This window comes from Pseudomonas sp. DD1 (assembly GCF_044510355.1).
In the GTDB taxonomy this organism is placed as follows: Bacteria; Pseudomonadota; Gammaproteobacteria; order Pseudomonadales; family Pseudomonadaceae; genus Aquipseudomonas; species Aquipseudomonas shahriarae.
This window is the reverse complement of record NZ_MSAJ01000003.1, coordinates 1-57186: the sequence shown is the minus strand read 5'-3', so window position 1 is coordinate 57186 and position 57186 is coordinate 1. Positions and strand designations below refer to the sequence as shown.

General features: G+C 61.1%; 51 protein-coding genes, 1 other RNA gene, 1 pseudogene and 1 riboswitch (1 of these 54 only partly in view). Of the genes and pseudogenes, 35 read left to right on the top strand and 18 right to left on the bottom strand.

Translation table 11 applies throughout. From position 1 onward, the window contains the following. The 3 genes from PSFL_RS02410 to PSFL_RS02400 form a co-directional block, all read left to right on the top strand. Positions 1-133, top strand: partial view of a hypoxanthine-guanine phosphoribosyltransferase gene (locus PSFL_RS02410; RefSeq protein WP_057438125.1) — the final stretch only. Its footprint begins 425 nt before the window's first position; the window shows 133 of its 558 coding nt (coding positions 426-558); its start codon lies beyond the left edge, outside the window; it ends in the stop codon at positions 131-133. A gap of 3 nt (positions 134-136) precedes the next feature. Then, on the top strand, positions 137-604 hold the full coding sequence (locus PSFL_RS02405; RefSeq protein ID WP_057438127.1) for a WbuC family cupin fold metalloprotein: 468 nt from the start codon (positions 137-139) through the stop codon (positions 602-604). A gap of 204 nt (positions 605-808) precedes the next feature. Then, positions 809-1096, top strand: a complete 288-nt coding sequence (locus PSFL_RS02400) for a PA4642 family protein (RefSeq protein ID WP_038443313.1) — start codon at positions 809-811, stop codon at positions 1094-1096. 103 nt (positions 1097-1199) lie between these two features. On the opposite strand, the gene mqo is transcribed toward PSFL_RS02400, so the two are convergent. Both mqo and PSFL_RS02390 read right to left on the bottom strand, forming a co-directional pair. Then, positions 1200-2708 carry a malate dehydrogenase (quinone) gene (gene mqo, locus PSFL_RS02395; protein WP_057958467.1) on the bottom strand — a complete coding sequence of 503 codons (1509 nt, stop codon included), beginning with the start codon at positions 2706-2708 and terminating at the stop codon, positions 1200-1202. 733 nt (positions 2709-3441) lie between these two features. Beyond that, positions 3442-3678: a hypothetical protein gene (locus tag PSFL_RS02390; protein WP_057438133.1), complete on the bottom strand. Its 237-nt coding sequence runs from the start codon at positions 3676-3678 to the stop codon at positions 3442-3444. 170 nt (positions 3679-3848) lie between these two features. Between PSFL_RS02390 and PSFL_RS02385 the strand changes: the two genes are divergently transcribed. Next, positions 3849-4436: a YajG family lipoprotein gene (locus tag PSFL_RS02385; protein ID WP_029291738.1), complete on the top strand. Its 588-nt coding sequence runs from the start codon at positions 3849-3851 to the stop codon at positions 4434-4436. Between the two features lie 57 nt (positions 4437-4493). Here the strand turns inward: PSFL_RS02385 and PSFL_RS02380 are convergent, their stop codons facing one another. Next, on the bottom strand, positions 4494-4703 hold the full coding sequence (locus tag PSFL_RS02380) for a hypothetical protein (protein ID WP_170044058.1): 210 nt from the start codon (positions 4701-4703) through the stop codon (positions 4494-4496). A gap of 183 nt (positions 4704-4886) precedes the next feature. Between PSFL_RS02380 and PSFL_RS02375 the strand changes: the two genes are divergently transcribed. Then, positions 4887-5144 carry a hypothetical protein gene (locus PSFL_RS02375; protein ID WP_169959756.1) on the top strand — a complete coding sequence of 86 codons (258 nt, stop codon included), beginning with the start codon at positions 4887-4889 and terminating at the stop codon, positions 5142-5144. Between the two features lie 128 nt (positions 5145-5272). Here the strand turns inward: PSFL_RS02375 and PSFL_RS02370 are convergent, their stop codons facing one another. Continuing rightward, positions 5273-6436, bottom strand: a complete 1164-nt coding sequence (locus PSFL_RS02370) for a 1-acyl-sn-glycerol-3-phosphate acyltransferase (protein ID WP_273870049.1) — start codon at positions 6434-6436, stop codon at positions 5273-5275. A gap of 144 nt (positions 6437-6580) precedes the next feature. On the opposite strand from PSFL_RS02370, the gene PSFL_RS02365 reads away from it, so the two are divergent. From PSFL_RS02365 to PSFL_RS02355, 3 genes are read left to right on the top strand one after another with little or no spacing between them, the layout of a single operon-like run. Then, a complete protein-coding gene (locus PSFL_RS02365; RefSeq protein ID WP_057438139.1) occupies positions 6581-6763 on the top strand; it encodes a CPXCG motif-containing cysteine-rich protein in 183 nt (60 codons plus the stop codon). An 11-nt stretch (positions 6764-6774) separates the two neighbouring features. Next, on the top strand, positions 6775-7035 hold the full coding sequence (locus PSFL_RS02360) for a putative signal transducing protein (protein ID WP_057444473.1): 261 nt from the start codon (positions 6775-6777) through the stop codon (positions 7033-7035). A 36-nt stretch (positions 7036-7071) separates the two neighbouring features. After that, positions 7072-7692 (top strand): SOS response-associated peptidase, encoded by a 621-nt coding sequence (locus PSFL_RS02355; protein WP_057438144.1) that lies wholly within the window; start codon positions 7072-7074, stop codon positions 7690-7692. Between the two features lie 130 nt (positions 7693-7822). On the opposite strand, the gene PSFL_RS02350 is transcribed toward PSFL_RS02355, so the two are convergent. Both PSFL_RS02350 and PSFL_RS02345 read right to left on the bottom strand, forming a co-directional pair. Beyond that, complete coding sequence (locus tag PSFL_RS02350; RefSeq protein ID WP_390897828.1) at positions 7823-8566, bottom strand: methyl-accepting chemotaxis protein; 744 nt, start codon at positions 8564-8566, stop codon at positions 7823-7825. A gap of 114 nt (positions 8567-8680) precedes the next feature. Further along, positions 8681-8875, bottom strand: a pseudogene (locus PSFL_RS02345) (HAMP domain-containing protein); the annotation flags it as partial. Between the two features lie 1305 nt (positions 8876-10180). On the opposite strand from PSFL_RS02345, the gene PSFL_RS02340 reads away from it, so the two are divergent. Next, the gene (locus PSFL_RS02340) at positions 10181-10999 is read left to right on the top strand and encodes a M48 family metallopeptidase (RefSeq protein WP_057438149.1); all 819 of its coding nucleotides are present in this window, start codon (positions 10181-10183) and stop codon (positions 10997-10999) included. A gap of 126 nt (positions 11000-11125) precedes the next feature. Here PSFL_RS02340 and PSFL_RS02335 read toward each other — a convergent pair whose 3' ends face one another. The 3 genes from PSFL_RS02335 to PSFL_RS02325 form a co-directional block, all read right to left on the bottom strand. Further along, a complete protein-coding gene (locus tag PSFL_RS02335) occupies positions 11126-11710 on the bottom strand; it encodes a TMEM165/GDT1 family protein (protein ID WP_057438151.1) in 585 nt (194 codons plus the stop codon). 89 nt (positions 11711-11799) lie between these two features. Continuing rightward, a riboswitch (yybP-ykoY riboswitch) is annotated at positions 11800-11919 on the bottom strand. 51 nt (positions 11920-11970) lie between these two features. After that, a complete protein-coding gene (locus PSFL_RS02330; RefSeq protein WP_115128982.1) occupies positions 11971-12969 on the bottom strand; it encodes a class I SAM-dependent methyltransferase in 999 nt (332 codons plus the stop codon). A 31-nt stretch (positions 12970-13000) separates the two neighbouring features. Next, positions 13001-13966, bottom strand: coding sequence for a 2-hydroxyacid dehydrogenase (locus tag PSFL_RS02325; protein WP_397469668.1), 966 nt, complete (start codon positions 13964-13966; stop codon positions 13001-13003). Between the two features lie 84 nt (positions 13967-14050). On the opposite strand from PSFL_RS02325, the gene PSFL_RS02320 reads away from it, so the two are divergent. The 8 genes from PSFL_RS02320 (at position 14051) to PSFL_RS02285 (ending at position 26930) form a co-directional block, all read left to right on the top strand. Then, entirely contained in the window at positions 14051-14680 is a 630-nt protein-coding gene (locus PSFL_RS02320) for a LysE family translocator (protein WP_057438156.1), read from the top strand. Positions 14681-14827: 147 nt separating this feature from the next. Further along, the gene (locus PSFL_RS02315; protein WP_057438159.1) at positions 14828-16510 is read left to right on the top strand and encodes a fatty acid--CoA ligase; all 1683 of its coding nucleotides are present in this window, start codon (positions 14828-14830) and stop codon (positions 16508-16510) included. 335 nt (positions 16511-16845) lie between these two features. After that, a complete protein-coding gene (locus tag PSFL_RS02310) occupies positions 16846-18720 on the top strand; it encodes a DUF1302 domain-containing protein (RefSeq protein ID WP_169959752.1) in 1875 nt (624 codons plus the stop codon). A gap of 28 nt (positions 18721-18748) precedes the next feature. After that, a complete protein-coding gene (locus tag PSFL_RS02305) occupies positions 18749-20113 on the top strand; it encodes a DUF1329 domain-containing protein (protein ID WP_057438161.1) in 1365 nt (454 codons plus the stop codon). A 231-nt stretch (positions 20114-20344) separates the two neighbouring features. Next, positions 20345-23083: a LuxR C-terminal-related transcriptional regulator gene (locus tag PSFL_RS02300; protein WP_397469667.1), complete on the top strand. Its 2739-nt coding sequence runs from the start codon at positions 20345-20347 to the stop codon at positions 23081-23083. A 72-nt stretch (positions 23084-23155) separates the two neighbouring features. Next, complete coding sequence (locus PSFL_RS02295) at positions 23156-25345, top strand: OsmC domain/YcaO domain-containing protein (RefSeq protein ID WP_397469666.1); 2190 nt, start codon at positions 23156-23158, stop codon at positions 25343-25345. Positions 25346-25357: 12 nt separating this feature from the next. Then, positions 25358-26002 (top strand): MBL fold metallo-hydrolase, encoded by a 645-nt coding sequence (locus PSFL_RS02290; RefSeq protein WP_273879148.1) that lies wholly within the window; start codon positions 25358-25360, stop codon positions 26000-26002. A 166-nt stretch (positions 26003-26168) separates the two neighbouring features. Further along, positions 26169-26930 carry an OmpA family protein gene (locus PSFL_RS02285; RefSeq protein ID WP_029297808.1) on the top strand — a complete coding sequence of 254 codons (762 nt, stop codon included), beginning with the start codon at positions 26169-26171 and terminating at the stop codon, positions 26928-26930. A 68-nt stretch (positions 26931-26998) separates the two neighbouring features. On the opposite strand, the gene PSFL_RS02280 is transcribed toward PSFL_RS02285, so the two are convergent. The 4 genes from PSFL_RS02280 to PSFL_RS02265 all read right to left on the bottom strand — a co-directional run bounded on the left by PSFL_RS02280 (position 26999) and on the right by PSFL_RS02265 (position 30457). Continuing rightward, positions 26999-27580 (bottom strand): BON domain-containing protein, encoded by a 582-nt coding sequence (locus PSFL_RS02280; protein ID WP_057958495.1) that lies wholly within the window; start codon positions 27578-27580, stop codon positions 26999-27001. Further along, entirely contained in the window at positions 27577-28170 is a 594-nt protein-coding gene (locus PSFL_RS02275) for a phosphoheptose isomerase (RefSeq protein ID WP_057438165.1), read from the bottom strand. Before PSFL_RS02275 ends, PSFL_RS02280 begins: the two co-directional genes overlap by 4 nt. 104 nt (positions 28171-28274) lie before the next feature. Further along, complete coding sequence (locus PSFL_RS02270) at positions 28275-28646, bottom strand: YraN family protein (protein WP_115128975.1); 372 nt, start codon at positions 28644-28646, stop codon at positions 28275-28277. Continuing rightward, positions 28646-30457, bottom strand: a complete 1812-nt coding sequence (locus PSFL_RS02265) for a penicillin-binding protein activator (RefSeq protein ID WP_115128974.1) — start codon at positions 30455-30457, stop codon at positions 28646-28648. Before PSFL_RS02265 ends, PSFL_RS02270 begins: the two co-directional genes overlap by 1 nt. Before the next feature lie 219 nt (positions 30458-30676). Between PSFL_RS02265 and rsmI the strand changes: the two genes are divergently transcribed. From rsmI to lpxC, 18 genes are all read left to right on the top strand, one after another. Beyond that, positions 30677-31549, top strand: a complete 873-nt coding sequence (rsmI, locus tag PSFL_RS02260; protein WP_115128973.1) for a 16S rRNA (cytidine(1402)-2'-O)-methyltransferase — start codon at positions 30677-30679, stop codon at positions 31547-31549. Between the two features lie 95 nt (positions 31550-31644). Continuing rightward, positions 31645-31998: RNase P RNA component class A (gene rnpB, locus PSFL_RS02255), an RNA gene on the top strand. 354 nt (positions 31999-32352) lie between these two features. Then, positions 32353-32808, top strand: a complete 456-nt coding sequence (gene mraZ / locus PSFL_RS02250) for a division/cell wall cluster transcriptional repressor MraZ (RefSeq protein WP_003171868.1) — start codon at positions 32353-32355, stop codon at positions 32806-32808. Further along, positions 32805-33752 carry a 16S rRNA (cytosine(1402)-N(4))-methyltransferase RsmH gene (gene rsmH, locus PSFL_RS02245; RefSeq protein ID WP_029297816.1) on the top strand — a complete coding sequence of 316 codons (948 nt, stop codon included), beginning with the start codon at positions 32805-32807 and terminating at the stop codon, positions 33750-33752. Before mraZ ends, rsmH begins: the two co-directional genes overlap by 4 nt. After that, positions 33749-34042 carry a cell division protein FtsL gene (gene ftsL, locus PSFL_RS02240; RefSeq protein WP_057438173.1) on the top strand — a complete coding sequence of 98 codons (294 nt, stop codon included), beginning with the start codon at positions 33749-33751 and terminating at the stop codon, positions 34040-34042. The genes rsmH and ftsL overlap by 4 nt, the downstream gene beginning before the upstream one ends. After that, the gene (locus PSFL_RS02235; protein WP_169959848.1) at positions 34042-35784 is read left to right on the top strand and encodes a penicillin-binding protein 2; all 1743 of its coding nucleotides are present in this window, start codon (positions 34042-34044) and stop codon (positions 35782-35784) included. Before ftsL ends, PSFL_RS02235 begins: the two co-directional genes overlap by 1 nt. Continuing rightward, positions 35784-37247, top strand: a complete 1464-nt coding sequence (locus PSFL_RS02230; RefSeq protein WP_170059373.1) for a UDP-N-acetylmuramoyl-L-alanyl-D-glutamate--2,6-diaminopimelate ligase — start codon at positions 35784-35786, stop codon at positions 37245-37247. The genes PSFL_RS02235 and PSFL_RS02230 overlap by 1 nt, the downstream gene beginning before the upstream one ends. Next, positions 37240-38610 carry a UDP-N-acetylmuramoyl-tripeptide--D-alanyl-D-alanine ligase gene (murF, locus tag PSFL_RS02225; protein WP_252117426.1) on the top strand — a complete coding sequence of 457 codons (1371 nt, stop codon included), beginning with the start codon at positions 37240-37242 and terminating at the stop codon, positions 38608-38610. The genes PSFL_RS02230 and murF overlap by 8 nt, the downstream gene beginning before the upstream one ends. Further along, the gene (gene mraY, locus PSFL_RS02220) at positions 38610-39692 is read left to right on the top strand and encodes a phospho-N-acetylmuramoyl-pentapeptide-transferase (RefSeq protein ID WP_029297824.1); all 1083 of its coding nucleotides are present in this window, start codon (positions 38610-38612) and stop codon (positions 39690-39692) included. The genes murF and mraY overlap by 1 nt, the downstream gene beginning before the upstream one ends. A 6-nt stretch (positions 39693-39698) precedes the next feature. Continuing rightward, a complete protein-coding gene (gene murD / locus PSFL_RS02215) occupies positions 39699-41045 on the top strand; it encodes a UDP-N-acetylmuramoyl-L-alanine--D-glutamate ligase (protein ID WP_076963501.1) in 1347 nt (448 codons plus the stop codon). Further along, positions 41042-42265, top strand: coding sequence for a putative lipid II flippase FtsW (gene ftsW / locus PSFL_RS02210; RefSeq protein ID WP_057958504.1), 1224 nt, complete (start codon positions 41042-41044; stop codon positions 42263-42265). The genes murD and ftsW overlap by 4 nt, the downstream gene beginning before the upstream one ends. Further along, a complete protein-coding gene (gene murG, locus PSFL_RS02205; RefSeq protein WP_397469665.1) occupies positions 42255-43325 on the top strand; it encodes an undecaprenyldiphospho-muramoylpentapeptide beta-N-acetylglucosaminyltransferase in 1071 nt (356 codons plus the stop codon). Before ftsW ends, murG begins: the two co-directional genes overlap by 11 nt. Next, the gene (gene murC, locus PSFL_RS02200; RefSeq protein ID WP_115128968.1) at positions 43318-44769 is read left to right on the top strand and encodes a UDP-N-acetylmuramate--L-alanine ligase; all 1452 of its coding nucleotides are present in this window, start codon (positions 43318-43320) and stop codon (positions 44767-44769) included. The genes murG and murC overlap by 8 nt, the downstream gene beginning before the upstream one ends. Beyond that, positions 44766-45749, top strand: a complete 984-nt coding sequence (locus PSFL_RS02195; RefSeq protein WP_057958506.1) for a D-alanine--D-alanine ligase — start codon at positions 44766-44768, stop codon at positions 45747-45749. Before murC ends, PSFL_RS02195 begins: the two co-directional genes overlap by 4 nt. Positions 45750-45753: 4 nt before the next feature. Then, the gene (locus PSFL_RS02190; protein WP_115128967.1) at positions 45754-46620 is read left to right on the top strand and encodes a cell division protein FtsQ/DivIB; all 867 of its coding nucleotides are present in this window, start codon (positions 45754-45756) and stop codon (positions 46618-46620) included. A 15-nt stretch (positions 46621-46635) separates the two neighbouring features. Further along, positions 46636-47895 carry a cell division protein FtsA gene (gene ftsA / locus PSFL_RS02185; protein ID WP_029297837.1) on the top strand — a complete coding sequence of 420 codons (1260 nt, stop codon included), beginning with the start codon at positions 46636-46638 and terminating at the stop codon, positions 47893-47895. Between the two features lie 66 nt (positions 47896-47961). Next, positions 47962-49152: a cell division protein FtsZ gene (gene ftsZ / locus PSFL_RS02180; protein ID WP_057444456.1), complete on the top strand. Its 1191-nt coding sequence runs from the start codon at positions 47962-47964 to the stop codon at positions 49150-49152. Between the two features lie 112 nt (positions 49153-49264). Next, positions 49265-50176, top strand: coding sequence for a UDP-3-O-acyl-N-acetylglucosamine deacetylase (lpxC, locus tag PSFL_RS02175; protein ID WP_029297841.1), 912 nt, complete (start codon positions 49265-49267; stop codon positions 50174-50176). 146 nt (positions 50177-50322) lie between these two features. Here the strand turns inward: lpxC and PSFL_RS02170 are convergent, their stop codons facing one another. From PSFL_RS02170 to PSFL_RS02150, 5 genes are all read right to left on the bottom strand, one after another. Further along, positions 50323-51816 (bottom strand): sensor domain-containing diguanylate cyclase, encoded by a 1494-nt coding sequence (locus PSFL_RS02170; protein ID WP_397469664.1) that lies wholly within the window; start codon positions 51814-51816, stop codon positions 50323-50325. A gap of 84 nt (positions 51817-51900) precedes the next feature. Beyond that, on the bottom strand, positions 51901-53223 hold the full coding sequence (locus tag PSFL_RS02165) for an OprD family porin (protein ID WP_273879152.1): 1323 nt from the start codon (positions 53221-53223) through the stop codon (positions 51901-51903). Positions 53224-53536: 313 nt separating this feature from the next. Further along, the gene (locus PSFL_RS02160; RefSeq protein WP_198848621.1) at positions 53537-54901 is read right to left on the bottom strand and encodes a heavy metal sensor histidine kinase; all 1365 of its coding nucleotides are present in this window, start codon (positions 54899-54901) and stop codon (positions 53537-53539) included. Beyond that, the gene (locus PSFL_RS02155; RefSeq protein WP_057958510.1) at positions 54891-55568 is read right to left on the bottom strand and encodes a heavy metal response regulator transcription factor; all 678 of its coding nucleotides are present in this window, start codon (positions 55566-55568) and stop codon (positions 54891-54893) included. Before PSFL_RS02155 ends, PSFL_RS02160 begins: the two co-directional genes overlap by 11 nt. A 9-nt stretch (positions 55569-55577) precedes the next feature. Beyond that, a partial coding sequence (locus tag PSFL_RS02150; protein ID WP_397469663.1) for an efflux RND transporter permease subunit occupies positions 55578-57186 on the bottom strand: 1609 nt, incomplete at its 5' end.

The following is a 57186-nucleotide window of genomic DNA, read 5'->3' as shown; positions in this document are numbered from 1 at the left end:
CAAGGCCCGCCCGGACCTGAAGGCCAATTACGTCGGCCTGCCGTGCATCGACCGCTACATCTTCGGTTACGGCATGGATTACAAAGGCTACTGGCGCAATGCCAATGGCATCTTTGCTGTGAAGGGGATGTAAGTCGTGGCGCGTTTTCTTGATCAGTCGCTGTTTGCCGAATTGGCCGAGAAAGCCGCCGCCAACCCCCGTGGCCGGCAGAACGTCAACTTCCACCAAATGGAAGAGCCGTGCCATCGCATGGCTGTCGGTTTGCAGCCACACACCTATGTGCAGCCCCATCGTCATCTCACCGCTGACAAGGCCGAGACCCTGCTGGTACTCAAGGGGCGCCTGGGTATTTTGATTTTCAGCGAGTCTGGCGCGGTTCTGGAGCGGCGCATCTTGCAGGCCGGTGGCGATTGCCAGGGCGTTGATCTGTCGCCAGGGGTTTTCCACGGTCTGGTGGTGCTTGAGCCCGACACGGTGATGTTCGAGTGCAAGGCAGGCCCTTATCGCCCGGTGGGCGAGGGCGAACTGGCGACCTGGGCACCCCGGGAAGGCGAAGCCGGCATGGCTGAGTATCATCGCTGGATGCTGGCCCAGTTCGATTGAACCTGGCAGCGGAAAAAAGGTGGGTGGGGTTTGTGTGGTAGCGGGCTCGCCCGCGATAGCGGAGTGTCAGGTTAGATATATTCGACTGACCCACCGCCATCGCGGGCAAGCCTGCTTCCGCATTAGAGCTTCGTGGCTTCCGAACCTTGTGTCCCGCAGGTAGACTTCTACCCCCGTGTACATGTCTGCAGGCTGGAGTCGGCAATGCGTAAAGATAAGAAACAAGTGATTGGTGACGAGATCGGCGACGATCAGATCAAGCTGTTCCTGGATTTTGAACCGGTCGACGCCACCTCACCGTCCCTGCACAAGCTGATCAAAGCCTATCGCGGCCTGCGCATCGACGATTTCGAGCGGTTCCTGGGCTTTTTCAAGGAAGCTGGGCTGGACCTCGACGGCAAGGACGAGCATGGCCAGACCTTCGTCGATCTGATCAAGGACCAGCGCAACGCGGACGAGTACATCGAGCTGATCAAAATCGCTCGCGGCTGAATAGCCAGGACATAAAAAAACGCCCCGTTCTCAGCACGAGAGCGGGGCGATCGTTCCCACGCTCTGCGTGGGAATGCATCCGGTGACGCTACGCGTCACGACCTCAAGCGTAGCTTTCGGCCTCGCTACCTTGCTCAACCAGTTCCAGGCTGATGTTGTTCTGCACGCTGATCTTGCGATACAGCTCGGCATCGGTTTCCAGGACTTTTTCCCGAGCCGGGAAGATTTCCTGCAACTTGGCCGCCCATTCACCGGCCGCCTGGGCCGGGAAGCAGCGTTCGATCAGTTCCAGCATGATCGAAACAGTCACCGAAGCCCCTGGGGACGCACCTAGCAGCGCCGCCAGCGAACCGTCTTTGGCCGCGACCAACTCGGTACCGAATTGCAGCACGCCGCCTTTCTTCGGATCCTTCTTGATGATCTGCACCCGTTGACCAGCCACTTCCAGGCGCCAGTCCTCGGCTTTGGCTTCTGGATAGAAGCGGCGCAGGGATTCCAGGCGCTGCTCCATGGACTGCATCACTTCGCTGACCAGGTACTTGGTCAGGTCCATGTTGTCCCGGGCCACGGCCAGCATCGGGCCGATATTGCCGAGGCGAATCGACATGGGCAGGTCAAGGAACGAGCCGAACTTGAGGAACTTGGTGGTGAAGCCAGCGTATGGCCCGAACAGCAGGGATTTCTTGCCATCCACCACGCGGGTGTCCAGGTGCGGCACCGACATCGGCGGCGAACCCACGGCGGCCTGGCTGTAGACCTTGGCCTGGTGCAGCTTGACCACTTCCGGGTTGTCGCAACGCAGCCATTGGCCGCTGACCGGGAAGCCGCCGAAACCTTTGCTTTCTTCAATACCCGAGGCTTGCAGCAGCGGCAGGGCCGCGCCGCCGGCGCCGAGGAACACGAACTTGGCGTCGACATTGCGCGTGTTGCCGCTGTTGACGTCCTTGATGCTCACGGTCCAGCCGGCGCCATTGCGCTTGAGGCCGGTAACGCGCTTGCTGTACTTGACGTGGGCATCTGCCGAGCTGCTCAGGTGCGCGAGCAATTGGTTGGTCAGGGCGCCGAAGTTGACGTCGGTACCGTTCATCACGCGGGTCGCGGCGATTTTCTCGTCGGCCGGGCGGCCCGGCATCATCAGCGGCATCCACTCGGCCATTTCTGCACGGTCTTCGGTGTAGTGCATGTCCGAGAACGCGTGGTGCTGGCTGAGGGTTTCAAAGCGTTTCTTGAGGAACGACACGCCTTTTTCGCCCTGCACGAAGCTCAGGTGCGGCACGGGGCTGATAAAGGACTTGGACGAGCCAAAGGTGCCTTTTTTGGTCAGGTACGCCCAGAACTGCTTCGACACTTCAAACTGGGTGTTGATGTGCACGGCTTTCTTGATGTCGATGGAGCCATCACCCGCCTGCGGGGTGTAGTTCAGCTCGCACAGCCCGGCGTGACCGGTACCGGCATTGTTCCACGGGTTGGAACTCTCCGCGGCACCCGAATCCATCAGCTCAACGACTTCCAGCTTGAGGCCGGGGTCGAGCTCCTTGAGCAGTACGGCGAGGGTGGCACTCATGATGCCCGCACCTACCAGTACTACGTCGACTGCTTCGTTATGCGCCATTTAACGCGTCTCCAAAATCTGCAGCACCAAATTGACGGCATGGCTGCCAGGAGTGACGGGGCGGTTCACGTAATGCCCCAGGTTACCCATGGCCAGGATCGCCATGTCCGATTCTTCGCAATTTTTTTGCAACTTCAGCGGACGCTGCCGACCAGGCCTTATCTGCATATGAACGCATTTAAGGGCCCCTGTGGCAATTCGACTTATGGTCAAGTACGTCCGATCGTGCAACCAAATCCGTAGCGGACAGGCTTCAAGCTCCGGTTTTTGAGGAGTACTCGGTCCTGTGTGGTTGGGCAGTGCCAGACGTTGATGGTGCTTGTACAAACGCAAAACTATTCATTTGCTCGCCACACTCTTGTGAAGTTGTGAAAACCCGTTTTTTTCACGCTCTTTTGAAGACGTGAACCTCAAAAAAGGGCTGCCCCAGCCTGGCACCTGGCCCGAAATCACTGCCGACACGCGGCATAACGGGCAAACAACTCAAGTGGCCGAGCGCAATGGCAGCTCTGGCAGATTCGGTAAAGGCGCAGGTTTGCAGACAAAACAGCCAGCTCGCCAGCTTCACTCGATCTGTGTGGGCGGCTCTCTGTGGGCGGTGCGGGGGAGCTAATACCGGAGCATTAGCGATGCTGCGAGGCCCGATCAGGAGACGTCCTTATAATCGGGGGGAGATTGTAGCGAAGAACTGCAGGGAAATGGACGTGTTTTATGACTTTTATTAGCGCTTCGGTCAGGCGGTCAACGGCAGGCGGTGTGATGACCGTGCGCGGCGCGGGCTGATGCGGGCGCGGGCGGGCAGTGGCTGGTGCATCCAGCTCAAGCGAATCTCCTCGACTTCGACCCAGCCTTCACCCACCGGTGGCTGGCTGCAGTGCTTGAATGCCTGGCAACGACCTTGCGCGTCGAGCAGGGCAAAGTGTCGGAAGGCGGGCTTGCGTGCGAATAAGCGCCAGAGAAAGTCGAACATGGTGGGCCTCCTGATAATGGGGCCAAGCATGCCAGCCCAGCATGACATATCGGTGACACTGAACCGCCGCCGGCGGGCCTGTGTCTTAGGTTGTAACTGACGCTAGTTCCCGGCAGCGGCGCACCGCTATACTGCTCGGCTGTCGGTACCTGATTTCTGGAGAGAAAAGCATGTTGCAACGCCTGTTGTTCGGTTTGATCACTGTGACCAGCTTGACCCTGGTTGGCTGCGCCCACAGCCCGCAGCAACTCAGCCCGCAACCCAAGCTCACCACCCAACTGGCGCCTGTAGGCCATGGCCAGCCGGTCTCGGTGCGGGTGGTTGACGGTCGTCCGTCGCCGACCCTGGGCACCCGCGGTGGCCTGTACCCGGAAACCAGCGCCATCACGGTGACTGGCGCCGACGTGCTGCCCAAGCTGCAAGCCCAGGCCGAAGCGGCTGTGCGCCTGCTGGGCTTCACCCCGACCAGCAACTCGCCTGGCGCGCCGCAACTGACCGTGACCCTGGCGGAGCTGAAGTATCAGTCGCCCAAGGAAGGCCTGTACGTGACCGAAGCCACCATCGGTGCGACCTTCCGCTCTGATGTGTCGGCCGGCAACCGTCGCTACAGCGGCCGTTACGGTGCGTCCCTGGACCAGCGCTTCGGCATGGCGCCGAACCAGGAAACCAACACCAAGCTGGTCAGCGACGTGTTGAGTGACGCCCTGACGCGTCTGTTCAAGGATCCAAGCATCGGCCAGATCCTTAGCTCGCAATAATCAGCTGTAAAAAAGCCGGGCCCCGTTACGGGCCCGGCTTTTTTGTGTCTGCGCTCTTCATGCCGCCGTTTCGACATAAAAGTCCAGCACACTCACGCCTGTCAGCAGGTCCATCTCCGGCAGGTCGGCATGTTGGTGCCCGCCGAGGGCGCAATACACCAGCCAGTGCCGGTCCTGGACATTGAACGCCAGGCCGCCGACCAGCGCCTCTTGCTCATCGCTGGGGGCGATCAGATACAGCCGATCCTGGTTCTGCGCGTGCAACATGACAAGCTCCCTTGTGTGCGAAGGGCAACAGAGTGGCTTGTTAAGGTGACGTTCAGGTGACGCTGTAAATTACTCGATACATTAGTCGTCAATGGGGGAGGGAGCTGTGATGCGCAGGAGGGCGCAGTTCGTTCAGGTTTGTATCTGGATGGATACCCGGTCACTGTTACACCGAGGTTTTTGATGTCGCTGCCGGCATTACTGCTAAATACCGCTGCATTGTTGATTGCCTGCCCCGGCGCCGGGCTGCTGTTTGTGACCCGCCTGCGGGAGCAGCGGGCGATGGCCCAGCTTGCCGCGCAAAGTGAAGAGCGGGCGATCGACCAGCCGATGCTGTTTCTGGATGTGCGTACCGAGCGCAGTCATCGCCTGGGCTACCGCCTCGGGTTTGCCTGTGTCGGGCTGGCGCTAGTGATCTCCTGGCTCAGCACTCAATTGTAAAAATACCCCAAAAGCACTGTGGGAGCGGGCTTGCTCGCGATAGCGGTGTGTCAGTCAAATAGTTATCAACTGACCCACCACTATCGCGGGCAAGCCCGCTCCCACATTGTGTTGTTCACGCTATTGGGTTACAGGACAATCCCTGCTTTAACCCGATACTGATTACGCACCGGCATCGCATATTGCAGCACCAGATACGGTCGGTGCTCCGCCGGGCAGGCATTCAAGCGTCGCTCCCACTCTGCTTTCGCCTTGGCCAACTCGTCCGCCGGGAACACCTCGGCAGCCGTCGGCACCTGCAATTGCGGGTCGGCGTCGCTCCATTGTGCGTAGGCCAGGTAATGCACGGGAAATAACCGGTAGCCCCCCAGAATCTGTCGGTCCATCTCGATGGCCAACTGTTTGGTGTCTTCAAAACGCTCGACAATCGGCGGCGCGAAGTTGACGTGGACCCGGCCCTTGTAGCCCGTGATGCCCAGGGCAATGCTCACGTCATCTTCACCTGGCGCCTTGGCGTAGGTGCCGGTGGTGGCGCGGATAAACAGCTCGCGCGCCTTGGCCGCGTCGCACGGGTCGTATTCGTAGCTGATGGACACCGGCGTCAGGTTCAGCGACAGGATGACGTCAGCAAACGGCTCATCCTTGCGGCTCATATGGAACATCTTGAGGATCGCCGACTCAGTGCGATCATCCCCATCCTTGGCGCGGCCTTCGGCCTGGGCAATCCAGATCGACTGGCAGTCGTTGCGGATCGAATGGTTGATGTAGGCCGACAGCAGTTGGTACGCCGCCATCTTCTCGCGTCGCCCGGTAATGGAACGATGTACGATAAAACTCTTGTTCAGGCGCATCAGATCGCTGACGAACGGCTTCTGCAGCAGGTTGTCACCGATGGCAATGCGTGGTGTTGGCAGGCCGGCGTGGTACACCGCATAGTTGACGAAGGCCGGGTCCATCACGATATCGCGGTGGTTGGCCAGGAAAACATAGGCCGTACCGGACTTGAGCTGTTCGACCCCGGTGTAGGTGACGCCGTCGGTCGCCCGGTCGATGGTGTGGTCGACGTAAAACTCGACTTTGTCCTGCAAGGTGGCGACGGTGGTCACACCGGCGAACTCACGGCGCAGCTTCTGGGCGATCAGCGGCTTGAGCAGCCAGCCGAAGGCGCCGGCAAAGCGCGGGAAGCGAAAGTGGGTCAGGATGTCCAGAAAGGCCTTGTCACTGAACAGCCGGGCCAGCACTGCCGGGACTTCGCTGTCGTTGTAAGGTCGGATGGTATCGAATTCGCCCATCATGCTCTCTTGTTAGAAACGGCTAGGGTAAGTAAAGGTTTGGATCGATAAGTGACAGGGCAGGTCTGAACAAATGGCATCAAACGAAAAAGCCCTGCAAATAGACCGGCGATTATACGCACAAGTCACCTGGGAGAGACCGCGATGCTAGAACCTGCGCTGTACGATTGTCCTTATTGTGGTGAAGAGGTCGAGACATCTGTGGATTTGTCCGGCGGTGACCAGAACTATATAGAGGACTGCCAGGTGTGCTGTCGGCCGATCAATTTCTACCTGCAGGTCCACGGCGAGGAATGGATGCTCGAAGTGCGCAGCGAGAATGAATAAGGGGCGCAGCCATGCAACGAATCTACGAACCGGAAAACCTGATGGAGGGCGAGTTGCTGCAGCAAATGCTCGCCAGCGAAGGTATCGACGCCCATCTGGTGGGGCGCCATCTGCTGGGTGGTACGGGTGAACTGCCAATCTTCGGCCTGTTGGGCCTGGAAGTGGAGAACGACCAGGCTGGCGAAGCCCGCGAGTTGATTACCGCCTATATCGGCGCCCAACCGCTACCCGGCGATGAACCCGACAGCTACCCCGACGTGCTGGTCTGTTAGGCTGTCGTTCGGTTTACCCAAGAGTCGTGTTGCCCAATGTGTGGACGTTATGCCCTGTTTCGCTGGAACCCCGCCTTCGCTGCCTTGCCGGGGTTCCCGGCGGATCAACAGGCCCAGTGGAATATTTCTCCCAATGATTCGGTGCTGATCCAGCGCGCTACCGACGGCCAGCGCACCCTGGCGCGGGCCCGCTGGGGGCTGACACCACCCTGGTTGACTGACCTGTCCCGCACCCCGGCCCATGCCCGCGCTGAAACCCTGGCCGAACAACCGATGTTTCGCGAGGCCTTTCGCCTGCGCCGTTGCCTGCTGCCAGCCAATGGCTTTTATGAATGGCGTGGCACCCAGCGCAAGCGGCCGTACTGGCTCACGCCGGGGGAGGGCTCGACGCTGTTCTTTGCGGCGATCTGGGAGGCTTATCCGGTGCAGGAGCAGGTGTGGTTGAGCGCGGCAGTGGTGACCCAGGCCGCGCAGAGCCAGCGCCGGCCGCTGATTCTGGATGCGGCGGGGCAGGAAGCCTGGCTCGATCCCGAGACGCCGTTGCATGTGTTGCAGGGGTTGCTGGCCGGTGAGCCGGCGGCGTTGCGTGAGCGGGTGCTGGCTAACATGGTCAATGATCCGAAGCTCAATGGGCCGGAGTGTTTGACCCCGGGTTGAGGCTGGGGGGTGAGTGGGGGATTCGCTTGCGCCATCGCAGGCAAGCCAGCTCCCACATTTTGACGTGTGAATACCTTCAAATGTGGGCGCTGGTTTGCCTGCGATACGGCCCTGAAGGCCACTGAAACCTTTATACCTTGAACTGATTGATCAACCGCCGCTGCTGCTCCGCCAACTGGGTCAGCCCCGCACTGGCAGCACTGGACTCATCGGCACCGCCCGCCACCTCATTGGCCACCTGGCCGATATTGATCACATTGCGGTTGATGTCCTCGGCCACCGCACTCTGTTCCTCTGCCGCACTGGCAATCTGCGTGTTCATGTCATTGATCACCGACACGGCCTGAGTGATGGTCTCCAGGGCCTGGGCCGCCTTGGCGGCGTGCTGCACGCTTTCATCGGTACGCTGCTGGCTGTCTTCCATGACCCGTACCACGTCCCGCGTGCCTTGCTGCAATTGCTGGATCATGGCCTGGATTTCTTCGGTGGCCTTCTGGGTTTTCTGCGCCAGGTTGCGCACTTCGTCGGCCACTACCGCAAAGCCCCGGCCCTGTTCGCCCGCGCGCGCGGCTTCGATGGCGGCGTTGAGGGCCAGCAGGTTGGTCTGCTCGGCAATGCCGCGGATGGCAATCAGGATGGCATTGATGTTCTCGCTGTCCTTGGCCAGGGTCTGGACCACGCCCACTGCCTTGCCGATCTCCAGGGCTAGGGCGCCGATGGATGTGGAGGTGTCGCGCACAATCTGCATGCCCTGGCTCGCAGCCTGATCGGCATGGGTGGCGGCTTGTGCGGCCTGGGTGGCATTGCGGGCCACGTCCTGGGCGGTGGCGGTCATCTCGTGCACGGCGGTGGCGACCTGGTCGATCTCGACCATTTGCTTGTGCACCCCGAGGTTGGTGCGGATGGCGATGTCGGCGGTGTGTTCCGACGAATCGCTGACTTTCTGCACCGAACTGACCACCTGGGTAATCATGCCCTGCAGCTTGATCAGAAAGGTATTGAAGCCGGCGGCAATCGCGCCCAGTTCGTCGGCGCGGTCACTGGTCAAGCGGCGTGTCAGATCGCCTTCGCCCTGGGCGATGTCATTGAGCATCGCCACCATCTGCTTGAGCGGCCGGGCAATGCCATGCCCCACCAGCCAGATCACCAGCAGGCCAATGCCGGCAATCACCAGACCAACCATGGTCATGCCGAAGATATCGGTTTTGCGCTGGGCGTCCAGGTCGCCCTGCAGTGCTTGCAAGTCGGCCATCACCGTGCCCAACGGCAGTTGCAGCATCAAGGTCCAGCGCGCATCGGTCTGGCCGATGTTGAAGGGCAGGAACAACTCGATCAGCCCCTGGGCCTGGTCGACGTCGTAGCGGACTTCGCCGACGTTCGGTTGGTTGAGGTGATCGAGGGTATTTTTGTCGAACAGGTCGCTGGCTTTTTCTCCCAGCTTGCTGGCGTCCTTGGTATAGGCGACCAGGCGGCCGTTGTTGGAAATCAGTGCCATTTCGCCGGCACCGTTGTAAAGCTTCTGGTCGGCAGCGGTCAGCATTTCCTGGATGAAGTTAACCGACAGATCGGCGCCGACGATGCCCTGGAACTTTGCGTCGATCATGATCGGCTCGATAAACGAGGCCAGCATCACCGTGGTATTGCCTACGCGATAGGGCGCGGGGTCGATGACACAGGGTTTTTGGGTTTCCTTGGAGCAGAGGTAGTACTCACTGGCGCGGATGCCGGTGGAGAGAATTTTCTGGTCGGTCAGGTCGGCGAGTTTTTCCAGGCCCAGGCTGCCGTCCTGGTTGCGGAACCACCAGGGCATAAAGCGCCCGTTTGTGGGCTCTATGCCAACCACGGCGGTGTTCAGGTAGTTGGCATCGTTGTGGTCGATGGCATTGGGCTCCCAGGCGATGTAGGAACCGAGGACTTTCGGGTTGCGCACCACGGTTTCGTGCAGCAGGTTGATCAGTTGTTCGCGGCTGACCTGCAATGGGGCGCCGCCGTTTGCGTCTTTCATGCCCATCAGTGCGTTGGTGGTGGCCAGGCCTTTGGCGGTCACCAGTGGCGCTTCCAGTTCGCGCTGGATCAGTGTGGCTTGGGTGTGGGCGAGTGCCGTGAGCCGTTGCTCGATGATCTGCTCGAATTGCGCCTGGGTGCGTGCCTGCACCATGTCCTGGGTCCGTGCACCGGCGAACAGCGCGTACAGCACCAGGGCCGCCACGACGCTCAGCACAATGGCCCCGGCCAATGCCGCAACAGAAAACTGAATCGACTTGAATTTCATGGAAGCTCCGGGCGCTTAGGGCATCATCTGTTTTCTTATATCGGCTACAGGCGCTGCAGACATGAGGTGCTGCCCTGTAAAAGAATCAGGGGTGTCGTTTATAGAATGGTTGTGGGCGTGGGGGATGTCTGAAATCAGCGGTTATGCGTCAGGTGTATCTGGCGCAGATACAAGGGAGGGCCTAGGATATGCGCCATAATTTCAGGGAGAAGGCGCATGAAAAAATATTTGGCGGTAACGGCATTGAGCGCAGCCTTGCTGCTCGCCGGTTGCCAGTCGGTCAACACCACCAGTGGCGGCGCCGTGGGTGTGGAGCGCAAGCAGTACATGTTCAGCATGCTGTCGAGCCAGGAAGTCGACCAGATGTACGCGCAGTCGTACCAGCAGACCCTCGGCGAAGCCAGTGGCAAGGGCCTGCTGGACAAGACCAGCACCAACGCCAAGCGCGTGCAGGCTATCGCCCAGCGCCTGATCGCCCAGGCTCCCACCTTCCGTCCGGATGCGGCGCAGTGGAAGTGGGAAGTGAACCTGATCAAAAGCGACGAGATGAACGCCAACTGCGGGCCTGGCGGCAAGATTTTTGTCTACAGCGGGCTGATCGACACGCTCAAGTTGACCGATGACGAGCTGGCGGCGGTCATGGGCCATGAAATTGCCCACGCCCTGCGTGAACATGGCCGCGAAGCCATGTCCAAGGCCTACGGCATCGAGATGGCCAAGCAGGGCGCCGGCGCATTGTTGGGCCTGGGCCAGGACAGCATGGCGCTGGCCGATACCGTAGCCAACTACGGCATGACCTTGCCCAACAGCCGCAGCAACGAGAACGAAGCCGACCTGATCGGCCTGGAACTCTCGGCCCGCGCCGGTTACAACCCGAACGCGGCCATCACGCTCTGGAACAAAATGGCCAAGGCCTCCGAAGGCGCACCGCCTGAGTTCATGAGCACCCACCCGGCCTCCAGCAGCCGGATCGCCTCGTTGCAGGCGGCGATTCCCAAGGTGATGCCGTTGTACCAGCAGGCCAAGAAGTCCTGATAATCCAGGCCTTGTGAAGGTCCAAAGGTGGGAGCGGGCTTGCTCGCGTTAGCGGTGGTTCAGTTAATTAATCCGTGACTGATACAGCGCTATCGCAGGCAAGCCAGCTCCCACATTTGCAAAGGGTTACAACCAGCCGCTGCTTTGCATGGCCTTGTACACCGCCACCAGCGCCAGGATAAAGAACGCCGAGGCTGCCAGGCGCCGAATCAGGGTCAGCGGTAGTTTTTCCGCGGCGAAATTCCCCGCCAGAACCACCGGCACGTTGGCAATCAGCATGCCCAGGGTGGTACCGATAATCACCAGCCACAACTCCGGGTATTGCGCCGCCAGCATCACCGTGGCGATCTGCGTCTTGTCACCGATTTCTGCGATGAAGAACGCAATCAGCGTGGTCAGGAACGGCCCGAACTTGCGTGAAGTACTGGCCTCGTCATCGTCGAGCTTGTCCGGCACCAGGGTCCACAGGGCCGTGGCGCAGAAGCTTGCAGCGAGTATCCAGTGCAACACCGCATCCGAGAAGAAACTGCCGAACCAGGCACCCACGGCACCGGCGGCGGCGTGGTTGGCCAGGGTCGCGGCGATGATGCCGGCGATGATCGGCCAGGGTTTGCGAAAGCGTGCGGCGAGGATGAGCGCGAGCAATTGCGTCTTGTCGCCGATTTCGGCCAAGGCAACGATTGCGGTAGGAACGAGAAGTGAATCCAGCATCAGGTAGGTTTCCAGGGGCGGGTCGACACGGCTATGACACGTACAGCCTTCCCGCCCCGGGTAAGGTGTGCGTGTCATAGGTCTTGTCAAACCCCGGTCCGTCTGTGCGGACTCCTGGGTCGCATACGCCATGGTCTGCTGACCAAGTATGTTGACGTATGCCGGACGAGCATGTTGCTCGTGGGAGACTACTCCCCTAGGACGGAGCGGATTCTGCCTTGGCAAAATCCATTCGGCAAGCGTTCTTTTTCAAACGCCCGTCAGCCGCGCTTGGCACGGTAGATGCGAAAACCCTGGCCCTCGGCCTTGACTGCGCACACGCCCAGATGCTCTTCGATCAGTGGTTGGTACTTCAGGAAGCTGTTGGCAACTAGCCGAAGTTCGCCACCGTTTTTCAGATGTTGGCGTGCTTTTCGCAGCAGGTTTTCCGTAGCGAAATAATCCGTATGCACCCCGACATGGAACGGCGGGTTGCTCAGAATCGCATCCAGGCCCATGGGCGCGGCGTCGATGCCATCACCGGTCAGCACTTCGCCTTCCAGGCCATTGGCCTCCAGGGTCAGGCGACTGCTGGCGGTGGCGAAGGCGTCTACGTCGAGCAGCGTCACGGTGTTGTGCGGATAGCGCCGCTTGACCGCCGCGCCGAGCACGCCGGCGCCACAGCCGAAGTCCAGCAGATGACCGCTGGGCAGCTTGTCCAGGTGTTCGAGCAAAAGCGCGGTGCCGCGATCCAGGCGGCCGTGGCTGAACACGCCGGGCAAGCTGACGACCTTGAGCGGTCCGTCGGCCAGTGGCACTTCAAAGACCTCGGCCAGGCTTGCCAGGTCGGGGGCTGCCGGGGCGTCGGCCACGGTGGCCAGCCACAGCTGGCAGTGCCGCGCATTGTCGAGCTTGCGTGGCTTGCCGAAGGCGTTCAGTTGCTTGGCGGCGCTTTCGATACCGCCGCGTTTTTCGCCCACTAGGTACAACTCGGCGCCCGGCAGCCGTGCCGCCACGGCCTTGAGGATGTAGTCGGCGAGGTCCTTGGACTTGGGCAGAAACACCACGGCTGTGTCGAAGGCACGCTGCGGTACATTCACCCCGAAATGGCTGCGTTCGGCAAACCGCGCATCCAGCGCCGCCTGATCGCCCGCATGCCAGCACCAGCCATGGGCATTGGGCAGGCGGCCCAGCAGGTCGTCGGCGGGCAGGCCGGCCAGTAACACATTGCCTTGAAAAAGTTCGGCCTGACGAAGCAGTACTTCACTGCGCGGATCCATGGTCTGCTCCCTGAAAAAGGAGCGCAGTTTATCAACTGACGACGCGCTGCGGTGCTCCGCGGAAAAAGCCCCGGGCGTTTTCGGTCAATTGGCCGACGATCCGTTGCCGCGCTTCGCGACTGCCCCACGCACTGTGTGGGGTGATGATCAGCCGTGGGATGTCGCTCGCCAGCAGCGGGTTGCCGGCGGTCGGCGGTTCGACGCTCAGCACATCGGTGGCCGCGCCCCCCAGATGACCGCCACGCAGGGCGTCTGCCAAGGCCTGTTCATCAATCAGGCCACCGCGTGCGGTGTTGACCACGAACGCGCCCGGCTTGAGCAGTGCCAGTTCGCGGGCGCCGATTAAGTGCCGCGTATGTTCGTTGAGCGGGCAATGCAGGGTCAGGGCGTCGATCTGCGGCAGCAGTTCGTCCAGTGGCACCCGATCTGCGCGGGGCGGGCGACCGGGAATGGCGCCCAGCACTACGCGCATGCCAAAGGCTTCGGCCAGACGCGCGACGGCGCCGCCCAGTTCGCCATGGCCCAGCAAACCCAGGGTTTTGCCTTCCAGCTCGACAATCGGGTAGTCCAGCAGGCAGAACTGCTTGGCTTGCTGCCACAGCCCGGCATCGACGTCTTTTTGATAGTCCTTCAGGCGCGTGGCAAGGTTGAGCAGCAGCATGATCGTGTGTTGCGCCACTGACGGCGTGCCGTAACCCTGGCAGTTACTCACGGTAATGCCCTGGGCGCGGGCGGCGGGCAGGTCGACGTTGTTGGTGCCGGTGGCGGCGATCAGGATCAGTTTCAGGTCGGGGCAGGCGGCCATCGTCTGGGCGTTGATCAGGATCTTGTTACTGATCGCTACCTGGGCGCCTTGCAGGCGCTCGACCACTTGATCGGCCGAGGTCTGCTCGCACAGCTGCAAGTCGCTGAAGGTCTCCCGCAACCCGCTGAGGTCAAGGTCCCCCTGGTCCAGGGAAGGGTGATCAAGGAAGACGGCGCGGCGATTGTTCGTCATCAACTGTACCTTTTGCGACAGGGTTCGAAGGCGTAATCTGCCGAGCCTACCAGATGAAATAATCAGTTACTTCTTGGAGTGTGCATGTACCTCACCGAGTTTTTGACCGTGGCGTTGATTCACCTGCTGGCCGTGGCCAGCCCCGGGCCGGACTTTGCCGTGGTGGTACGCGAGAGCGTGACCCATGGCCGGCGTGCCGGCACTTGGACGGCGTTGGGCGTCGGTTCGGCGATTTTCCTTCACGTTGGCTACTCGTTGCTCGGTATCGGTTTGATCGTGTCCCAGTCCATCGTGCTGTTCAACGCCTTGAAATGGGCGGCGGCGGCCTACCTGTTGTATATCGGCTTCAAAGCCCTGCGGGCGCAGCCGGCCAAGCCTGCCAGTGAAGAAGACTTGCACCGCGAAGTGGGCGAGCGCAGTGCCCGCGGCGCCTTTACCTCGGGCTTTGTGACCAATGGTCTGAACCCCAAGGCCACGCTGTTTTTCCTGTCGCTGTTCACCGTGGTGATCAACCCCCACACGCCGCTGGCCATCCAGGCCGGTTATGGCCTGTACCTGGCCGTGGCTACCGCCCTGTGGTTCTGCATGGTGGCCATGTTGTTCAGCCAACAGCGCGTGCGTGCCGGGTTTGCGCGCATGGGCCATTGGTTTGATCGGAGCATGGGCGCGGTGCTGATTGCCATTGGTGTGAAAGTGGCCCTCACCGAGCGCTAAAGGCGCCGCTGGCTGAATGAATGCTGGCGTAAAGCTAGCATTCATCCGGCTCTGCAAATCATTCCTTCGGCTGATTTGGCCGGCGTGCAAGGTCTCTAAAGTGCAAATCCTTTAGCCAAGACCGTGCAGTCATAAAAAGGGATTCGTATGTTGCAGACTCGTGTTATCCCGCCCGCCGAAGGCGCCTACCAATACCCGTTGTTGATCAAGCGCCTGTTGATGTCGGGTGCGCGCTACGAGAAAACCCGGGAAATCGTCTACCGCGACAAGCTGCGCTACACCTACCCCACCCTGATCGAACGCGTCGCCCGCCTGGCCAATGTGCTGACCGCAGCCGGGGTCAAGGCCGGTGATACCGTGGCCGTGATGGACTGGGACAGCCACCGTTACCTGGAATGCATGTTCGCCATTCCGATGATTGGTGCGGTGATTCACACCATCAACGTGCGCCTGTCGCCAGAGCAGATCCTCTACACGATGAACCACGCCGAGGACCGCTTTGTGCTGGTCAACAGCGAGTTCGTCGGCCTGTACCAGGCCATTGCCGGCCAATTGACCACCGTCGACAAGACCCTGCTGTTGACCGATGGCGACGAGAAAACCGCCGATCTGCCCAACCTGGTAGGCGAGTACGAAACGCTATTGGCCGCTGCCAGCACGCACTACACCTTCGAGGACTTCGACGAGCATTCGGTGGCCACCACCTTCTACACCACCGGTACCACCGGTAACCCCAAGGGTGTGTATTTCACCCACCGCCAACTGGTGCTGCACACCATCGGCGTGGCGACCATCATGGGCAGCGTCGACAGCGTGCGTCTGCTGGGCACCAACGATGTGTACATGCCCATCACGCCGATGTTCCATGTCCACGCCTGGGGCTTGCCGTATGTGGCGACCATGCTCGGTCTCAAGCAGGTCTACCCCGGCCGCTACGACCCGGAATACCTGGTGGAGTTGTGGCGCAAAGAGAAGGTCACGTTCTCCCACTGTGTACCGACCATCCTGCAGATGCTGCTCAACGCCAAGGCCGCCCAGGGCGTGGATTTTGGCGGGTGGAAAATCGTGATTGGCGGCAGTGCCCTCAACCGCTCGCTGTATGAAGCAGCCAAGGCCCGTGGCATCCAGCTGACAGCGGCCTATGGGATGTCCGAGACCGGCCCGCTGGTGTCCTGTGCCCACCTCAACGAAGAACTGATGGCCGGCAGCGAAGACGAGCGCACCACCTACCGGATCAAGGCCGGTGTGCCGGGGCCGTTGGTGGAAGCCGCGATCATCGACGGGGACGGCAACTTCCTCCCGGCCGATGGCGAGTCCCAGGGCGAACTGGTGCTGCGCGCGCCATGGCTCAGCGAGGGGTATTTCAACGAGCCGCAGAAGGGCGCCGAACTCTGGGAAGGCGGCTGGATGCACACCGGCGACGTGGCCACCCTCGATGCCTTCGGTGTGATCGACATTCGCGACCGTATCAAGGACGTGATCAAGACCGGCGGCGAGTGGATTTCATCCCTTGCCCTTGAAGACCTGGTCAGCCGTCACCCGGCGGTACGCGAAGTAGCGGTGGTCGGGATTGCCGACCCGCAGTGGGGCGAGCGCCCGTTTGCTCTGTTGGTGGTCCGTGAAGGCCACGGGATTGGCGCCCGCGAACTCAAGGAACACCTCAAGCCGTATGTCGAGCAGGGCCACCTGAGCAAGTGGGCAATTCCAAGTCAGATTGCCATTGTTACGGAAATTCCCAAGACCAGCGTCGGCAAGCTGGACAAGAAACGTATCCGTATCGACATCATTGAATGGCAGGCCAATAACAGCACCTTCCTGTCCACGCTCTGAGCCCTTGTGCCGTGCCCGTTCGGGCACGGCAATGCTCTATTACAAGCCTTCGCCTTGTCATTTGCCGAATTTCAGCCATCCTCTTTTGCGTCAGCCCTCGCTGACATGGCGAAAGGGCTGTCGCAGACGGGTTGGTGATGCAAATCACACTTTAGAGGGATCAAGCGGTACCCCCTGCTGGCTATAGTCCCTCCCAGAGTTTTTCAAGGATGCGGCGCTGCGGTCCTGGGTGGTCCGGTGGCTGTCTGGCATTGGAATCGTTGTATTCCGGCCGTTACAAGCGTGTTTGAAAAGGCTCACTGCCATAACAATAAAATGCACATGGAGTAGCGTCGATGACCTCAGTAAATCAGTTCTGGCGCCGGGCGAGATTACCCCTGGCGGTCAGTCTTGCCTCGACCCTCGCCGGGCCCGCATTCGGCGTCAGTTTCAACATTGGTGAGGTCGAAGGCAGCTTCGACTCGTCCCTGTCGGTGGGGGCCAGCTGGAGCACGGCCAAGCCCGATCGCGACCTGATTGGTGTCAACAACGGTGGCAAGGGGCTGTCGCAAACCTCCGATGACGGTCACTTGAACTTCAAGCGTGGGGAGACGTTCTCGAAGATCTTCAAGGGCATCCATGACCTGGAACTGAAATACGGCGACACCGGCGTATTCGTGCGTGGCAAATACTGGTACGACTTCGAACTCAAGGATGAAGGCCGCGAGTTCAAGGACATCAGCGACCACAATCGCAAAGAGGGCGCCAAGTCTTCCGGCGGGCAGATTCTCGATGCGTTCATCTACCACAACTACTCCATTGCCGATGCGCCGGGTTCGGTGCGTTTTGGTAAGCAAGTAGTGAGCTGGGGTGAAAGTACTTTCATTGGCGGTGGTATCAACTCCGTCAACCCGATCGACGTGTCTGCGTTCCGTCGTCCGGGTGCCGAGATCAAGGAAGGCCTGATCCCGGTCAACATGTTCTACGTGTCGCAATCCTTGACCGATAACCTGTCGGCAGAAGCGTTCTACCAGTTGGAGTGGGATCAGACGATCACCGACAACTGCGGGACATTCTTCTCGCAGCCTGATGTGATTGCTGACGGCTGCAGCGATAACTTGCGCTTGCTCAGCAAGCGTTCAGTGATCGCGGCGGGCGGTGGTTTACCGTTGATGAACGCGTTTGGCGTGAACATCAATGAGGAGGGTGTGCTGGTCAAGCGTGGCCCTGATCGCGACGCACGCGATAGCGGTCAGTTTGGCGTGGCGATGCACTACAACTTTGAGCCGTTGGACACTGAGTTCGGCGCTTATTTCATGAACTATCACAGCCGTGCGCCGATTTTCAGCGCCAGGGGCGCCTCCGCTGCGACCTACGCAGCAGCTAACGCATTGACGTTTACACCCGGCGCCAGCCAGTTGCGTCCTCTCATTGTGGCCGGTAACTCCAGCTACTTTGTCGAGTACCCGGAGGATATTCGGCTGTATGGCTTGAGCTTCTCCACCACGCTGGCGACAGGGACCGCATGGAGTGGTGAATTGAGCTATCGGCCGAATGCGCCAGTGCAACTCAATACCACCGATATTTTGTATGCGGGCGTAACGCCGCTGTTGGGCCTGGGGGCGGCTTCGCCACTCAAAGGCTCTGCTGACCAGGATCTGAACGGCTACCGGCGTAAGGAAGTTACCCAGTTCCAGACGACGTTTACGCACTTCTTCGATCAAGTGATGGGAGCAAGTCGCTTGACGTTGGTCGGTGAAGTGGGCGTGACCCACGTTGGTGGCCTGGAAAGCAGTAACAAAGCACGTTACGGGCGTGATCCGGTGTATGGCCCTGGGCGAGGCGCTCTTTGTGCAACGCTTAACGGCGGCACAATTGCCGGTGCCGGACCTGGCACCGATGCCAGCAACCTTACTGCCAATTGCAACAATGATGGCTTCACTACCGCCACTTCCTGGGGCTACCGTGGCCGGGCAATCTGGGAGTACCCGGATGTCTTCGCCGGCGTGAACCTCAAGCCTAACGTGGCGTGGTCCCATGATGTGAACGGTTACTCGCCAGGTCCTGGCGGCAACTTCGAAGAAGGTCGCAAAGCGGTGAGCCTGGGGCTGGACGCGGAATACCAGAACACCTACACGGCGAGCCTGGCCTACACCAACTTCTTTGGTGGCGACTACAACACCTCGGTTGACCGCGATTTCGTGGCCCTGAGTTTCGGCGCGAACTTCTAAGCACACTGCATTTCAGGAAGACCAGAACATGAAAATAACCAAAAGTCTGTTGCACGTGGGTGTGCTGGGACTGTCGATCATGGCCAGCAGCGTCATGGCGGCGGTCTCGGCGGATGAAGCCGCCAAGCTGGGCACCACGTTGACTCCGATGGGCGCGGAAATGGCCGGCAATGCTGCCGGCACCATTCCGGCCTGGAAAGCCCTGCCAACCAACGCCGGTGCTGTGGATGCCAAGGGCTTCCTGGCCAACCCGTATGCCAGCGAGCAGCCGCAGTTCACCATCACCGCGCAGAACGTCGAGCAGTACAAAGACAAGCTGGCGCCGGGGCAGTACGCGATGTTCAAGCGTTACCCTGAAACCTTCAAGATGCCGGTGTACACCACCCATCGCGGTGCCACCGTGCCGGCGCAAGTGTTCGCCTCCATCAAGAAAAACGCCACCAGCACCAACCTGGTAGGCGGTGGTAACGGCCTGGAAAACTTCGAAACCGCGATTCCGTTCCCAATCCCGAAAAGCGGGGTCGAGGTGATCTGGAACCACATCACCCGCTATCGCGGCGGCAGCGTGACACGCCTGGTGACCCAGGCCACGCCACAGGCCAACGGCTCGTACAGCCTGGTGTACTTCCAGGACCAGTTCGTGTTCCGCGACAAGATGAAGGATTACGATCCGGCAAATCCGGGCAATATCCTGTTCTACTTCAAGCAGAAAGTGACTGCACCTGCGCGTCTGGCCGGTGGTGTGTTGCTGGTGCACGAGACCCTGGACCAGGTAAAGGAACCGCGCGCCGCGTGGGTCTACAACGCCGGCCAGCGCCGTGTGCGCCGTGCGCCGCAAGTGTCCTATGACGGGCCGGGGACTGCCGCCGATGGCCTGCGGACTTCCGACAACCTCGACATGTACAACGGCGCCCCGGATCGCTACGACTGGAAGCTGGAAGGCAAGAAGGAAATGTACATCGCCTCCAACAGCTACAAGCTCGACGATCCGAAGCTCAAGTACGCCGACATCATCAAGGCCGGCCACATCAACCAGGACCTGGCGCGTTATGAACTGCGCCGCGTCTGGCACGTGGTCGCCACCTTGAAGGAAGGCCAGCGCCATATCTATGCCAAGCGTGACTTCTACATCGACGAAGACACCTGGCAAGCAGCGGTGATCGACCATTACGACGGTCGTGGCCAACTGTGGCGCGTAGCCGAAGCCCATGGCGAGAACTACTACGACAAGCAAGTGCCGTGGTACGCCCTCGAAACCCTCTACGACCTGCAGTCCGGCCGCTACCTGGCCCTGGGCATGAAGAACGAAGAGAAACAGGCCTATGACTTCGGCTTCACTGCCACCACCAGCGACTTCACCCCGGCGGCTCTGCGTCAGGATGGTGTTCGCTAAACCGCGGTAAACAAGTCCGCACCTGTGGGGGTGGGCTTGTGTGGGGGTGGGCAAGTCCGCTCCCACACAAGCCCATCCCCACATTTGTTTTGGGCATCCGGAAAATAGTTGGTTATTTCTTGTTGTAGTCTTTTTCAGACAAATGTTGCAAAGATCTACAAAGCGACGGCTTTTAACGCTAGTCTGCGGACATCTGCAATGCCGACCACAGCCTACTACAAGAGCCCGGCGATGACTGATCTGTCCCCAATCCAAGGGCCTGCCAGTGCGATAATCCCCACGCTGGAAGGGCGCTTCTACCGACCCCCGCTGCCCGATGGCTATGTGCTGCGCCCGCGTTTGTGCGAGCGCTTGAGCGCCGGCCTGGACGGGCGTCTATTACTGGTCAGCGCGCCGGCCGGGTTTGGCAAGAGCTCGCTGGCGGTGGAGTTCTGCCAAAGCCTGCCTGATCACTGGCAAAGCCTGTGGCTGGGCCTCAGTTCGCGGGACAGTGATCCGGGCCGCTTCCTTGAGCGCCTGCTGGAAGGTTTGCAGCAGTATTTCCCGCAAGTCGGCGCCCAGGCCCTGGGTTTGTTGAAAATGCGCCAGCGCCATCAGCCGTTTGCCTTTGAAGAGTGGCTCGATGGCCTGCTCGACGAATTGACCGTCCATCTGTCCACACGCACCCCGTTATTACTGGTACTGGATGACTACCACCTGGCCCAGGGCCCGGTGCTGGATCGTTGCCTGCAATTTTTTCTCAACCATTTGCCCGATGGCCTGTTGGTGCTGGTCACCAGCCGCCAGCGTCCCGACTGGCATTTGGCACGGTTGCGCTTGTCCCGGCATCTGCTGGAGTTGCATGAACAGGACCTGCGCCTGACCAACGACGAATCCCTGGCTTTGCTCGACCGGCATAGCAGTTCATTGCGCGGTGAAGCCCTGGACAACCTGATCCGTCGCAGCGAAGGCTGGGTGGCCGGCCTGCGCTTCTGGTTGTTGGCGGCCGCCGAAGCCGGCAACGAGGCCGACTTGCCCCAAGGCCTGCATGGTGGGGAAGGGCTGATCCGTGACTATCTGCTGGAAGAGGTGATCGACTGCCTGCCGCCGGAAGTCCAGGCCTTCCTTTACGACACGGCCTCCCAGGAGCGTTTTTGCAGCGAGTTGTGCGACGCCGTGCGCGAGGCCCATGACAGCGCGGAAATCCTGCGCTACCTGCAAGCCCATCAGGTGTTCCTGGTGCCGCTGGACGAGCAGGGCCACTGGTACCGTTATCACCACCTGTTTTCCGATCTGCTGCGCACCCGGCGTTCGCCAAATGCGATGTTGCCGGCCGCCAGCCTGCACCTGCGCGCCTGCCGCTGGTTCAACGCCCAGGGCTTGCTCGATGAGGCCGTGGAGCAGGCCCTGCGTGCCGGGCATCCGGATGTGGCGGCGAATCTGGTGCAGAACCTGTCCGAAGAACAACTGTTGGCCGAGCAGAACGTCGGCATGCTCCTGCGCTGGAAGATGGACTTGCCCGACAGCCTGTTGATCAGCACGCCGCGCTTGATCGTGCTCTATAGCTGGGCGCTGGGGCTGGCCTGCCAGTTGGATGCGGCGGAAGAATTGTCCAGCCATCTCAGCCGCTTCCTGCCGGCACCGTCGGCCACTGCGCAGAAGTCGATGCTCGCCCAGTGGCTGGCCCTCAGCGGCATCATCGCCCGTGGGCGCGGCGACCGGGAACTGACCCACTTGTATTGCACAGAAGCCCTGGAAAGCTTGCCGCACAAGCGTTACGGCCAGCGCTTGATGTGCCTGTCGACCTTGTCGAACCTGGCCATCGTCGACGCCGACCTGTGGCGTGCGCGGGGCTTGAATCGAGAATCCCTGGAACTGGCGCAACGCGTCGGCAACCCGCTGTTCGAGGCCCTGGCCCATTACGACCGGGCACGGGTGCTGCAGGCGCGTGGGGAAATCCTGCGCTCCCTGGACGAGGTGCGCGAGGGCCTGCAACGCTTGCAGGGCCTGGCATCCCAGCGCCTGTATGCGGTGCGCGCACGCCTGTCGTTGTATGAAGGGTTCCTGCTGCTGATGCGTTGCCAGCCGGAGGCCGGCCTGTTGCGTTTGCGTACAGGGCTTGCCGAAGCCCGCGCCTGCCGGGATATCAGCGTGTTGATCGGCCACTGTGTCATCGCCAACCTTGAGGGGCGCCGTGGCGACTTTCCCAAGGCCTTTGCCGAGCTGGCCGAGGCCGAGCGGTTGATGCATATCTGGGACGTGCCGCCGATCTACTACCTGGCCATGATCACCCTGATCAAATGCGAGCTGTGGCTGGCCCAGGGCCGTACCGACCTGGCCGATGCCTGGCTGGTGCGCCTGGGGCAAACCTATAGCGGCGAGCAGGCCGCCGCCGCCCCGGAGTTTCATCCACACCTGGCGCAACATATCGAACTACAACAGGCGGCCCTGGACGCCATTCGCGGCCAGTGTGAAAGCGCCCGGCGGCGACTCGATGGGCTGGCGCGACAAGCCGAAGGCAAAGGCCAGCAGATGATCGCGGTGATGGCCCTGAACCAGCACGTGCTGTTGTTGCTGGATGACGGCCAGGCAATGTCAGCCCGGCCGCTGTTTGCCCGGGCCTTGCAAATGGCCAGCGGTGGCGCGTTGCAACCCTTCCAGCGTCTGTTGGAACGTTATCCCGACTGGGTACGCGAGCAACTGGGCCAGGCGCCGAACGATTTGATGCGGCAAAGCCTCTGGGCCCTGCTGCCGGCGGTTGCCCCGCGCGAGCCGGTCGAAACCAGCCATTCCAGCGAAACCTTGAGCGCCCGTGAGCTGGCGGTGCTGCAGTTGATCGCCCAAGGGTGCTCCAACCAGGAAATCAGCAACCAGTTGTTTATCTCGCTGCACACCGTCAAGACCCACGCCAGTCATATCAACAGCAAACTGGGGGTCGAGCGCCGCACCCAGGCAGTCGCGCGGGCGCAGGAGATGGGGTTATTGGGGTAAGGGGGAGACTTGCGCCGCAAAAGCCGGATAATGGCGGCCAATTCGTTTGCTCCGCTATTCTGGTAATCCCGCATGGAAATCAAGGTCAATTTTCTCGACAATCTCCGGCTTGAAGCCAAGTTCGATGACTTCACCGTGGTGGCCGACCAGCCGATTCGCTACAAGGGCGATGGCTCGGCCCCCGGTCCGTTCGACTACTTCCTGGCTTCGTCGGCGTTGTGTGCGGCTTACTTTGTGAAGTTGTACTGCAGCACGCGCAATATCCCCACGGACAATATCCGCCTGTCGCAGAACAATATTGTCGACCCGGAAAACCGCTACAACCAGATTTTCAAGATTCAGGTCGAGTTGCCGGCGGATATTTCCGACAAGGATCGCCAGGGCATCCTGCGCTCCATTGACCGCTGCACGGTAAAGAAAGTGGTACAGGCCGGGCCCGAGTTTGTTATCGAAGAGGTGGAAAACCTCGACGCCGACGCCCAGGCGTTGCTGATGCCGGCGGCTGCGGCAGACGCGGGCACCTTCATCGCGGGCAAGGACCTGCCGCTGGAGCAGACCATCGCCAACATGTCGGCCATTCTCGCGGGCCTGGGCATGAAGATTGAAATCGCCTCGTGGCGCAATATCGTGCCCAATGTCTGGTCGTTGCATATCCGCGATGCCCATTCGCCGATGTGCTTTACCAACGGCAAGGGCGCGACCAAGGAAGGCGCACTGGCGTCGGCCCTGGGCGAGTTTATCGAGCGCCTGAACTGCAACTTCTTCTACAACGACCAGTTCTGGGGCGAAGAAATCGCCAATGCGGCGTTTGTGCATTACCCGGAGGAGCGCTGGTTCAAGCCCGGCCGTAAAGACGCGCTGCCGACGGAAATCCTCGACGAGTACTGCCTGAAGATCTACAACCGCGATGGCGAGTTGCGCGGCTCACACCTGATCGATACCAACTCCGGCAATGAAGAGCGTGGCATCGTCTCACTGCCGTTTGTGCGTCAGTCTGACGGCGAGGTGGTGTATTTCCCCTCCAACCTCATCGAGAACCTCTACCTGAGCAACGGCATGAGTGCCGGTAACACCTTGGCTGAGGCCCAGGTGCAGTGCCTGTCGGAGATTTTCGAGCGTGCGGTGAAGCGCGAAATCATTGAAGGTGAATTCGCCTTGCCGGATGTCCCGGCCGAAGTGCTGGCCAAATACCCAAGCATCCTCGCCGGTATCCAGGCCCTGGAAGAGCAGGGTTTCCCGGTGCTAGTCAAGGATGCATCCCTGGGCGGCGAGTTCCCGGTGATGTGCGTGACCCTGATGAACCCGCGCACCGGCGGCGTATTTGCCTCGTTTGGCGCCCACCCAAGCCTGGAAGTGGCGCTGGAGCGCAGCCTTACCGAGTTGCTTCAGGGCCGTAGCTTCGAAGGCCTGAACGACTTGCCGCAGCCGACCTTTGAAGGGCATGCGGTGACCGAGCCGAACAACTTTGTCGAGCACTTCATCGACTCCAGCGGCGTGGTGTCGTGGCGCTTCTTCAGTGCCAAGTCCGATTACGCGTTCGTGGAGTGGGACTTTTCCGGCCAGGGTGAGGATTCCAACGCCGAAGAGGCCGCGACTTTGTTCGGCATTCTCGAAGGCATGGGCAAGCAGGTCTACATGGCGGTGTACGAGCATATCGGCGCCAAGGCCTGCCGCATCCTGGTGCCGGACTATTCGGAAATCTATCCGGTCGACGACCTGATCTGGGATAACACCAACAAGGCGCTGTTCTTCCGCGGCGATATCCTCAACTTGCACAGCCTGGATGAAGACGGCCTGCAAGCGCTGGTCGAGCGCCTGGTGGAAAGTGAACTGGATGACTACACCGATATCACCACCCTGATCGGCATTGAATTTGACGACAACACGGCCTGGGGCCAGTTGACGATCCTTGAGTTGAAGCTGCTGATCTATCTCGCCTTGCAGCAGTATGAAGAGGCGAAGGAAGCGGTGGAGATGTTCCTGCAATACAACGACAACACCGTCGAACGCGGCCTGTTCTACCAGGCAGTGAATGCGGTGCTGGAGATGCAGTTGGACGAGGATTTGGAGCTGGAAGACTACGAGGCCAACTTCCGCCGGATGTTTGGCAACGAGCGCATGGACGCCGCCATCGGTTCGGTGGAGGGCAGCGTGCGGTTCCATGGTTTGACCCCGACCAGCATGAAGCTCGAAGGCCTGGATCGACACCTGCGGCTGATCGACAGCTACAAAAAACTGCACGCCGCACGGGCCAACAGCTAGAAGGGAGTCCTTATGCACGCCACAACCCCCCGACTGATCCGCGAAACCTTCCCCGTCGGCCCGTTGCAGTGCAACTGCACAATCATCGGCGACCCGGTCACCAAGAAGGCCATCGTGGTCGATCCGGGTGGCAACCATGAGCTGATCCTGGCGCGGCTCGACGCGCTGGGCCTGAAGGTGGTGAGCATCATCCACACCCATGCGCACCTGGACCACTTCCTGGCTTCCGGCCAGTTGAAAGAGAAGACCGGCGCCACGCTGCACCTGCACAAGGAAGATCAGTTCCTGTGGGATAACCTGGAAATGCAGTGCCAGATGTTCGGTGTGCCCTACACCCCGGTACCGTCACCGGATCGCTGGTTGGCCGATGATGAGGAGCTGGCCTGTGGCTGCGGGGTGGCCCTGCATACCCCTGGGCATACGCCGGGGTCGATGAGTTTCTGGTTTGCCGATGCCAAGTTGCTGATCGCCGGCGATACCTTGTTCCGGCGTGGGGTAGGGCGCACGGATTTGTGGGGTGGCGACCAGGCGACCATCGTGCGCTCGATCCAGCAGCGTCTGTACACCCTGGACGAAGAGGCGACCGTGGTGACAGGGCATGGCCCGGATACGCGCCTGGGGGATGAAATGCGCGAAAATCCGTTTGTCAGGGCCTGACAGGGCGAGGCTCTGCTAGGGTTGAGGTGAGCGTGCCGGTGTTTATCTTTTGTCACAGGTGCGCGGCGGAGCACGGAATTTTTGCCGTTTGTCGCGTTCCAAACTCGGCACAGGTCCATTGCCAATGTCCTCTGCATCACAGAATGCAAAAGTAGGAGCTTCCCTCATGTTCACTTCGCGTCGTCTGCTTGTTGTTGCTACCGCGGTAGCCCTATTGTCGGGCTGTGCTTCCCCTAACCCTTACGATGGCAGCCAGGGACAGGCGGACAACGGTTCACAAGGCATGAGCAAAACCGCCAAGTACGGCGGCCTCGGCGCGTTGGCGGGAGCCTTGGCCGGTGCAGCCATTGACCACAACAACCGTGGCAAGGGCGCGCTGATCGGCGCCGCCGTGGCCGGTATCGGCGCTGCCGGTTACGGCTATTACGCTGACCAGCAGGAAAAGAAATTGCGGGAAAGCATGGCCAACACCGGCGTCGAGGTGCAGCGCCAGGGTGACCAGATCAAGTTGATCATGCCGGGTAACATCACGTTTGCCACCAACTCCGATGCTATCGCCAGCAGCTTCTACACCCCCTTGAACAACCTGGCCGGGTCGCTCAAGCAGTTCAACCAGAACACCATCCAGATTGTCGGCTATACCGACAGCACCGGCAGCCGCCAGCTCAACATGGACCTGTCCCAACGGCGTGCGCAAAGCGTGGCCAACTACCTGACCTCCCAAGGTGTGAGCCCGACCAACCTGACCACCCGTGGTGCCGGCCCGGATAACCCGATTGCCAGCAACGCTGATGTCAACGGTCGTGCGCAGAACCGTCGTGTCGAGGTTAACCTCGGCCCGATCCCGGGTCAGCAGTACGGCCAGCCTGCGCAGCAACAGCAGCAGAACAACCAGTTCCAGGGCAATCCGTACCAGCAGTACCAGTAACCGCCAGCCAATAAAAAGGGCGCCGTGCAGTCAATGCACGGCGCCCTTTTTTGTGGCTGGCGATTACATCAGTCGATGTATTCGAACAGCTTCACAATTTTCTGTACCCCGGACACACCCTGTACCAGGTTGGTGGCGCGGGTGGCTTCCTGCTGGGTCAGCAGGCCCATCAGGTAGACGATGCCGTTGTCAGTCACCACCTTGATCCGCGAGCCGGGGATCGCGCTGTCGGTGAGCATCTGCGCCTTGATCTTGGTGGTCAGCACAGCATCATTGCTGATTGCCAGCAGGGTGATGGGTTGTGCGACCTGCAATTCGTTATGGACTTTCTTGACCCGTTGCACGGTCGAAGCGGCTTGTTCGGCCTGGGTCTTGAGGTCGGCGCGCGGGGTTTGCCCGGCGAGGAGCACGATGCCGTTGAAGCTGGTCACGACGATGCGCGATGCGCCGTTGCCCAGGTCGGTGGCGGCCTTGGCGACGTTGACGCCGACCTTGGTCTCGATCAGCGAGTCATCGATCTTGCTGCCAAAGGTGCGCGTGCCGCGGTCGTCCTGGATAGGGGAGTCGCGGGTCGCGGTGATGGCCGAGGTGCAGCCGCTGATAGCGAGGCACAGCGTGATGGCCATAAGGCTGAGGCGGTTAACGGTCATTCTTCACTCCCGAACAGTTGGCTGTCGATCAGATCGCACAGGCAGTGGATCGTCAGCAGATGGACTTCCTGAATACGTGCAGTGACATGGGCCGGGACACGGATCTCCACGTCTTCGGGCAGCAGCAGTGAGGCCATGCCGCCACCGTCGCGCCCGGTCAATGCTACGACAATCATTTCGCGATCATGTGCGGCCTGGATCGCTTGAATAATGTTTGCCGAGTTGCCGCTGGTGGAAATCGCCAGCAGCACATCGCCCGGTTGGCCGAGGGCACGGATTTGTTTGGAAAAGATTTCGTTGTAGCTGTAGTCGTTGGCGATCGAGGTAATCGTCGACGAATCGGTGGTCAAGGCGATAGCCGGCAGGCTCGGCCGCTCGCGCTCAAAGCGGTTGAGCAGCTCGGAGGAAAAGTGCTGGGCGTCGCCGGCCGAACCGCCGTTGCCGCACGAAAGCATTTTGCCTTCGTTGAGCAGGGCGTTGACCATGACCTGGCTGGCTTGCTCGATGTGCGGTGCAAGTACGTCCATCGCCTGTTGCTTGGTATCGATACTGGCCTGGAAAAGCTGGCGAATTCGGGATTGCATGTCCATCTGTGTGACCTTAAGTAGCGCGGCTGTATGGCACACGAATGTGCAGCCCGCAAAGCAAAGAGCAAAAGTGTGCGGTGAAGATGTCCGGTCTGTGCCGGTGGCGCTCAGCCGTCGAAGGCGTTGCGCAGCCAGTTCAGACCAGCGGTTCCGTGGGGGCTGCTTTCTATGGCAACCACATCGAAACGGCAGGGGGACTCGGCCCAGCGATGTTCACTGAGCAGGAAAAACTGCGCGGCGAGTATCAGCTTTTGACGTTTGCGCTCGTCGATACTGGCGAGCGCACCACCCCATTGTGCGTATTTTCTGTAGCGGACTTCGACAAATACTACTGTATCGCCGTCAAGCATGACCAGATCAAGCTCGCCGCGTTTACACAACCAGTTCTGCGCCAGCAGGCGCAGACCTTGTCGCTGCAAGTGTTCAAGTGCTTGTTGTTCGGCATCCTTGCCGGTTTCTGCGCTGGAGCGTGGGGGCATCAGCGCGGGGTATCGGGCAAGCGTTCGATCTGACCACTGACAAACTTGGCCCACGGCATCTGGCGTTCGATCCGTTGGCTCGGGCTCATGCCCAGGTTGCCGGAAAGGCCGTCGATGCGGGTGTCGGGCAGCGCCTTGAGTTGACCCAGGCGTGGCGCCAGGCGGTAGGCGTCCACACCCATCGCATAGAGGCGGCCCAAGCTGCCATTGGCTTGTGGCCATTGTGTAGCAACCTGATTGCGCAGCGGGTCGGTGGTGTTGAGCAGCCACGGCGTTTCGCAGAACATAATGCCGTTCATGTCGTTGTACTGGTTCTTGTCGCCACTGGCACTGAACACGTGGGAAGTGGCATATACCGGCACATCGCCCGCGTATTGGAAGTTCAGCGTCGGCTTGATCTGTTGAGCCTGTTGCGGCGTCACGGCGAGGAAGATGAACTCGATATCCTGGCGACGCGATGGCTGTGCCGCGATGTCAGTGCCGACTGTGCTTTGCAGGCTCTTGGCGCGGCCTTCGCTCTGGCGCAGTTTGAACAGATCGGCGATCTGCTGGGCCAGGGCCACAGGCTGGTCGACATGTTCGACACCGATCAGGGTGCCGCCGTTGGCTTCCCAGTCCTGGCGGAAGGCCTTGAGTACACGGTCGCCCCACTCGCCTTTCGGCACCATGGCGGCTGCGCGGTGCAGGCCGTCGGCGCGGGCACGGCGCGACACTTCACGGGCTTCGTCCTCGGCAGCCAGGCCGAACTGGAACAGTTGCGCAGGGGCTTGGTCGCCCTCGCTGTAGTTCAGGGCCAGGGTGGTGATGGGCAGTTGCGGGCGGGCGCTGAGTTGTTTGACCAGCGGCTTCTCCAGCGGGCCGATCACCAGTTGCACGCCATCAGCCTGGGCCTTTTTGTAGAACTCATCGATGGAGCTGACGCGCGAGCTGTCATAGAACTCGATGACAGGTGGCTTTTGCCCGGCCTGTTGCGCCTGGTAGTGCGCGGCCACGAAGCCTTCGCGCAGGGCCTTGGCTACGCTGGCCAGCGGGCCTTGCTGCGGCAACAGCAGGGCGATTTTATTCAGCGGTTGGCTGGCCAGTTCCTTGAGCTTGGTCAGCGGCGTCGGCAGTTGCACCGCCGCCGGGTGCGCAGGGTTCTGCACGCGCCAGGTATCGATGGCGGCTTGCTGCTGCTCCAGGGTGCCGGCGTTTTTCACGGCCTGGGCCAGGCTGATCCAGCCGTCGAGGACCGGATTGCCGCTGGCCTGCAACTGCTCGCCAGGTACGGCGGCAATCAGGCTCCAGATGGCTTCGTGGTTGCTGGCGGCAGCATCGCCCGTCAGCAACGGAGCCATGGCCACGCGTTCGCGGGCGGCGGCCAGGGTCTGACCGTCGGCTTCATAGGCGCGGGCATGCACGCTGCCAGTGCGGATCTGTTGTTCCGGCGGCAACTCCTTGAGGTTTTGCAGGCTCGGATGGCTCAGCGCGGTCAACGCAGCCTTGGGCTGGTTGCGGCCCATGGCCAGTTCTGCCGTCAAGGTGCTGGCGAAGACCTGGGCGGCCGGCTTGAGGCTGTCCAGCGGCACTTGCGCGAGGATCTGCGCGGAGCGCCCAGGATTGTTCTGGTGGAAGGCCATGTCCGCCGCGCTCAGGCGCAGCAGTGCAGCTTTTTCTGGAGTCTTGGCCGAAGTCGCCTGTTCGAGCAGTTGCTCGATGGTGGCATCCGGGGTCCGTGGGAGTTCGCCAAGGCTTGACGAGGGCGAGCTTGCGCAAGCCGCCAACAGGGCAGCCAGGCAAAGGGCAGAGAACAGCCGCAGGCAAGCGATCATGTAAGTGTTCCTGATACCGATCAAATTAGCGTGGAATTGTACCCAAGCACTGGCCCGGGCGCGATGTTAGTGGCGTGAAACCGTCTATTTAGATCGTTTAAATGTTGCAGGGCGTCAGTAACCGCCGCAAACAGACCCGATGGACACGACCCCGTTGGCGCATTTTCTTGACGTCTACGCGCTACAATATGGCTTTTGCCAATCTTTGAGGTGTGCGCTTTGACTGCTCCAGGTCCTTTGAATTCCACTGCTGGCTCGCTTTTTGTGGTGGCGACGCCCATTGGCAACCTGGACGACATCAGCGCGCGGGCGCTGAAAGTGTTGCGCGAAGCCAAGTTGATTGCGGCGGAAGACACCCGGCACTCGCTGCGCCTGATGCAGCACTTTGGTATCACCACGCCCCTGGCGGCCTGTCATGAGCATAATGAGCGTGACGAGGGCAGTCGTTTTATTACCCGTCTGCTTGCGGGCGATGACGTGGCGTTGATTTCCGATGCCGGTACGCCATTGATCTCCGACCCCGGTTACCACCTGGTCCGTCAGGCGCGGGCGGCGGGCATCAATGTAGTTCCGGTTCCCGGGGCGTGTGCGTTGATTGCCGCCTTGTCGGCGGCGGGCTTGCCGTCCGACCGCTTTATCTTCGAAGGTTTCCTGCCGGCCAAGGCCGTGGGGCGCCGGGCGCGCCTGGAACTGTTAAAGGAAGAGCCGCGCACCCTGATTTTCTACGAGGCGCCGCACCGTATCCTCGAGTGCCTGCAAGATATGGAGCTGGTCTTCGGTGGCGAACGCCTGGCCTTGCTGGCACGGGAGCTGACCAAGACCTTTGAAACCCTCAAGGGCCTGCCGCTGGAAGAGCTGCGCGCGTTTGTCGAGGGTGACAGCAATCAGCAGCGTGGCGAATGCGTCGTGCTGGTCGCGGGCTGGGCCGCGCCAGAAACTGAAGATGCCGTGGGCAGCGAAGCCATGCGCGTGCTGGACCTGCTGCTCAAGGAAATGCCACTCAAGCGCGCCGCAGCTCTGGCAGCCGAAATCACCGGTGTGCGCAAGAACGTGCTGTATCAGGCCGCGCTCGATAAGCAAAAGAGCGAATAGTTCCAGGGTTTAACGTGCACGGCGTCGGAACGTGATGGCAATGCTGTCTTTTAATACTTGTTCTAAGGCCGCCGTGCCGTTAACCTTCGCGGCGGAGAGTCGATTGGACAGTCGCTGCCCTCTATGAAAATTAGGGGGGGGAGGAAAGTCCGGGCTCCATAGGGCGAAGTGCCAGGTAATGCCTGGGGGGCGTGAGCCTACGGAAAGTGCCACAGAAAATAACCGCCTAAGCACTTCGGTGCCGGTAAGGGTGAAAAGGTGCGGTAAGAGCGCACCGCGCGACTGGCAACAGTTCGTGGCTAGGTAAACCCCACTTGGAGCAAGACCAAATAGGGTTCCAAGGCGTGGCCCGCGCTGGAACCGGGTAGGTTGCTAAAGATGTCCAGTGATGGCCATCGTAGACGAATGACTGTTCAAGACAGAACCCGGCTTATAGATCGACTCTCCACCTTTTTCCTTCTGCACGAGTCTCGGGCAGAAACCAGGTAGTAACGCAAGAATCCCTCCCTGCCAAATCATTGGCAGATGCGTCTTCGTAATACCGAAAAAATCTTACTCTTAATAAATTACTTTAAGTTCAAGCTCTAGCTCTTTGAGCTATTTGCGTTTGTTGAGTCAAAAACATCGCCGAACTCTCGTTTCTCCTCCTTTTACGCTCCTAAATCTCCGTTCTGTAAGGCTTTTCCTTTAATCCGCGCCTTGACGGTGTGGTGGGCGCATTCCTATAGTGTGCGCAAGTGGCGGAAAGTGGCACAAAGTGGGTTTTTTGAACGTAAAACGCTAAAATTTGGAGAAACGCACCTGTGTTTCGCGGAGCTAACGCTATCAGTCTCGATGCAAAAGGCCGTCTCGCCATGCCGAGCCGGTATCGTGACGAGCTCATTTCGCGAAGTTCCGGGCAGTTAATCATCACGATTGATGCCGTTGATCCTTGTTTGTGCGTTTACCCCCTCGATGAGTGGGAGTTGATTGAAACCAAGTTGCGCGCTCTGCCTTCGTTGCGTGAAGAAAACCGCCGTTTGCAGCGCCTGCTGATTGGTAATGCCGTCGACCTCGAACTCGATGGCAGTGGTCGTTTCCTGGTTCCACCGCGTCTGCGCGAATACGCCAAGCTTGATAAGCGCGCGATGCTGGTAGGCCAACTGAACAAGTTCCAATTGTGGGACGAAGATGCCTGGGATGCTGTGTCTGCAGCTGACCTGGCTGCTATTCAACAACCGGGCGCCATGCCTGATGAACTGCGTGATTTGATCCTGTGACTATTGATAGCGGCTTTAACCACATCACCGTGCTGCTTGACGAAGCCGTCGAGGCTCTCGCCGTGCGCCCTGATGGCTGCTATCTGGATGGCACGTTCGGGCGCGGCGGGCATAGCCGTTTGATCCTCAGCCAGCTCGGCCCGGAGGGCAAACTCCTCGGATTCGACAAGGATCCCCAGGCGATTGCCACCGGGCAAGCGCTAGCGGCCGAAGACGGCCGCTTTGTCGTTGTGCAGCGCAGCTTTGCCGAGCTGGGCGCGGAAGTCGCCGAGCGGGGCATGGCGGGCAAGGTGGCCGGGGTTTTGCTGGACCTGGGCGTGTCGTCGCCGCAGTTGGACGACCCTGAGCGCGGTTTCAGTTTCATGAATGATGGTCCGCTGGACATGCGCATGGACCCGAGCCGTGGCATCAGCGCCGCGCAGTTCATCGCCACCGCGCCCCACGAAGAAATCACCCGCGTATTCAAGGAATACGGCGAAGAGCGTTTCGCCGGCCGCATGGCCCGTGCCGTGGTCGAGCGCCGGGAAATCCAGCCGTTCGAGCGCACCGCCGACCTGGCCGAAGTACTGAAAGTCGCCAACCCGGCATGGGAAAAGGGCAAGAACCCGGCGACCCGTGCATTCCAGGGCCTGCGCATTCACGTTAACAACGAACTGGGCGACCTGGAGGCTGGCCTTGAGGCTGCCCTGGAGTCCCTGGAAGTGGGCGGTCGCCTGGTGGTGATCAGCTTCCACTCCCTGGAAGATCGCATCGTCAAATTGTTCATGCGTCGCCTGGTCAAGGGCGAAACCGACAACCTGCCGCGCAACCTGCCGGTACGTTTCGAAGCCTTTGTGCCGAAAATCAAAATTCATGGCAAAGCGCAGTTCGCTTCCGAAGCCGAACTCAAGGCCAACCCACGTGCTCGCAGCGCCGTCATGCGTGTTGCGGAGAAGTTGCGGTGAGCAAGCTTTTCGCCAAGCCCCTGCCGGGCGGCAGCTTCTTTATGATGCTGCTGTACGTCGGCGTACTGGTGTCTGCAATTGCGGTGTCCTACAGCGCCCACTGGAACCGTCAACTGCTCAATAGCCTGTACGGCGAATTGAGTGTGCGCGACAAGGCCCAGGCGGAGTGGGGCCGGCTGATTCTTGAACAAAGCACCTGGACGGCCCATAGCCGCATCGAAGTGCTGGCCTCCGAACAGCTGAAGATGCACATTCCTGGCGCGGCGGAAGTCCGCATGGTGGCGCCATGATGAAACTCGAAGGCGCACTCTACCCGTGGCGCTTCCGCGTCGTGCTGGGCTTGCTCGCGTTGATGGTGGGCGCGATTGCCTGGCGCATCGTCGACCTGCAAGTGGTGGATCGCGACTTCCTGATCGGCCAGGGCGATGCCCGCAGCCTGCGTCATATCCCGATTCCTGCGCACCGCGGGCTGATCACCGACCGTAACGGTGAACCCTTGGCTGTCAGTACCCCGGTGACCACGCTGTGGGCCAACGCCAAGGAACTGCAAGCGGTCAAGGACAAATGGACCGAGCTGGCCCACGCCCTCGGTCAGGATCCCAAGGCCCTTAAAGAGCGTCTTGAAGCCCAGGCCAACAAAGAATTCATCTATCTGGTTCGCGGCCTGACCCCGGAACAGGGCCAAGGCGTGCTCGACCTGAAAATCCCCGGTGTCTACGGCATCGAGGAATTCCGGCGTTTCTACCCGGCCGGCGAGACCACTGCCCACATGGTCGGCTTCACCGACATTGATGACCATGGCCGCGAAGGGGTGGAACTGGCCTACGACGAGTGGCTGGCCGGGGTTCCCGGCAAGCGGCAGGTCATCAAGGATCGGCGCGGCAGACTGATCAAGGATGTCCAAGTCACCAAAAACGCCAAGGCCGGTAAGCCCTTGGCGTTGTCGATTGACTTGCGCCTGCAGTACCTGGCCAACCGCGAGCTGCGCAACGCGATCATCGAGAACGGCGCAAAAGCCGGCAGCCTGGTGATCATGGACGTGAAGACCGGCGAGATCCTCGCCATGGTCAACCAGCCGACCTACAACCCGAACAACCGTCGCAACCTGCAACCGGCGATGATGCGCAACCGCGCGATGATCGACGTGTTCGAGCCGGGTTCGACCATGAAAGCCATCTCCATGAGTGCGGCCCTGGAATCCGGGCGCTGGAAGCCGACCGACAAAGTCGAGGTCTATCCGGGCACCCTGCAACTGGGCAAGTACACCATTCGCGACGTGTCCCGCAGCGAAGGCCCGGTGCTGGACCTGACCGGCATCCTGATCAATTCCAGTAACGTCGGCATGAGTAAAGTCGCCTTCGATATCGGCGGCGAAAACATCTACCACCTGGCGCAGAGGATCGGCCTGGGCCAGCCTACCGGCCTGGACTTCCCGGGCGAGCGCGTCGGCAACCTGCCCAACTACCGTGAGTGGCGCAAGGCCGAGACCGCGACCCTGTCCTATGGCTATGGCCTGTCGGTGACCGCGATCCAGCTGGCCCACGCCTTTTCTGTGCTGGCCAACAATGGCCGCATGACGCCGTTGAGCCTGATCCACCTGGACGAAGCGCCGAAATCCGAACAGGTCATCCCGGAAAACGTCGCCAAGACCATGCAGACCATGCTGCAACAAGTGATCGAGGCGCCACGCGGCGTGTTCCGTGCCCAGGTCCCGGCCTATCACGTGGCCGGCAAGTCCGGTACCGCACGGAAGACGTCGGTGGGCACCAAGGGCTATGCCGAAAACTCCTACCGTTCGCTGTTCGCTGGCTTCGGCCCGATGAGCGATCCGCGTTACGCCATCGTCGTGGTCATTGATGAACCGAGCAAGGCCGGCTACTTCGGTGGCCTGGTCTCGGCCCCCGTATTCAGCAAAGTCATGTCCGGCACCCTGCGTTTGATGAACATCACGCCGGACAACCTGCCGCCGACCCAACAAGCCAACGCCGGACCACCGGCCGCTGCTGTAAAAGCCAATGGAGGGCGCGGCTGATGTCTCTTAGCCTGAACAAGATTTTCGCCCACGCTGGCCGCGATCTGTTGATTCGCGAACTGAGTCTGGACAGCCGTAACGTACGTGCTGGCGACCTGTTCCTGGCTGTGCCAGGCGGCAAGTTCGACGGTCGTGCCCATATCGCCGACGCCCTGCAGCGCGGCGCGGCGGCGGTGGCCTACGAAGTCGAAGGCGCCACTGTATTACCGATTACCGATGTGCCGTTGATTCCGGTCAAGGGCCTGGCGGCGCAGTTGTCGGATATCGCCGGGCGTTTTTATGGCGACCCGAGCCGCCAGCTCAACCTGATTGGCGTCACCGGCACCAACGGCAAGACCAGTGTCACCCAGCTGGTGGCCCAGGCGCTGGACCTGCTGGGCCAGCACTGCGGCATCGTTGGCACCCTGGGCACTGGTTTTTATGGGGCGCTGCAAAGCGGCCTGCATACCACGCCGAACCCGATTGCCGTGCAGGCGACCCTGGCCGACTTGAAAAAGGCCGGGGCCAAGGCCGTGGCCATGGAAGTGTCGTCCCATGGCCTGGACCAGGGCCGGGTCACCGCCCTGGCATTCGACGTGGCAGTGATGACCAACCTGTCCCGCGACCACCTGGACTACCACGGCAGCATGGAGGCGTACGCCGCTGCCAAGGCCAAGCTGTTCGGCTGGACCGATCTGAAGTGCCGCGTCGTGAACCTCGATGATGCATTCGGGCGCCAACTGGCCGCAGAAAAAAGCGAAGCGCGCCTGATCAGCTACAGCCTGGAAGACTCCAGCGCCTACCTGTATTGCCGCGAAGCCCAGTTCAATGACGAAGGTGTACTCGCGACGCTGGTCACGCCCCAGGGCGAGCACCACTTGCGCAGTGCCTTGCTCGGTCGCTTTAACCTGAGCAACGTCCTCGCGGCCATCGGCGCCTTGCTGGGCCTGGATTACGCCCTGGACGAAATCTTGCGTGTATTGCCCAAGCTTGAAGGCCCGGCCGGGCGTATGCAGCGCCTGGGTGGCGGGACGCAGCCGCTGGTGGTGGTCGATTATGCCCACACCCCGGATGCCCTGGAAAAAGTTCTCGAAGCCCTGCGCCCTCACGCCAAGGGCAAGTTGCTGTGCCTGTTCGGCTGCGGCGGCGACCGCGATCGCGGCAAACGCCCGCTGATGGCCGAGATCGTCGAGCGCCTGGCCGATGGTGTACTGGTGACTGACGACAACCCGCGCAGCGAAGCGCCAAGGCAGATTTTCGATGATATCCGCGCAGGCTTCCAGGACGCCTCTCGGGTGAGCTTCGTCGCCGGTCGCGGCGCAGCCATTGCCCAATTGATCGCCAGCGCCAGCGCTGACGATGTGGTGGTCCTGGCCGGTAAAGGCCATGAGGACTACCAGGAAATCAACGGCGAACGCCATGCCTTCTCCGATCTGGTCGAGGCCGATCGCGCCTTGACCGCGTGGGAGGTAGCCCATGCTTAAGGCCATGCAGTTCAGCGAACTGACCCAGGCCTTGTCGGCCCGTGTGTTGTCGAGCGATTGCAGCTTCGACGGCGTCAGTATCGACAGTCGCAACATCAAGCCGGGGCAACTGTTTGTCGCCCTGGCCGGCCCGCGCTTCGACGGGCATGACTATTTGAATGAGGTGGCCGCCAAAGGCGCGGTCGGTGCCTTGGTGCAGCGTGAAGTCACTGACTCGACACTGCCGCAGTTGCTGGTGGCCGACACCCGTCTGGCCCTGGGTCAATTGGGCGCGCTGAACCGCGCGGCGTTCACCAATCCGGTGGCGGCGATCACCGGCTCCAGTGGCAAAACCACGGTCAAGGAACTGCTTGCCGGTATCCTGCGCACGCGCGGGCCGGTGCTGGCGACCCGTGGCAACCTGAACAACGACTTCGGCGCACCGCTGACCCTGCTTGAACTGGCGCCGGAACACACCGCCGCCGTGATCGAGCTGGGTGCGTCGCGCATTGGCGAAATTGCCTACACCGTGGCCATGACCCGGCCGCACGTCGCCATTATCAATAACGCGGGCACTGCCCACGTCGGCGAGTTTGGTGGCCCCGAGAAGATCGTCCAGGCCAAGGGTGAAATCCTTGAGGGCCTGGACGCTTCCGGTACCGCAGTCCTGAACCTCGATGACAAGGCCTTCGAAACCTGGCGTGTACGTGCCGCCGGGCGCAAGGTCTTGAGCTTCGCCGTGCACAACGCCGCGGCGGACTTCCATGCCTCGAACATCACGCTCGATGCCCGTGGCTGCCCGGCTTTCACCCTGCACAGTCCGCAAGGTGATGAGCACGTGCAACTGAACCTGCTGGGCAACCACAACGTTGCCAACGCCCTGGCCGCCGCCGCCGCTGCCAACGCCCTGGGCGTGTCGCTGTTCGGCATTGCTACCGGCCTTGGCGCAGTGCAACCGGTCAAGGGTCGCACCGTGGCGCAACTGGCGAGCAACGGCATGCGCGTGATTGATGACACTTACAACGCCAACCAGTCCTCGATCTGTGCGGCCATTGACCTGCTCAAAGGCTTTGACGGTCGCAAGGTGCTGGTGCTGGGTGATATCGCCGAGCTGGGCGACTGGGCCGAACAGTCCCACCGCGAAGTGGGTGCCTACGCCAGTGGCAAAGTCGACGCCTTCTACGCCGTCGGCCCGAACATGGCCCACGCCGTCGCCGCGTTTGGTTTGGGCGCGCGGCACTTCGCGAGCCAGGCCGAGTTGATCCAGGCGCTGGGCGTAGCCGAACAAGACAAACACACAACCATTTTGATCAAGGGATCGCGCAGCGCGGTGATGGAAAACGTCGTCGCGGCCTTGTGTGGCTCAAGTACGGAGAAACATTAATGCTGCTGCTGCTGGCTGAGTATCTGCAACAGTTCCACAAAGGCTTCGCGGTCTTTCAGTACCTGACCCTGCGCGGGATCCTGGGTGTGCTGACCGCGCTGTGTTTGTCGCTGTTTCTGGGGCCATGGATGATCCGTACTCTGCAAAACCTGCAGATCGGCCAGTCCGTGCGCAATGACGGCCCGCAGTCGCACTTGTCCAAGTCCGGCACACCGACCATGGGCGGCGCGTTGATCCTGTCGTCCATCGGCATCAGCACCTTGCTCTGGGCCGACCTGGCCAACCGCTATGTCTGGGTGGTGTTGTTGGTGACCCTGCTGTTCGGCGCCATTGGCTGGGTCGATGACTACCGCAAGGTAATCGAGAAGAACTCCAAGGGGCTGCCAAGCCGCTGGAAGTATTTCTGGCAATCGGTGTTCGGCCTGGGCGCGGCGATCTTCCTTTATATGACTGCGCCGAGCGCGGTGGAAACCACCCTGATTTTCCCGATGCTCAAGGATGCCAGCATCCCGTTGGGCATTGGCTTCGTGGTGTTGACCTATTTCGTGATCGTCGGCTCCAGCAACGCGGTCAACCTGACCGATGGCCTCGACGGCCTGGCGATCATGCCGACGGTGATGGTGGGCGGCGCCCTGGGCATCTTCTGCTACCTGTCGGGTAACGTGAAATTCGCTGAATACCTGCTGATCCCGTATGTACCGGGCGCGGGTGAATTGATTGTGTTCTGCGGTGCGCTGATCGGTGCCGGACTGGGCTTCCTGTGGTTCAACACCTATCCGGCCCAAGTGTTCATGGGCGACGTCGGTGCCCTGGCGCTGGGCGCGGCCCTGGGCACCATTGCCGTGATCGTGCGCCAGGAAATCGTCCTTTTCATCATGGGCGGCGTGTTCGTGATGGAGACCCTGTCGGTGGTGATCCAGGTTGCGTCCTTCAAGTTGACCGGTCGCCGCGTGTTTCGCATGGCGCCGATTCATCACCACTTTGAACTCAAGGGCTGGCCGGAGCCACGGGTGATCGTCCGTTTCTGGATCATCACCGTGATTCTTGTGCTGGTTGGCCTTGCCACCCTGAAACTGAGGTAGAAACGAGTGTCCCTGATCGCTTCAGACCACTTCCGCATCGTTGTCGGCCTCGGCAAGAGCGGCATGTCCCTGGTTCGCTTCCTGGCGAACCGGGGCACGTCGTTTGCCGTGGCCGATACGCGGGAAAATCCACCGGAGCTGGTCACGCTGCGCCGTGACTACCCGCACGTGGAAGTGCGTTGTGGCGAGTTGGATGTCGAGTTTCTGTGCCGTGCCGACGAGCTCTATGTGAGCCCTGGCCTGGCCCTGGCGACTCCGGCCCTGCAAGCGGCGGCGGCGCGTGGCGTGAAGTTGTCCGGCGATATCGAGCTGTTTGCGCGTAACGCCAAGGCGCCCATCGTTGCGATCAGCGGTTCCAACGCCAAGAGCACCGTCACCACCCTGGTCGGCGAAATGGCGGCTGCGGCCGGCAAGCGCGTGGCCGTGGGCGGTAACCTCGGTACGCCGGCGCTGGATTTGCTCAGCGACGATATCGAGCTGTATGTCATGGAGCTGTCGAGCTTCCAGCTGGAGACCACCGATCAACTCGGCGCCGAAGTGGCCACCGTGTTGAACGTCAGCGAAGATCATATGGACCGCTACAGCGGCCTACCGGCTTATCACCTGGCCAAGCACCGGATCTTCCGTGGTGCGCGGCAAGTGGTGGTCAATCGCCAGGATGCCCTGAGCCGTCCGCTGATGGGCGAGGGCTTGCCATGCTGGACCTTCGGCCTGAGCAAACCCGATTTCAAGGCCTTTGGTATCCGTGAAGAGAATGGCGAGAAATACCTGGCCTTCGAATTCCAGAACCTGATGCCGGTTCGTGAACTGAAAATCCGTGGCGCCCACAACCAGTCCAATGCCCTGGCGGCCCTGGCGTTGGGGCATGCGGTCGGCTTGCCGTTCGACGCGATGCTGTCGAGCCTGCGCACCTTTGCCGGCCTGGAGCACCGCTGCCAGTGGGTGCGCGACCTGGATGGCGTGAGCTACTACAACGATTCCAAGGCCACCAATGTCGGCGCCGCGCTGGCCGCCATCGAAGGCCTGGGTGCCGATATCGACGGCAAACTCCTGCTGATCGCCGGTGGCGATGGCAAGGGTGCCGACTTCAAGGACCTCAAGGGCCCGGTGGCTGCTCATTGCCGTGCCGTGGTGCTGATGGGCCGTGACAGCGACTTGATCGCCGCCGCCCTGGGCGACGCGGTGCCGCAAGTGCGCGCCACCTCCCTGGACGATGCCATCGCTCAATGCCGCGCCCTGGCCCAGCCCGGCGACGCCGTGCTGCTGTCGCCGGCGTGCGCCAGTTTTGACATGTTCAAGAACTACGAAGAGCGCGGCCAGTTGTTCGCCCGTGCCGTGGAGGGCTTGGCATGAGTCTGGACCTGAAGAACATTATCAAGCCGTACCCGTCGCCGATCATTACCGGGCGCGGGATCGACCTCGACTTCCCGATGCTCGCCGGTTGCCTGGCGCTGCTGGGCCTGGGCCTGGTGATGATCACCTCGGCCTCCTCGGAAGTGGCTGCCGTACAGTCGGGTAACACCCTGTACCACATGATCCGCCACCTGATTTACCTGGTGATCGGCCTCGGTGCGTGCATCGTCACTATGATGATTCCTATCGCCACCTGGCAGCGCCTGGGTTGGCTGATGCTGCTCGGTGCCTTCGGCCTGCTGGTGATGGTAATCGTTCCCGGCATCGGCCGTGAGGTGAACGGTTCGATGCGCTGGATTGGCTTCGGTGCCTTCAACGTGCAGCCTTCGGAAATCGCCAAGGTGTTCGTGGTGATTTACCTCGCGGGCTACCTGGTGCGTCGTCAGAAAGAAGTGCGGGAAAGCTGGATGGGCTTCTTCAAGCCATTCATCGTGTTGCTGCCCATGGCCGGTCTGTTGCTGATGGAGCCGGACTTCGGCGCCACCGTGGTGATGATGGGCGCCGCCGCCGCGATGCTGTTCCTCGGCGGGGTGGGCTTGTTCCGCTTTGCCCTGATGGTCGGGCTCGCCGTGGCGGCCGTGACGATCCTAGTGCAGGCGCAACCCTATCGGATGGCGCGCCTGATCACCTTTACCGACCCCTGGTCCGACCAGTTCGGCTCCGGCTACCAGCTGACCCAGGCGCTGATCGCCTTCGGTCGCGGCGAGTGGCTGGGCGTGGGCCTGGGCAACAGCGTGCAGAAGCAGTTCTACCTGCCGGAAGCCCATACCGACTTCGTGTTCTCGGTACTCGCCGAAGAGCTGGGCGTGGTCGGCTCCCTGGCCACCGTCGGGCTGTTCGTGTTCGTCTGCGTGCGGGCCATGTACATCGGCTTGTGGGCCGAAAAAGCCAAACAATTCTTTGCCGCCTATGTGGCTTACGGCCTGGCCTTCCTGTGGATCGGCCAGTTCCTGATCAACATCGGTGTGAACGTCGGCCTGCTGCCGACCAAGGGCCTGACCCTGCCGTTCCTCAGTTATGGCGGCAGCTCGTTGGTGATCTGCTGTGCCTGTCTCGGCTTGTTGCTGCGTATCGAGTGGGAGAGTCGAACCCATTTGGGCAGCGAAGAGATGGAATTCAGCGAGAGCGATTTTGCCGAGGAGCCGACCCATGGGCGCTAACGTGCTGATCATGGCGGGCGGCACCGGCGGCCACGTGTTCCCGGCGCTGGCCTGTGCCCGTGAGTTCCAGGCCCGCGGCTACACCGTGCATTGGCTGGGTACGCCCCGTGGCATCGAAAATGAACTGGTCCCGGCGGCCGGCTTGCCCCTGCACCTGATCAACGTCAGCGGCCTGCGCGGCAAAAGCAAATTGTCCCTGCTCAAGGCGCCGTTCGTGTTGCTCAAGGCGGTGTGGCAGGCGCGCAAGGTTATCTGTGAGTTGAAGCCGGTGTGTGTGCTGGGCTTTGGTGGCTATGTCACCGGTCCTGGCGGTGTGGCCGCGCGATTGGCCGGTGTGCCGGTGATCGTCCACGAGCAAAACGCTGTGGCCGGTACTGCCAACCGCCTGTTGGCGCCATTGGCGGCGCGGGTCTGCGAGGCATTCCCGAATACGTTTGCAGCCATGGACAAGCGCCGCACCACCGGTAACCCGGTGCGTACCGAACTGTTTATGGACATTGCCCGTCAGGCCCTGACCGGGCGCAAGGCGCACCTGCTGATCCTCGGCGGAAGCCTGGGCGCCGAGCCGCTGAACAAGCTGCTGCCGGAGGCGCTGGCGCAACTGCCTGTGGAGCTGCGTCCCGAGATTTTCCATCAGGCAGGCAAGAACCACGATGAAGTGACTGCCGCCCGCTATCGCGAGGCCGGTGTCGAGGCGACTGTAGAGCCTTTTATCAAAGACATGGCCCATGCCTATGGCTGGGCCGACCTGGTGGTCTGTCGCGCAGGTGCGTTGACCGTCAGTGAACTGGCTGCTGCCGGTCTGCCGTCCTTGCTGGTGCCTTTGCCCCATGCGATCGACGATCACCAGACCCGCAACGCCGAATATTTGGCCGGGGAGGGCGCTGCCTTCCTGCTGCCGCAAAGAACGACTGGCGCCGCCGATCTGGCCGCATGCCTGACTGAGGTTTTGATGCAACCCGAACGACTGAACAGCATGGCGAGCACCGCAAGCCGCCTGGCCAAACCCGACGCCACCCGTAGCGTGGTCGATATCTGCCTGGAGGTGGCCCATGGTTGAGAATCAAAAAGCCATGCCGCAACCGGAAATGCGCCGCATCCGTCGCATCCACTTCGTCGGTATCGGCGGCGTGGGCATGTGCGGGATCGCCGAGGTGTTGCTGAACCTGGGTTACCAGGTCTCCGGCTCCGACCTCAAGACCTCGCCGGTCACCGAGCGCCTGGAATCGTTTGGCGCGCAGATCTTTATCGGCCACCGTGCCGAGAACGCCGCGCAGGCCGATGTACTGGTGGTCTCCAGTGCCGTGAACACCTCCAACCCGGAAGTGGCCACCGCCCTTGAGCGCCGTATTCCCGTGGTGCCCCGCGCCGAGATGCTGGCCGAGCTGATGCGTTACCGCCATGGCATCGCCGTCGCCGGTACCCACGGCAAGACCACCACCACCAGCCTGATCGCCTCGGTATTTGCCGCCGGCGGCCTGGACCCGACCTTCGTGATCGGTGGCCGGCTGAATGCAGCAGGTACCAATGCACAACTGGGTACCAGCCGTTATCTGATTGCCGAAGCCGATGAAAGCGATGCCAGCTTCCTGCACCTGCAGCCGCTGGTGGCCGTGGTCACCAACATCGACGCCGACCATATGGCGACCTACGACGGCGACTTCAACAAGTTGAAGAAAACCTTCGTCGAGTTCCTGCATAACCTGCCGTTCTACGGTTTGGCTGTGGTGTGCCTGGACGATCCGGTAGTGCGCGAAATCCTGCCGCTGGTCAAGCGTCCGACCGTGACCTATGGCTTCAGCGAAGACGCCGACGTGCGTGCGATCAATGTACGTCAGCAAGGCATGCAGACCTTCTTTACCGTGTTGCGCCCTGATCGCGAGCCGCTGGACGTCTCGGTGAACATGCCGGGCAACCACAATGTGCTCAATTCCCTGGCGACTATCTGCATCGCCACCGATGAGGGCGTCAGCGATGAAGCCATCGTCGAAGGCCTGTCAGGTTTTGCCGGCGTGGGCCGTCGCTTCCAGGTCTACGGCCACCTGCCGGTAGACGGCGGCGACGTGATGCTGGTGGATGACTACGGTCACCACCCGACCGAAGTCGCGGCCGTGATCAAGGCCGTGCGTGGTGGCTGGCCGGAGCGTCGCCTGGTGATGGTCTACCAGCCGCACCGCTACAGCCGTACCCGTGACCTGTACGACGATTTCGTAAATGTATTGGCCGATGCCAACGTGCTGCTGTTGATGGAAGTCTACCCGGCCGGTGAAGAACCGATCCCCGGCGCCGACAGCCGCAAGCTGTGCAACAGCATCCGTCAGCGCGGGCAACTGGACCCGATCTATATCGAGCGTGGTGTGGACCTGGCGCCGATCGTCAAGCCGCTGCTGCGTGCCGGCGACATCCTGCTGTGCCAGGGTGCCGGTGATATCGGCGGCCTTGCCCCTAAATTGCTCGCGAGCCCGCTGTTTGCTGCCGCGCCTGCCCAGGGGAAGTCGAAATGACCACCAACTACGGCTCCCTGTTCTCCACCATTGCGCCTGCCGACTTCGGCCGCGTGGCGGTACTGTTCGGCGGCAAGAGCGCTGAGCGCGAAGTGTCGCTCAAGTCCGGCAATGCTGTGCTCCAAGCGCTGCAAAGTGCCGGTGTGAACGCCTTTGGTATCGACGTGGGCGATGACTTCCTCGCTCGCCTGCAGGCCGAGAAGATCGACCGCGCCTTCATCATTCTTCACGGCCGTGGCGGTGAAGACGGCAGCATGCAGGGCCTGCTGGAGTGCGCCGGGATCCCTTACACCGGCAGCGGCATCCTTGCCTCGGCGCTGGCCATGGACAAGTTGCGCACCAAGCAGGTGTGGCACAGCCTGGGCATTCCGACGCCGCGTCACAGCGTTTTGTGTAGCGAAGACGATTGTATTTCTGCGGCCAAGGAACTGGGCCTGCCTTTGATCGTCAAACCAGCCCATGAAGGCTCCAGTATCGGCATGGCTAAAGTGAACTCGGCCGCCGAATTGATCGACGCATGGAAAGCGGCAAGTACCTACGATTCGCAAGTGTTGGTGGAACAGTGGATCTCCGGTCCCGAATTCACCATCGCGACCCTCCGTGACCAGGTATTGCCGCCTATCGCGCTGGGCACCCCCCATACCTTTTACGACTACGACGCCAAGTACCTGGCCTCCGATACCCAGTACCGGATCCCATGCGGCCTCGATGCAACCAAAGAGCAGGAATTGATGGACCTCACGGCGAAAGCCTGTGAGGCGTTGGGTATCGCCGGTTGGGCGCGGGCAGACGTGATGCAGGATGACCAGGGGAACTTCTGGTTCCTTGAAGTCAACACCGCACCGGGCATGACCGACCACAGCCTGGTCCCCATGGCTGCACGCGCAGCCGGCCTGGACTTCCAGCAGTTGGTGCTGGCGATCCTGGCCGCCAGTTATGTGGCCGGTAATGTGGCCGGTAATGAAGAGGCACGAGGTTAAGACCATGCAAGGCGCATCGCTTCGCCATCAGCCACCCGCTCCCGGCCGCAAGCCGGTGCCGCGTGGTGCCAGTCGAATGGTGGCTAAAGAGCCGATGTCGGCGCGCCTGCCGAAAGCCAACTTTGGTTTTCTCAAGGCCCTGTTCTGGCCGGTGCTGTTGGTGGCGTTGGGCTTTGGCACCTATGAAGGTGCGCAGCGCCTGTTGCCGTATGCCGACCGCCCGATCACCAAGATCAGCGTGCAGGGCGACTTGAGCTACATCAGCCAGCAAGCGGTGCAGCAGCGGATCGCGCCTTTTGTCGCGGCGAGCTTCTTCACCATCGACTTGGCAGGCATGCGTGCCGAACTGGAGCAGATGCCGTGGATTGCCCACGCCGAAGTACGGCGCGTGTGGCCGGATCAAGTGACGATCCGCCTGGAAGAACAACTGCCCGTGGCCCGTTGGGGTGACGAAGCGCTGTTGAACAACCAGGGCCAGGCATTCAACCCGCGTGAGCTGGCCAACTACGAGCATTTGCCGCAGTTGTTCGGGCCGCAACGGGCGCAACAACAAGTGATGCAGCAGTACCAGGCGTTGAGCCAGATGCTGCGGCCACTGGGCTTCTCCATTGCGCGCCTGGAATTGCGCGAGCGGGGCAGCTGGTTCCTGACCACCGGGGCAGGCAGTTCCGGCCCGGGCATCGAGTTGTTGCTGGGACGCGATCACTTGGTGGAGAAGATGCGCCGCTTTATCGCCATCTACGACAAAACCCTGAAAGAACAGATTACGAACATTGCGAGCATCGACCTGCGTTACGCCAACGGCCTGGCCGTTAGCTGGCGCGAACCGGCTGCGCCCACGGCAGCGCAACCCGCTGTCGCGAAGAATTAAGAAGAGGCAGGACCCATGGCAAACGTGCAAAGCGGCAAAATGATCGTCGGTCTCGATATCGGCACCTCCAAGGTGGTGGCGCTGGTAGGCGAGGTCGCGGACGACGGCACGCTGGAAATCGTCGGAATCGGCACGCATCCGTCCCGGGGCCTGAAGAAGGGCGTGGTGGTCAATATCGAATCCACCGTGCAGTCGATCCAGCGCGCTATCGAAGAAGCGCAACTGATGGCGGGCTGCCGAATTCACTCGGCATTCGTCGGCGTGGCGGGCAATCACATCCGCAGCCTGAACTCCCACGGCATCGTGGCGATCCGCGACCGTGAAGTCAGCTCGGCCGACCTTGAGCGCGTCCTCGACGCTGCCCAGGCCGTGGCGATCCCGGCTGACCAGCGTGTGCTGCACACCCTGCCGCAGGACTACGTGATTGATAACCAGGAAGGCGTACGTGAGCCCCTGGGCATGTCGGGCGTCCGCCTGGAAGCCAAGGTCCACGTAGTGACCTGCGCCGTGAATGCCGCACAGAACATTGAAAAATGCGTGCGTCGATGCGGCCTGGAAATCGACGACATCATTCTTGAGCAGTTGGCCTCGGCCTACTCGGTCCTGACCGACGACGAAAAAGAACTGGGCGTGTGCCTGGTGGACATCGGCGGCGGCACCACCGATATCGCGATCTTTACCGAAGGTGCGATCCGTCACACCGCGGTGATCCCGATTGCCGGCGACCAGGTGACCAACGACATTGCCATGGCCCTGCGGACACCGACCCAGTACGCCGAAGAAATCAAGATCCGCTACGCCTGCGCCCTGGCCAAGCTGGCCGGTGCCGGCGAGACCATCAAGGTACCGAGCGTGGGCGACCGTCCACCGCGTGAACTGTCGCGCCAGGCCCTGGCCGAAGTGGTCGAGCCGCGCTACGACGAACTGTTCACCCTGATCCAGGCTGAACTGCGTCGCAGCGGCTACGAAGATTTGATCCCGGCCGGCATCGTGCTGACCGGTGGCACCTCGAAGATGGAAGGCGCGGTCGAACTGGCCGAGGAAATCTTCCACATGCCGGTCCGCCTGGGCGTGCCCCATGGCGTCAAGGGCCTGGGCGACGTGGTGCGCAACCCGATTTATTCCACCGGTGTGGGCTTGCTGTTGTACGGCCTGCAAAAGCAGACCGACGGCATTTCCCTGTCGGGCATTGGCAGCCGCGAAAGCTATAGCAGTGACGAGCCCAAAGCGCCGTTGCTGGAGCGCCTGCAGGCTTGGGTGAAAGGCAATTTCTAAAGATTTACCGCAACACCGTTTCAAAGTAGTAGGCGAAAAAACTAGAGAAATGAAAGGAGAGGGAAAATGTTCGAACTCGTAGACAACATCCCCGCAAGCCCGGTTATTAAAGTAATCGGTGTCGGCGGTGGCGGCGGCAACGCTGTCAATCATATGGTCAAGAGCAACATTGAAGGCGTTGAATTCATCTGCGCCAACACTGATGCCCAGGCGCTGAAGAGCATCGGCGCGCGGACCATCCTGCAATTGGGCACAGCCGTGACCAAGGGCCTGGGCGCTGGCGCCAATCCGGAAGTCGGCCGTCAAGCCGCCCTGGAAGACCGCGAGCGTATTGCCGAAGTGCTGCAAGGCACCAACATGGTGTTCATCACCACTGGCATGGGCGGCGGTACCGGTACCGGTGCGGCGCCAATCATTGCTGAAGTAGCCAAGGAAATGGGGATCCTGACGGTCGCTGTCGTGACCCGTCCGTTCCCGTTCGAAGGCCGCAAGCGCATGCAGATCGCTGACGAAGGTATCCGTCTGCTGTCTGAAAGCGTTGACTCGTTGATCACCATCCCCAACGAGAAACTGCTGACCATCCTCGGTAAAGACGCCAGCCTGCTGTCGGCTTTCGCCAAGGCCGATGACGTACTGGCCGGTGCCGTTCGCGGTATCTCCGACATCATCAAGCGTCCGGGCATGATCAACGTCGACTTTGCCGACGTACGCACGGTCATGAGCGAAATGGGCATGGCAATGATGGGCACTGGCTGCGCCAGCGGTCCTAACCGTGCACGTGAAGCGACCGAAGCGGCCATCCGCAACCCGTTGCTCGAAGACGTGAACCTGCAAGGTGCACGCGGCATCCTGGTGAACATCACCGCCGGTCCTGACCTGTCCCTGGGTGAGTACTCCGACGTGGGTAGCATCATCGAAGCCTTCGCTTCCGAGCACGCGATGGTCAAGGTCGGTACCGTTATCGATCCAGACATGCGCGACGAGCTGCATGTGACCGTGGTTGCCACGGGTCTGGGCGCTAAAATCGAGAAACCGGTGAAGGTTATCGACAATACCGTGCACACCAGCCAGGCCTCGGCCGCCGCTCCAGCACCTGCTCGTCAGGAACTGCCGTCGGTGAACTACCGTGATCTGGATCGTCCGACCGTGATGCGCAACCAGGCCCAGGCCGGTGCTGCAGCGTCCCGTAGCCCGAATCCGCAAGATGATCTGGACTATCTGGACATCCCGGCTTTCCTGCGTCGTCAGGCCGATTAATGGAATGTATCAGGGCTATGAAGGTGATTGGTGTTCAGCAAAGGTCTGGTCTGCTATTATCGCCAGCCTTTGTTGATACCAGTTCGCAATTTGCGCTGAAGCGGTCCAAGCCATGATTAAACAACGCACCCTGAAGAATATTATCCGTGCCACAGGTGTAGGTCTGCACTCCGGGGAGAAGGTATACCTGACTCTCAAGCCCGCACCTGTCGACACCGGCATCGTGTTTGTTCGTGCCGACCTGGACCCTGTGGTGCAGATTCCTGCTCGCGCGGAAAACGTTGGCGAAACCACCATGTCGACCACATTGGTCAACGGTGACGTCAAAGTGGACACGGTGGAGCACTTGCTCTCGGCCATGGCTGGCCTGGGCATCGATAACGCCTACGTCGAGCTCTCCGCGTCTGAAGTCCCGATCATGGATGGTAGCGCTGGACCTTTCGTATTCCTGATTCAATCTGCCGGCCTGGAAGAACAGGACGCAGCCAAGAAGTTCATTCGCATTCTGCGGGAAGTGACAGTAGAAGACGGCGACAAGCGCGCCACCTTCGTCCCGTTCGAAGGCTTTAAAGTGAGCTTTGAGATCGATTTCGATCACCCGGTATTCCGTGACCGCACCCAAAGTGCAAGCGTGGATTTTTCCAGCACTTCGTTCGTAAAAGAAGTCAGCCGCGCCCGTACCTTTGGTTTCATGAGTGACATCGAGTACCTGCGCAAGCACAACCTCGCACTCGGCGGCAGCGTTGAAAACGCCATCGTGGTCGACGCGGATGGTGTACTGAACGAAGACGGCCTTCGCTATGAAGACGAATTCGTGAAGCACAAGATCCTCGATGCAATTGGTGACCTCTACCTGCTGGGCAATAGCCTGATAGGCGAGTTCAAAGGCTTCAAGTCGGGCCATGCACTGAACAACCAGCTCCTGCGCAAGTTGATTGAGCAGAAAGATGCTTGGGAAGTCGTGACCTTCGAAGATGCCAGCACCGCACCGATCTCTTACATGCGTCCCGTTGCGGCGGTGTAAGTAACAACTCTCTTTCTTTAGTTTTTAAAGGCTGCCTTCGGGTGGCCTTTTTTTATGGCGGCGGTTTGTGGCTCCGCCAATGTTCAATCAAGGCGCAAAACAGACCTGCGGTGACAAGCTCCCTCGCCACAATAGGTACGCAACCACTACCTCAACAGGGCCGCATCGACGACGCGGTTACGCCCGCTATTTTTCGCCTCATACAACGCCCGGTCAGCGCTGAGCAGCAACTCCTCCAATGACGCGCTGCTGCGTTTGTCCCAGGTGCTCAGGCCGATACTCACCGTAATAGGCTCGCTATCACCCGCAACCGGCGGCAAGTGCTGGATCCCCTGGCGGATATGCTCGGCAATCGTCCTGGCACCGTTGGCATCGGTATGCGGCAGGATCACCGCAAACTCTTCGCCGCCGTAACGTGCCGCCAGATCGGCCGGGCGGCGGATTTGGCGGCCGATCACCTGCGCCACGCTGCGCAAGGCCTCATCACCCCCCTGATGGCCATGGCGGTCGTTGAAGGCCTTGAAGTGGTCGACGTCGATCATCAGCACAGACAAGGGCTCGGTCGAGCGGCGGGCGCGCTCCCATTCCAGGGCCAAACGCTGGTCGAGGGTCCGGCGGTTGGCCAGGCCGGTCAGGCCGTCCGTGGCTGCCAGTTCTGACAGCACCTTCTCGGCGCGATAGCGGCGCCGCAGTTCCAGGCGCAACATCCAGCTCAGCCACAGCAGGCCCACACACAACACCCCGGTGGCCCCTGCCGTCAGCCACGCGGCGCGCTGCCAGGCGGCGAACACATCGTCGCTGGCCAACGCCACCACCACGATCAATGGCAACCGCCCCACATTGGTAAAGGTATACAGCCGTGGCGTACCGCTGATCGCAGAGATGGCCCGGAAGCTGCCGCTGCCTTCTTGCAGCATGCGTTTGAAGTTGGGGCGTGAACTCAGGTCCTTGTCGATCATGTCCCGTTCGAGCAGGGGTTGTTGGGCCAGCAGGATGCCCTGATTATTAAGCAGGTTGACGGTGTTACCGTTGCCGATGGTCAGGCTGCTGAACAGTTGGTCGAAATACGCCAGGCGCATGGTCGCCACGGCCACCCCGGCAAACTCGCCGTCGGGCCCGGTCACGCGGCGGCTGAAGGCGATACGCCAGACCTGCTCGCACTGACAATGGATCTTGAACGGGCGGCTGATAAACAGTCCGGCCTCGGGGTTCTGTTGATGGACCTGGAAGTAGTCGCGGTTGGCGAAGTTACGTCGGGTTGGGGTCAGCGTCGACGAGTCGGCAAGCACCGCGCCCTGGGCGTCCAGCAGCAGTACTTCACCTTTATAGGGGGCTGCGCTGGACTGGTCGAATTGCAGTTGATGCCGCACATCCGCCGGCAGTCCCGACAAGTCCTTGCCGGCCGCCTCAATCAGGCCGTGCAGTGCCAAGTCATAGAGCTCGACGTTGCGCAGCACATCGGCATTGATCAGTTGGGTGATATTGCTGGTAGACCGTTGGGCGGTCTGCAGCGTGCTGGCATGTTCGCGGATCAGCAGCACGGCGACGATGATCAGGATCAGGGTGACGGTGAGGCCACTGCCCAGAATCAGCAAAAGCTCCGGGCGTGCAGGCAGGTTAAGGGCGCGGCGTTGACTCATCGGACGGACTTCGGCGGTGACGATGAGGGCAGTTTAGTTCCGCGCGCCTGAAATTAGCTCATCGGCAAAAAAGATAATTGGCCGTCAGAACACATTGATCGGGTAGTCGACGATCACCCGGTACTCATCCACATCGCGGTCCACCGCCGAGTAGCCATTGCTGCCCCGGTTGGTCGCCCATTGCAGGCGCACCGCCAGGTCCTTGGCCTTGCCGCCCTGCACCACGTACTTGAGGTCGATATCCCGCTCCCAGTGCTTGGCGTTCTTGCCGTCGGCGCTGTACCAGGCCGAGTAGCCGCGGCTGTTGGGGTCGACTTTGGTCAGGTCGGTCTTGCCGCTGATGTACGACACCGCTGACGTCAGGCCAGGGACGCCGAGCCCGGCGAAGTCATAGGCGTACTTGAGCTTCCACGAGCGCTCGTTGGGGCCGTTGAAGTCCGAGTATTGCTGGGAGTTGTCCAGGTACACGCTGTCGCCCTGGGCGATGTAGTCGAACGGCGTGTTGCCGTTGACCCGCTGGTAGGCGGCCATGACGCTGTGATTGCCCACGCCCACGGTGAAATGCAGGCTGTAGGTGTTGTTGTCGATATCCCCCAGCAAGGCATTGCCGGTGTCCTGGGTATGGTAGAAGTGCAGGCCCGGGTTGAGGCTGACCAGGTCATTGACCGCGTAGGTGTAGTCCAGGTCGTAGTAGTACTGGTTCCACACGTCCTTGAGTTCGGAGGCGTACAGGTTGCTGGTCAGCCCTGGCAGACCGCTCCAGGCCGCGCCGGCCCAGTTCATATGCTGGCTGTCCTGGCCCTTGGGCAGCGCGCCATAGCTGGTGCCAATGCGCCCGTGGCCGCTCTGGTTGTAGAGCTTGGCAAAGCTGGCCTGGCCGCCTTCGAACATCCAGCCGTCGAGGCTGTGGTTGGTCAGGCTGACGCCACGGAAGGTCTCGGGCAGCATGCGGGTCATGCCGCCGGCAATTACCGGGTTGTTGAGGAACAGATCGCCGGCTTTGAATTCGGTATCCAGGGCGCGGATTTTCAAGGTGCCGCCACCGGTGGAAAACGAGCCCGGCGCTTTGCCGTTACCGCTGCCGTACGGCAGGATGCTGGAGCCGTCGGTACCGCCGCCGCCGTCCAGTTTCAGGCCGAGCATGCCATGCACATCCAGGCCGAAACCCACGGTGCCCTGGGTGTAACCGGACTCGAAGACCCCGAGGAAGCCTTGGCCCCACTCTTTGCTGTCGTCGGTGTGAATGTCGCGGCGGTCGCGATTCATGTAGTAGTTGCGGGTGTTGATATTGAGGCTGGAGCCTTCGACGAATCCGTCGGTGGGAGGGGTGTCTGCGGCATGGGCGATAGGGGAGATAGTTGCTGCAATCGCGAGGAATAACGGGGTGAATGTCAGCGCGGTTTTCACCGGGGGAGCTCCTTTGGGTCAGTCTGAACGGCCAATGTTGTGGGGTGTTCCTGGCCTTTTTTACGGCAAAAAAAAGCCGCTGAAGTCAGCGGCTTTAAGACAGATTCCCAGTGTAGAGCCCTGGAAATAAGTCGAGGGAAATGGCAGGGCGGGTCGGCTGTCTTTGCCGTCTCGCTCGTCGATGCGACATATTGGCGCAGGCGAGCGGTACGGTACAGAGTGTAACAAGATAATGACTGTTGCCCAAATCGTAACAGTCAAGACGATGAAGACCCTCTATGGGAATGGGCTTATGTCGGAGTGATTTTGAAATTCAGATCGGCAGGGTGATACCAAAGGTGTTGCCACCGTGTTCACTGCGCACAAACACGTCCCCACCATGCATCAAGGCAATCGCCTTGACGATGGCCAACCCCAACCCATGATTGGCCCCACTGTTGCTGCGTGAGGCGTCGACGCGGTAGAAACGCTCGAACAACCGTGGCAAATGCTCGCTGGCGATCCGTTCTCCAGGGTTGGTCACGCCAATCAGCACCTGCTGCTCGTGCGTTTCAATCCGCACCTCGATCACTTGCCCCGGCGAGGTGTGCTGCACGGCATTGTTCAGCAGGTTGATCAGGGCCCGGCGCAAATGGGCCTTTTCGATCTTCACCTGGGCATCGCCGACCACCGTGACCTGCACCTGGGCGTCTTCAAGGATAAAGTCCAGATAGTCGAGGGTGGTCGCCACCTCATCGGCCAGGGAGCTTTCAACCAGCTTGGTGGCTTTGCTGCCTTGGTCGGCGCTGGCCAGGAACAGCATGTCATTGATGATCGAACGCAGGCGCTCCAACTCCTCCAGGTTCGATTGCAGCACTTCAAAGTAATGCTCGGCCGAGCGGCCACGGGTCAGCGCCACCTGGGTCTGGCCGATCAGGTTGGTCAGTGGCGAGCGCAGTTCGTGGGCCACGTCGGCGTTGAACGACTCCAGGCGCGAGTAGGCGGTTTCCACCCGCTCCAGGGTGGAGTTGAAGGCATTGGCGAATTGCTTGAGCTCCGGGGGCAGCGGCGACAATTGCAAGCGCCCGGACAGTTTCGGCGGGGCCAGTTTTTGCGCTTCATCCGAGAGCCTGATCAGCGGCTTGAGGCCGATGCGCGCGACCCAGAAGCCCAGCAGCGAAGCCAGCACCACGCCGATAAACGCCAGGCTGATCAACGCCATCAGCAAATGGTGCTGGGTGGCGCGGAAGTTGGCGGTGTCGATGGCGATCATAAAGCGCAGCGGCGGGCGCAGGTCCTTGGCCGGGAACTGGCTGACCAGCACCTTGAACGGGTACGCATGCCCCGGCAGGTATAAATCACGCTTGCCCGTGGGGCCGGCGGCGAACTCGCGAAGGTGCGCGTCCGGGTTGCCGTACTCATAGGCCGGGTTGCTGCTCACTACCCAGAAGCGAATACGTGCATCCTCTTCGCCCAGCAGCTTGAGTTTGTTGGTCATTTTCACCCAGTGATCCGGCGTGCCGAAACGCGTGATCGACGACTCCAGCACACTGTAGCGCGCATCCAGTTCGGCCTCCGGCAACAGGCCCAGGCCACGGTCCACCTGCTGGTAGAGCGCGCCGCCGATCAGCAGGAAAATCACCAGCGCGACCAGGGTGAACATGCCGCTCAGGCGCAGGGCAATCGAGTTACTCGACACTGCGGTTCTCCAGTACATAGCCCATGCCACGGATGGTGTGCAGCAACTTGTGCTCGAAGGGCCCGTCGAGCTTGGCCCGCAGGCGCTTGATCGCCACTTCGACCACATTGGCGTCGCTGTCGAAATTGATGTCCCAGACCATTTCCGCAATCGCCGTCTTGGACAGGATCTCGCCCTGGCGCCGCGCCAGGACGCTGAGCAGCGAGAACTCCTTGGCCGTCAGGTCCAGGCGCAGGCCGGCGCGGCTGGCCTTGCGGCTGATCAGGTCGATCCACAGGTCGGCAACGGTCACCTGCACCGGTTCATGCCCGCCGCTACGGCGGGTCAGGGCTTGCAGGCGAGCAACCAGTTCGAGAAAGGAAAACGGCTTGCCCAGGTAATCGTCGGCGCCTTCGCGCAGGCCGCGAATGCGGTCTTCCACGCGCTCGCGGGCAGTCAGCATGATCACCGGGGTTTGTTTACGCGCCCGCAGTGCGCGCAGCACGCCAAAACCGTCGAGGCCGGGCAGCATCACATCGAGCACGATTACTGCGTAGTCGCTTTCCAGGGCCAGGTGCAGGCCCTCGATGCCGTCGCGGGCGACGTCCACCGTGTAGCCTTGTTCCGTCAGCCCGCGATGCAGGTAGTCGGCGGTTTTCTCTTCGTCTTCAATAATCAGGACACGCATGACCCCGCCTCAATGTGTGGTCGCCAGCCCGGGGGCCGGAGTGGGTCTGTGGAACAGCTTCTCAAGGTACAAGTATATGACCGGCGTGGTGAACAGCGTCAGCGCCTGGCTCACCAGCAACCCGCCGACCACGGCGATGCCCAGGGGCTGGCGCAGCTCCGCGCCGGGGCCTGCGCCGAGCATCAGCGGTACTGCGCCCAGCAGCGCGGCGAGGGTGGTCATGATGATCGGTCGAAAACGCGTGACACAGGCTTCATAAATCGCATCCGCCGGTGCCAGCCCACGAACCCGTTGGGCTTCGAGGGCAAAGTCGATCATCAGGATGCCGTTTTTCTTGACGATGCCGATCAACAGCACCAGGCCGATCAAGGCCATGATGGAAAAGTCCTGGCCCAGCAGCCACAGCATGATCAACGCACCCAGGCCGGCCGAGGGCAGGGTCGAGATGATGGTCAGCGGATGCACGAAGCTCTCATATAGCACGCCGAGGATGATATAGACCGCCACCAGCGCCGCGAGGATCAGCCACGGCTGGCTGGCCAATGAACTCTGGAACGCCTGGGCCGCGCCCTGGAAATTGCCAATGAGGGTGCTCGGCATGCCGATCTCGTTCTTGGCCTGGTCGAGCATGATCACGGCGTCGCCCAGGGCCACGCCCGGCGCCAGGTTGAACGACAGGTTGGCCGCCGGGAACATGCCGTCGTGGCTGATGGACAACGGCCCGACCGTCGGCGGGTCGACCTTGGCCAGTGCCGACAATGGCACCATTTCACCGCTGAGGGGCGAGCGCAGGTAGAAGTAGTTCAGGCTCTCGGCCTTGCCCCGTTGCTGGCTGTCCAGTTCCAGCACCACCTGGTACTGGTTGGTCTCGGTCTGGAATTCATTGACCTGGCGCTGGCCGAACGCATCGTACAGCGCCTGGTCGACATCGGTGGCGGTCAGGCCGAAACGCGCGGCGGCCTGGCGGTCGATGCTGATGTGGGTGATGCTGCCGCCCAGTTGCAGGTCGTTGGACAGATCGCGGAAGGCCGGGTTGGTGCGCAGTTTTTCGGTCAGGCGCTGGGTCCAGGTGTTCAGGGTCGCGCCGTCGTTGCTCTTGAGCACGTACTGGTACTGGCTGCGGCTGGGCCCGGAGCTGAGATTGATGTCCTGGCCGGCGCGCAGGTACAGCACGATCCCCGGTACCCGGGCCAGTTTGGCGCGGATCCGGTCGATAAACTGGCTGGCCGACACATCGCGATCACCGCGATCTTTCAGGGCAATCCAGAAGCGGCCGTTGGCGATGGTCTGGTTACTGCCGGTCACACCCACCGAGTGGGAGAAGTTTTCCACCGCCGGGTCGGCCTTGATGATTTCGGCCAGGGCCTGGTGCTTGGCCACCATGTCCGGGTAGGACACATCGGCCGCTGCCTCGCTGGTGCCAAGAATAAAACCGGTGTCTTGTACCGGGAAAAAGCCCTTGGGGATAAACACGTAGCCGGCCACGGCCAGGCCCAGGGTCACGGTGAAGATGCCGAGCATCGTGCGCGGATGGGCCAGGGCCCGGCGCAGGTTCCTCGCGTAACCGGCCAGCAGGCGTTCGCCAAAGCCCGGTTTGTCGTGGGGAGGGTGGGTGGGG

Bases quoted from the DNA above. Each gene is read 5' to 3' on its own strand.
- PSFL_RS02400 (WP_038443313.1), top strand. From the start codon at position 809: ATGCGTAAAGATAAGAAACAAGTGATTGGTGACGAGATCGGCGACGAT.
- mqo (WP_057958467.1), bottom strand. From the start codon at position 2,708: ATGGCGCATAACGAAGCAGTCGACGTAGTACTGGTAGGTGCGGGCATC.
- PSFL_RS02390 (WP_057438133.1), bottom strand. From the start codon at position 3,678: ATGTTCGACTTTCTCTGGCGCTTATTCGCACGCAAGCCCGCCTTCCGA.
- PSFL_RS02385 (WP_029291738.1), top strand. From the start codon at position 3,849: ATGTTGCAACGCCTGTTGTTCGGTTTGATCACTGTGACCAGCTTGACC.
- PSFL_RS02380 (WP_170044058.1), bottom strand. From the start codon at position 4,703: ATGTTGCACGCGCAGAACCAGGATCGGCTGTATCTGATCGCCCCCAGC.
- PSFL_RS02375 (WP_169959756.1), top strand. From the start codon at position 4,887: ATGTCGCTGCCGGCATTACTGCTAAATACCGCTGCATTGTTGATTGCC.
- PSFL_RS02370 (WP_273870049.1), bottom strand. From the start codon at position 6,436: ATGGGCGAATTCGATACCATCCGACCTTACAACGACAGCGAAGTCCCG.
- PSFL_RS02365 (WP_057438139.1), top strand. From the start codon at position 6,581: ATGCTAGAACCTGCGCTGTACGATTGTCCTTATTGTGGTGAAGAGGTC.
- PSFL_RS02360 (WP_057444473.1), top strand. From the start codon at position 6,775: ATGCAACGAATCTACGAACCGGAAAACCTGATGGAGGGCGAGTTGCTG.
- PSFL_RS02355 (WP_057438144.1), top strand. From the start codon at position 7,072: ATGTGTGGACGTTATGCCCTGTTTCGCTGGAACCCCGCCTTCGCTGCC.
- PSFL_RS02350 (WP_390897828.1), bottom strand. From the start codon at position 8,566: ATGGTCGAGATCGACCAGGTCGCCACCGCCGTGCACGAGATGACCGCC.
- PSFL_RS02340 (WP_057438149.1), top strand. From the start codon at position 10,181: ATGAAAAAATATTTGGCGGTAACGGCATTGAGCGCAGCCTTGCTGCTC.
- PSFL_RS02335 (WP_057438151.1), bottom strand. From the start codon at position 11,710: ATGCTGGATTCACTTCTCGTTCCTACCGCAATCGTTGCCTTGGCCGAA.
- PSFL_RS02330 (WP_115128982.1), bottom strand. From the start codon at position 12,969: ATGGATCCGCGCAGTGAAGTACTGCTTCGTCAGGCCGAACTTTTTCAA.
- PSFL_RS02325 (WP_397469668.1), bottom strand. From the start codon at position 13,966: ATGACGAACAATCGCCGCGCCGTCTTCCTTGATCACCCTTCCCTGGAC.
- PSFL_RS02320 (WP_057438156.1), top strand. From the start codon at position 14,051: ATGTACCTCACCGAGTTTTTGACCGTGGCGTTGATTCACCTGCTGGCC.
- PSFL_RS02315 (WP_057438159.1), top strand. From the start codon at position 14,828: ATGTTGCAGACTCGTGTTATCCCGCCCGCCGAAGGCGCCTACCAATAC.
- PSFL_RS02310 (WP_169959752.1), top strand. From the start codon at position 16,846: ATGACCTCAGTAAATCAGTTCTGGCGCCGGGCGAGATTACCCCTGGCG.
- PSFL_RS02305 (WP_057438161.1), top strand. From the start codon at position 18,749: ATGAAAATAACCAAAAGTCTGTTGCACGTGGGTGTGCTGGGACTGTCG.
- PSFL_RS02300 (WP_397469667.1), top strand. From the start codon at position 20,345: ATGACTGATCTGTCCCCAATCCAAGGGCCTGCCAGTGCGATAATCCCC.
- PSFL_RS02295 (WP_397469666.1), top strand. From the start codon at position 23,156: ATGGAAATCAAGGTCAATTTTCTCGACAATCTCCGGCTTGAAGCCAAG.
- PSFL_RS02290 (WP_273879148.1), top strand. From the start codon at position 25,358: ATGCACGCCACAACCCCCCGACTGATCCGCGAAACCTTCCCCGTCGGC.
- PSFL_RS02285 (WP_029297808.1), top strand. From the start codon at position 26,169: ATGTTCACTTCGCGTCGTCTGCTTGTTGTTGCTACCGCGGTAGCCCTA.
- PSFL_RS02280 (WP_057958495.1), bottom strand. From the start codon at position 27,580: ATGACCGTTAACCGCCTCAGCCTTATGGCCATCACGCTGTGCCTCGCT.
- PSFL_RS02275 (WP_057438165.1), bottom strand. From the start codon at position 28,170: ATGGACATGCAATCCCGAATTCGCCAGCTTTTCCAGGCCAGTATCGAT.
- PSFL_RS02270 (WP_115128975.1), bottom strand. From the start codon at position 28,646: ATGCCCCCACGCTCCAGCGCAGAAACCGGCAAGGATGCCGAACAACAA.
- PSFL_RS02265 (WP_115128974.1), bottom strand. From the start codon at position 30,457: ATGATCGCTTGCCTGCGGCTGTTCTCTGCCCTTTGCCTGGCTGCCCTG.
- PSFL_RS02235 (WP_169959848.1), top strand. From the start codon at position 34,042: ATGAAACTCGAAGGCGCACTCTACCCGTGGCGCTTCCGCGTCGTGCTG.
- PSFL_RS02230 (WP_170059373.1), top strand. From the start codon at position 35,784: ATGTCTCTTAGCCTGAACAAGATTTTCGCCCACGCTGGCCGCGATCTG.
- murF (WP_252117426.1), top strand. From the start codon at position 37,240: ATGCTTAAGGCCATGCAGTTCAGCGAACTGACCCAGGCCTTGTCGGCC.
- mraY (WP_029297824.1), top strand. From the start codon at position 38,610: ATGCTGCTGCTGCTGGCTGAGTATCTGCAACAGTTCCACAAAGGCTTC.
- ftsW (WP_057958504.1), top strand. From the start codon at position 41,042: ATGAGTCTGGACCTGAAGAACATTATCAAGCCGTACCCGTCGCCGATC.
- murG (WP_397469665.1), top strand. From the start codon at position 42,255: ATGGGCGCTAACGTGCTGATCATGGCGGGCGGCACCGGCGGCCACGTG.
- murC (WP_115128968.1), top strand. From the start codon at position 43,318: ATGGTTGAGAATCAAAAAGCCATGCCGCAACCGGAAATGCGCCGCATC.
- PSFL_RS02195 (WP_057958506.1), top strand. From the start codon at position 44,766: ATGACCACCAACTACGGCTCCCTGTTCTCCACCATTGCGCCTGCCGAC.
- PSFL_RS02190 (WP_115128967.1), top strand. From the start codon at position 45,754: ATGCAAGGCGCATCGCTTCGCCATCAGCCACCCGCTCCCGGCCGCAAG.
- ftsA (WP_029297837.1), top strand. From the start codon at position 46,636: ATGGCAAACGTGCAAAGCGGCAAAATGATCGTCGGTCTCGATATCGGC.
- ftsZ (WP_057444456.1), top strand. From the start codon at position 47,962: ATGTTCGAACTCGTAGACAACATCCCCGCAAGCCCGGTTATTAAAGTA.
- lpxC (WP_029297841.1), top strand. From the start codon at position 49,265: ATGATTAAACAACGCACCCTGAAGAATATTATCCGTGCCACAGGTGTA.
- PSFL_RS02170 (WP_397469664.1), bottom strand. From the start codon at position 51,816: ATGAGTCAACGCCGCGCCCTTAACCTGCCTGCACGCCCGGAGCTTTTG.
- PSFL_RS02155 (WP_057958510.1), bottom strand. From the start codon at position 55,568: ATGCGTGTCCTGATTATTGAAGACGAAGAGAAAACCGCCGACTACCTG.